Source organism: Vibrio sp. OPT18 (assembly GCF_015163615.1).
GTDB lineage: Bacteria > Pseudomonadota > Gammaproteobacteria > Enterobacterales > Vibrionaceae > Vibrio > Vibrio coralliirubri.
Map to the genome: position 1 here is coordinate 242,581 of NZ_JADDYK010000073.1, position 44,838 is coordinate 287,418.

The following is a 44,838-nucleotide window of genomic DNA, read 5'->3' on the forward strand; positions in this document are numbered from 1 at the left end:
ACCATCGACAGTTTGAGCGCAATATTAAGCGCAGAAGAACACAACTTAGATCGACTAGAGTGGCGCTACGTTTACTTGCATGACACTGAAGGCAGCTATTTAGGCGGGCTGAAGATCCGTGATGTACTGCTGCTACCACGTGGTACGTCATTAAGGGAATACATAGATACCACAGTGCCCGTTATCAGCCCTGACACGGATCTAAATACGATTAAAAGTACGCTGGACACCACTTTACACCCCGTTGTTCCCATCGTTGATGAACAAGGTTTCCAAATAGGCATCGTCGGTTTTAAACATCTCAATGAAGCCTTATACCAACGTTCGAAGCAGCAAATGCTGGAGCAATCCGGTGTATTTGGAGGTGATGAGTCTCGCACCATGCCAGTACTAAAACGTAACCTACGTCGACTCGCCTTTTTATTGCCTTCAGTCGCCTTAAGTTATGCCGCAATTTCAATCATTGCTATTTACGAACCCATCATTGAACAAATTGCCGTCTTAGCGGCCGTGTTGCCGCTTGTCGCCAATCTTTCTGGTGCGGCTGGGAATCAATCCGTTGCAGTGTCGATACGTGAATTATCTATGGGGCAGATCTCAGCCAAAGACCTGCTGTATGTGGTCGCGAAAGAGATTCCAATCGGCGCGATCAATGGAATGCTAATTGGTGGTGTTCTGGCTCTGCTTACGCTGTTCACGCTTGGTGGGGAGCACTCTGGATTGCCATTGGTTATCGCCATTGCTTACACACTTTCTTCCACTCTTGCCGTCGTGATTGGAGGTACATTGCCCTTGCTACTAAAACGGCTCAACTTCGACCCAGCCATGCTATCAAGCCCAATGCTGACAACCTTAACCGACGCAATTTCGTTCTTCAGTGTTCTGTATCTAGCACACGCTTTTTTACTGTGATTTAACTTTTTCTTCCACCACAAAATGGGGATTCTTATGCATTTAGAAACATTGTTCACCTATATGACACTCACGGTTCTTGGCCTATTACCCATCATGAACCCACCCGCAGCAGCAACGGTTTTACTCGGTTTGAGTAAAGGACGAGATAAGAGCTATATTGTGTCGCAAGCCAAGACGACTGGAGTCTATCTTTTCATTGCCTTGTGCATCACCTTCTTCATTGGTGCATCGGTACTCGAACTCTTCAGTATTTCAATACCGAGCTTGCGTTTAGGTGGTGGCATCATCATTGTCGCGATTGGTTTCAATATGCTGTTTCCTCGCCCCGACAATGGAGCCGCCCCCTCTGGGCAAGATTCAATAGCACTAGTACCTTTAACCATTCCTTCACTGTGTGGCCCTGGTTCTATGGCGATGATCATCAGCCTGGCCGCTCAAATTGCTACTTATGAAAACCACACAAGTATGACTAGCGTCTATGGTGGTGTAGTCGCAGGGCTTGCTCTCGTTGCACTTATTGCGACCTTCACATTAACCATGGCGTACCCTCTGCTCAAGGCGCTTGGTCAAAATGGCATCAATGCATTTACCCGAATTATGGGCTTCCTATTGATCTGTATGGGAGTACAGTTTTTCACTCTCGGGATTCAAGAAATCGTTCTTGAAATCAATGAACTCTTATAAGTAAACAAACCGCCCAATTTTGAGCCTCAGCCATTTTTGGTTGGGGCTTTTTTATGTCTATACCCAAGTAACCTCAAGGTGCTTGGGTATATACGTTTAGCAAATATGAATCGCTGTAATTCATAGTCTATTCCCCGGTCAGTAAATAAAATAGCGGCATAAACAAACACAACTTGGATTTATATTTATGAAACTAACTAAAACATCTCTATTAATTGCATCACTTATTTCTTCACCTTTAGTCCTTGCAAATAACAATGTTGATTTCTCTGACTCTAAACAACATTATTCGGGGTTTGATATTGGTTATGGCAGCAACGATTTTGATATTGGCCTTCAATATGCCAAGTCACTAAATAACGATTGGAGTTTGCTAAGTTCATATAGCAGTGACGACAATTTTGATAACCACGAATTGGGATTTGATTTTCAAAGAAGCGATGGCTTAGGGCTTGTTTTTGAGTATGAACATGATACCAACTTCCAATCCGATAATTTGCGCGCGAATGACTATAGCTTCAGTCTCTACAAGGCCAATACGGTTAACGAACAGTTTTCTGTTGTACCTCAAGTAACGCTTGGCAACCTGAAGCATCAACAGATGAGCAGCAGTGTTTACTACACCAGTGCATCACTTGATATGACTTACAACCTGAACCCAAGCATGTGGGTAGGATTCACACCGGAATACACTTACAGCTTAGGTAAAGTGAAAGAAAAGAATGGCAACCAATCGACGCTTAGAGATTGGGATTACACGGCAGAACTTGGTTATCAATTAAATAGCACAAGCGCGTTCGTCTATAGCTATCAATATGATGATGGTAATAACCTTTCATTATTATCTTTTAAACATTCATTCTAAATAATTAGAGCTGCCGGTAATAGGCAGCTCATTTTTAATACCTAATTTTTAAATATTTAAATAAGTGAGACACTTTGAAAACTAAACTAATATTACTGAGCTGTATTATCAGCGCTTATTCCATTGCTGATGAAAACACAATTGATTTTGAGTCCGCGGTAGAAGAGTTTACAGAAGCGACCATTGAAACAACACCCATTGATTTCACCGACCCGACTGCCGCTTATAGCTCCCTTCAATTAGGGTACAGCAATGAAGGCCTTGATGCCGGATTTGGATATGCTAGAGCAATCAATGACGATTGGGCGGGATTGATTTTTGCTCAGTCTCTAAACAGTTTTGACACATACAGAGTCAGAGCCGCGGCACTGAGCACCAATTTCGGTAGTGGCGTTATGGGAGACTATTTATATGATGACCGACATGACACACACACTTTCGTATTGAACGCGATGCAAGTCCTGCCGCTGCATGAACGGCTACTGATTGCACCGACTCTTGGCGCGGGTGTCATATCCAGCGATAACCTTAATAAAGACGTGCCTATTGCTATGGCGCAATTGTACGGTGTCGTTACCATTACAGAGCAAGTCTCTATGATGATAGCACCTATCTACACGACGTCTTTGAGTGACAAAACACTTAAAATCAACACGTTAGATTGGGAAGGTAATTTTTCATACCAAATCGCAGATAACCAAAATATTTCATTTAAGTATAGTATCTACGATGAAACCGACAACAAGGTGGGCATTCACTACACCTATGCGCTGTAGCTACACTCATTCACTATAATGCCCTTGAATCTACCTAAAACGAGTACTCTAACTCGAAGCTCTTGTATCACATCATGCCCTAAGCGCCTTTAGTAACACGGATGTTGCTAGCCCTCCTTTTACTCACTCAAGATATTTAGAACGCCTTTCGTTGAAAGCTAACTTCTGCTCACAGCGCATTGCTGCGAACCGTATCAAACATTCTTTAACACATATCGTTCTTAAACTATTGAACAAAGGCTAATTTCCCTTATTCTTAGGTTACGCTTTCGAACTTCATTACGAAAAGGTAACCCATGAAAGAACTTCAAGACTTAGACCTAAATCTGCTCAAGTTACTTAAAGCGGTTGTTGAAACTCGTAATACCCATGCAGCAGCAGACAAGCTTGGTATATCGCAAACCAGTGTCAGCAGAGGGATGGCGAAGTTAAGAGAAACTTTTGGCGACCAGCTTTTTCTTCGTAAAGCACACGGCGTCGAGCCTTCAGAATTGGCAGAGAAACTCGCCGAAGCGGCCGATGAAATGTACTCCCCTTTGATAAAAGTGGTTGAGTCCTACCACAACTTTGACCCTAAAATATTTACCGGCGAAGTCACTATTGCATTAAATATATTTCTACTTGAACTGTATGGCGATGGGGTTTTTAAGGTTTTGCAAGAAGCTTTACCACAAGCGAGCTTTAAATTGATCTACTGGCAAGATAAAAGCTTGGTAGAAGTACTGAATGGACAAGTCGATTATTTACTACAACTTTCAGGCATTCCATTACCTCAAGATATCTACCAACATAAGCTCACCGTAGTAAAATTGAGCCTAATTGCGCGTAAAGATCACCCTGTGTTAAGTAAAAGCAGTGAATGGGAAGATATTCATCACCTACCAATAACAAGAATCTTAATTGATGGCATTAACACCAAGCGTGCTCCGATTGAAGATCTCTATATATCAAAAGGCTACAGCGCGAATATTGTGCTGGCGACGCATAGCCTCACAGTATTACGAAGCAAGCTCAGAAATTCGGATGCCTTCTCTTTTGGCAGCAGTTTTATGACGGAAGATGATTCGGAACTCCGCTGTTACCCATTACCTAATTTACCAAAAGAAATGCGCCAAATTGGTGTAGAGGGCGGCTACCTACAATCCAAACGAGGCTTCCCACTTCACCAACTATTGCATCAAACCATGCAGAGCTACTTTGATAGTATTGTTCAACCTGACGGTCGATAGCGAGCGAGATTTCTGGCCTCAATTAAAAAACTATTAACGATAAGCTCTGGCCCCTAAAGCGATATATAGGTCGCTTTAGGGGTACGGTGTCTTTAGGTTAATCGTGTCTGAGGCTGCGTTAAGCAGAAGGTGGGCGCACAGCAGAGGTTGCCGCCGGATACATGATGGTATTTTTGATTTCGTACTTATATTCAAAGCTGAAATCAGGAAATGGGAAGGCTTGCTCTTCATGCCACTGCGCAACAACCTGTTCGGCTTTTCGTTTCTGTTCCTCATTGTCATTGGTATTTACATCCACAAGTTGATATTGCGTAGAGTGAGCTATCTTCGCACCAATGCTCTCGACTTGGGTCAATACAGAAAACAAAATATCCTCTTGGACAGCCATGAACTCTTCATGGTCACGACAGCTAATGTAAGCCATCAGATTGATATTGATGGAGTATTCCCCAACACCCATAAGCCTCACTCGAACTGGATCTTCTTCGATGATTGGATGTTGTAGCAACAACCGGCGCAGATTAACGATCAGTACGCGTAATTGCTCAAGGGTGGTTTCAGAACGCAATCTCAACACATGATCCATGCGTCGCTTATCACGTCGCTCCAAGTTATCAATTTCCATGTTGGCAAACTCCGAGTTAGGAATGGTGATTAAAGAGCGCTCTAGCGTCCGGACTCGAGTCGAACGCAAACCAATACTCTCAATGGTTCCTAGTTTGTCTCCATAACGACAAAACTCACCAATCTTTACGCCCCCGTCAGCATAGAGCGTTAATCCGTTGATTACGTTCTCCAATATAGGGCGAATGGCCAGTGCAACCGCTAAGCCACCCACACCCAAACCTGCCAATATTGGGGAGATTGAGAACCCCATAAATTCGATGACATAAATGCCAAGAATCGCGATCGTCAACCCGCCAAATATACGTGCTAATACGGTAATCAGTGACGAATCTACGTGCTTTCCATTGTGCTTTTTGAATACATAAATATCAGCGAAATAATTGAAAATGGCCATAATAAGCCATGAGACGAAGAAGAACTGAGCCAGTAGGAAGAAGGTGGTGAACAGCTGATAAACACCACCTGTAATCCATATCCCATCATCAATCACCCATCTTGCTAAAAACAGCAAATTCACCACGCCCACCAGCGACAACAGTCGACCTGCCCGCCATTTCAAGCCTTTTCCTTCCCAGCGACGATTCCAGCGTTCACCAAGCAAAAAGCTAATTCTTATCATTATCTTACATAGTGACAAAACGCCAGTGAGTGCAAGCCATTGCCATAAAGGAAGCGGCCCATAAAGTTGATTAAAAGATGAAGGTAAAGAAAGAACAAATTGCTTAGAGAACATAGGTCCGGGGCTAATCAGAAATTCCTGATAATAGTCTGGACGAGCTTTGGCATAGTACGGAAGGACTGACATCGTTCTATACCACCGAGAAAGGCTTTGAATGGTGTTAGAACTAAATAGGAACTGATCGGTTCGATCGCCTAGAGTTTGGCGAGACAATACGATCTCAGTATTGCCTAAACGCCAGTGATCAATATCTTCTCCCCTTATTTGCTCGACATTTGGCACTAGCTGATGAGTACCTTGATCAATTCGATCCAACAACTCACGAAGAAGAATTATTTTCTCCATCACGACAACTGTTCGGCTTCGATTCGGAACCATAGACAAATCCATGGTTCTGATCACTTGTGAATAAGCATGCTGCGCTTCTTTAAGATGCAGTGTTTCATTTTTCCAATGCTCGATAACCACACTCGAATCCCTGATGAAGCTCGAAAGAGTATGTTTGGGGCTCGACGTGTCGGCGAGCTCCAAAGCAATACTTTGCATGGCTAGCGCATTAGGTATGGTTAGACATAAGGGTATGGTTAGAAAAACGGCTACTAACATCGAATAAAAACGTCTTATCACAACGATCTCCCGTCATCACTTTGTTCCAATGAAAACATAGGGGCTAGCGAATAAGAATGATCCATGACAGATTGATGTTGAGAGTAATGATAATTAGTTTGTAGTAACGTAGATATACATTTTAAAAGTGAAGTGAATAACGTTGTCATTATATCCTCCAAATAAAAATCCACATCCATGTGATTCAATATTAGCTTACTGAAATAAACTAGTTGATATGTTTATTAAAGAACTGGCCTAACTCATTAATAGCATCTTCAGACTCTGGCATATCGATTAAGATACCACTCATATAATCACCATGAGATTGGCCATCATATATATGCAGGTCAGTTTCTACGTCTGCACTGCGTAATAATCGATGCATACGAACCGTATCACTTAACAAGAGATCTCGAGTACCTGAAATGAATATCGTTGGTGGGAATTCATCAATATCAGCGTATATTGGTGAAATAAGAGGATTATCAAGCGCTTCTCCACCAGCATAGACATCGAAAGTGCCCTCAATCAGCCCTTCTCGCTGACCTAGAGGGTCTAAGCCTTGCATCGTTAACCATGAATCCGATGTCTCTTTAAGGTCGACGGAAGGAGTCCCAACAAACAATGCGCCAGGTGCGGGAAGATCGAGTTCTTGCAGTTTAAGTGTCGTTGCTAACGTTAAGTTGCCGCCTGCGGATGTGCCAAAAATCGCTGTTGATTCTGGTGATTGAGTTTTTATTAGCTCTTTCCATACTGCAACTGCATCATCAATTGCCGCTGGGAATGGATGCAGTGGCGGTTGACGATAGTCAACAGAGATCACCTGAGCACCAAGCCCGTTCGCAACCCAAATAGCTTCTCGTAAAGCTGATTCACCCCCACCGAAAACAAATGCACCACCATGGATATGGACTAGCCACTTATCTTTGTATTCAGGGGCGATATTCTTCGGCGTAACAAAGAACGTATCGACTCCGGCAAACTGCTTAGCTTCATAAGTAACGTCCAAGCGCTCTAGAGCTTGTTGAGCAATCTTAATACCTGGCTCATCAAATTGGGCTTGTAACGCCAACCACTCTGCCGTGTTGTTAGGAACAGGAATTGCCGGTGAGATAACTCTGTTCTCAAATAACTGAGCAAACTCTGTCGATATTCCTGCTGGGGTCGGAACCTTTCGCTCTTGCAGTTCCATTCCAGCAAACGCCGCTGTGCTTGATAAGGTGAGTAGCAATGCAGGAATAACAGTGCGTAGTGATTTGGTTTTCATAGTAACTCCGGTAATGAATCTAAAAGCCGTGATTGGCGAACTGAGGCTATTATTCACGTCCGAATCCATTAGCACTATGAATTAGAGAAATTCAAATTTGATTATAGCTAAGTAGCAATAATGAATTTCTCTAATTCCTACTAATTCTAAAAATCAAATGCGATATTAAATGAAGAAAAGATAAGGAGCTTACATGAAATACTTACCAGCAAGTATGGTATTAACAGGCTATTTAGTTTTCTTTTTTATATTGGTTATGCGTTTAAACAGCTAAACAATATAGAAAGACAACACTCAATCACTTATTTAACTTCTTACTAGCTTAATAAATAAAATAGTAAGAGGAACATTAAATTTAGTATCGGTCATCAGAATTAATTCGGACAGTATTAAACCATGAGAAAACCAATGAAACTTAATTCAACAACAAAATCAATCAAGCTATTCATTCTGACAGCTTCATTAAGCGCAACTGCCATCGCTCAAGACACGATGTTTACCTCTCCACAAAACGTATATAACGACAGTGAAGTAGTGCTGACTAAGTATAACAATGGCGGAGTAGTGAATGCTTCGGTGATAGAAAACGTAGCAAAGACTCAGCCTGAAGAGGCGTACATCAAACAAGTAACAGATGGAGTTTGGGCAATCACTGGCTATCATTTCGGCTACAAAACAGTTATTGAGGGCGAAACTGGCCTTATCATTTATGACTCTGGTGACGACATTGAAGAAGCAACGGAGATCTTGGAATTAGTACGCAAACACATTAGTGAAAAGCCGATCCACACCGTCATTTATAGCCATTCTCATTATGTATTTGGTGCACAAGCGATTCAACAAGCCTTTGATGGCGAGCTCAAAGTGATTGGTCATCCAGAGATCAACAAAAACGTTCTAGAAAGCGGCGGCTTAGGTGCGTCGATTCCTGAATTATCACCAACGCTAACAGCCCGTGCCTATGAGCAATTTTCGGTGCTTCTGCCTGCTGAGGGGCCTGACGCAAAATCACCAACACCGATAGGTAAAACACAAGGGTTTGTGCCAGTAAATACTCCTGTAACACAAGGCCAAACAATGACGGTTGATGGTGTCGAGATGGTTTTCTACACCGACTTTGATAGTGATACCGACGATCAAGTGATCGTCTATCTGCCTGAGTCCAAAACGGTACTCAACAACCACCTATGGCCAACTTACCCGAACTTCTACACATTAAGAGGTTCAGTGTATCGTGATCCGACAGTTTGGGCTGAAGGTATCCGCCTTATCAGAGACTTAAATCCAGAACATCTTATCAACACGCACACTGAACCACTCAGTGGCCATGATGAGATCCAAACCACATTGAACGGTTACTATGATGGAATTATGTACCTCTATGACCAAACTATTCGAGGGATTCTACAAGGTAAAACACCTGAAGAGTTAACCTACTCGGTTCAGTTACCACAAGATCTCGCCGAATTACCCCATAACCAGATGACTTATGGTGAGTTTTCTTATTATCCGAAAAACATCTATTACCATGCGCTTGGTTGGTTTAACGGTGAAGCTGAAACCTTGAACCGTATTGAGCCGAACCTTCAAGCTAAGAAAATCATTGAAGGGTTTGGGGGAGTAGACGCGGTAAAACAAGAGCTAAACAAGACTATTGCCAACAATGAACTCGCATGGTCAGCAGAACTCGGCGGCTACTTAGTCCGTGTTGTCCCGAACGATGAAGAAGCTAAACAGCTTTTGGCAGACACATTAAGACAAATGGGCTACCAAACAGAGGCATCAATCCCCCGATCTTGGTATCTAACCAAGGCTCTTGAATTAGAAGGAAAAGTCCAAATACCAAGCGTGGTGTTTTCAGATGCTAATTCAATCATAGGATCCCCAGCCGAGACGTTGGTGGGCCAATTTCGAGTGCGTCTAGACCCAATCGCAAGCTATGGGGAAGACCAAATGATGGCAATTACGATAAAAGACTCGGATGCCCCAACAATGGGATTGCATGTACGTAGCACTGTCGCTGAGTTTATCTCAGACACCGAAGACTACAATCGCCAAGCTGACCTTGAAATCAGCGTATCTAAACGCACTTGGGCAGAGTACTTTGTTGGGGAGAAGAGCTTAGATCAAATGCTAGAAAGCGCTGACGTGAGCACTAACCACAAAGATGATGTGAGAGGATTCTTTAGCCTCTTTGACCAATTAGACGAATCGAAAACCCGGTTTGTATCCCCATCGCAGTCTTAGACTTGAGCTTCGACATAGACTTAGTTTTTGGGCTTAAACATAGCGATAGCCATGGACTAAACCACTTTTAATCAAAGCCTCCACGACGGAGGCTTTTTGCTATTTATCATGTTCTATTTATCTAAACGCTTGTTACAAAATATCTAATTTAACCAAACACTGAGCTCCCCTAAAATACCAATCAAATGATTAGGGGAGATAGAACATGATTAGCTCAGCACACAATGACGAACTCAACAGATACATAGAAAGACTAGACTTAAACCTTACCAAGGCTCAGGTTCGTGAACTTGGTTGGCAGCAAAGCAATGAAGAGGTAGGAAAAGAAAAAACAGTATTAGGCTCGTGGTTTTTCTTTTCTTTCTTTGGCTTATGTACGTCTGCATGTTTTGCGCTGCTGATGTATATTTCATGAGGATAAACAAAATAATGACCACGTATAACCAGCATGGAACGTTCAATTGGTTCGAGGTCGATGGAGAAACGTACATACTGTTCAAGGTCGGCAGCAACAGTGCTCTATTGAATCAAGACTATGAGGATGTCACCGAACAACAGAGCGAAATATACAGGCTGTTGGGTGCGATTCCATAATCTCCTACTGCACGTATTCACTTATGGTGTATCTATTCATTTATGTTCTCTCTACTCACTAATTAGCGAAAACATCCGTTCTGTTAGGAACAACAACGAACTACAACAAACGGTTCTTATACTGTTCTGGCGTTTGGTTCGCGTAACGTTTGAACATGGTGATAAATGGACTTGCTTGGTTATAACCCAATGTAAGGGCGACCTCTTTAACCGATTGGCCGTTTCTCAACAAGTCCATAGAGTATAGGTAGCGCACTCGCAGTCGCCACTCGGTAAAGCTCATACCAAGCTCCGTCTGGCAATGACGAGAAAGGGTCCTTTCTGTGGTGTGGACACGTTCAGCCCAATCTTTCAGCGTCACTTCATCGGTTGGGTTCTCTTCAACAGAAGCCAATATAGGCGCGAGGTACTTATTGTCGGTCGAAGGTAAAAAGTGGTGTTCAACCTCACGTTGCGCAAGTTGGTCAAGCAGTACCTGGACAAGCCTTTGATCTTGTTCGGTTTCCGCAACATTTATCCCACGATCGCGAAAATCATCGATGATAGAAGACACAATCGGCGTGATCTTTATAAGGCTGGTTTTATCTGGCAGGTGCTGCGTGAGTTCTGGGGCGATATTTAGCGAACAGTAGTCCAAAGGCTTACGGTTATAACTGCAATGCATCACCCCGGCTGGTACCCAAATTGCCAAATGCGGTGGCGCTAGAAATCGGGTGCTTTCCGCTTCCATCTCTAATATACCGCCACTGATCAATTGAACCTGTCCCCATGAGTGGCTATGAACTCGGGTTTCAGTATTCGAAAGAAACGCTTCAAAATTCATAAATACGTTGGATGGTGCCTTATCAATTGATAAGGATGGATGAAGGTTTCTGGAGTGTTTTTTCAAACTTGTCTTCCTATCGCGCCTGATGTCTTTCTAAAGATACTTGTAAGTATAACGACCTGTCAAACTAGCCGCATCAACTCATTTGCGACGGAATTCACATGCATTATCTCTTACCATTTTTTACAGTCTGTATCTGGGGCGCCAATGCAATCGTCAACAAGCTTGCTGCAAGCACCATAGAACCTAGCGCAATGAGTTTTTACCGCTGGTTTTTTGCGATGTTAATTCTCACACCTTTCTGTATTCGCCCTGTGATGAAGCAGTGGGCTGTCATTAAGCCAAACCTATCGAAATTAGCGTTCCTCGGCTTTTTGGGCATGGTGTTGAATCAATCTCTAGGTTACTACGCCGGCTTAACCACAACCGCTTCCAACATGGCATTGATCACGTCTTTAGTCCCGTTGATCAGTGTGTTTCTAAGCGTTCCCTTATTGCACAAGTCCATTTCTAGTTTGAGTCTTGTGGGTGGTGTGTTGTCACTGTCAGGCTTAGCTCTGATGTTAGGTAAAGGCGATCCTTTATTCTTCATGCATCAAGAGCTGACTCAAGGCGATGGCTATATGCTGATTGCGGCCTTTGTTTATGCGTCTTACTGTGTGCTATTGAAACGCTGGAAAATGCCCATCAGTAGCTGGGTGGTGATTTACATTCAAGGTCTGTTTGCTGTCGCGATGCTTACGCCACTTTGGCTTACCAGCGAACAACTTTTACCACCGCAACAAGCACTCCCATTGATAGCTTACGCCGCGGTTGCCGCTTCGATTTTAGCGCCTTGGATGTGGGTGAAAGCGATTGACACCATTGGCGCTGACTCAAGCGCGATGTTCATGAACTTGCTTCCTGTTGTTGCGATCGTATTAGCCGCGACATGGCTTGGTGAAGAGATTAACCAGTTCCACATCATTGGTGGTGTGATGGTAATTTCCGGTGTCATCCTTGCTCAAATCAAAAGAAAACCAAGGCTTGAGGCACCTCTCCCTCAACAAAGCTAAACGCACTACCCAACGCTCACATTAGGGTAAATATTCAAACTCACTTTTCTCACAGTGCCTACTCCCCAGTAGGCACTGTTGTTTTATTCACAAGCCTTTCAAATGCTTTTAATACGCGTTCATTGTGGTTGCAACATGTTACCGACTCAGGTTTAATGCATTGAGTACTGTTTAAGTTGTAAAAGGAATTACAATGACTCAACCAACGACCCCTGTGATCATCTCGTCCCTGCTGGCTTTATCCTCTGCTTCAAGTTTTGCGGCCACTGTTCCTGCTAATGCACCACTAGCTGAGGAACAACATTTTGTACGTGGCAACGGTGCAGAGCCCAATACACTAGACCCAAGCTTCGTAAATTCAGGTATGCCCGGTGACATTATCGTCAATGATATGTTTGAAGGCTTTGTGATTGAGGACAGTGACGGACAAATCATCCCAGGGCAAGCCAAAGAGTGGTCTATCAGCAAAGACGGCAAAACAGTGACGTTTGTATTGAAAGAGAACCTCAAATGGTCGAATGGCGATCCAGTCACTGCATCTGATTTTGTGTTTGGTTGGCAGCGTGCTGTGTCTCCGAAAACAGGTAACAACACGGGTTTTGTTTTTTCGACGGCTAACATCTTGAACGCTAGCGAGATTCTATCAGGAGACAAAGATCCCTCTGAGCTTGGCATCAAAGCATTAGATGAGCGCACGGTTGAAATTTCACTTTCAAAACCTACGCCCTACTTTATGAGTTTAATGAGCATCAAAACCTTCTTCCCTCTACCCGCTGAATTGGTGAAGAAGAAAGGCGATCAATGGACTCGCGCAGAAAATATCGCGACCAACGGTGCTTACACTTTGAGTAAATGGGTGCCTAACGAATACGTTGAAGTCATGAGAAACCCAAATTATTGGGATAACACATCGACAGTCATCAACAAGGTGACCTATTTGGGCTTATCATCTCAAAATGCCGAGCTTATCCGTTATCAAGCGGGTGAAATTGATATGACCAATCGCGTCCAGCTTGAGTACTACCAGAAATTAATCCAAGAAAGCCCTGAACAGATCAAAGCGCAAGCTCTACTAGGTTCGTACGTCTATTCATTCAATACACGTCAAGCACCCTTTGATGACGTAAGAGTACGCCAAGCACTGAGCATGGCCGTCAATCGTGAGATTCTGGTCGAGAAAGTTACAGGTCAAGGTGAGCCAGAAGCATACAGCGTGACGCCGAATAATATTCCTGACTACACAGCGCCTTTATCCGAATTCAATTCTTTAGACAGCACGCAGCGTTTAACAAAAGCCAAAACACTACTTGCTGACGCTGGATACAACAAGAGCAACCCACTCAAATTCACACTGACTTATAACACCAGTGAAAATCACAAAAAGATCGCTATTGCGATTGCCTCGATGTGGAAGCCGCTGGGTGTGAAGGTAGAATTGGAAAACATGGAGTGGAAAGCGTATGTTGCGGCAAAAGGCGCTGGTGACTATCAAGTTGCACGCTCATGGGCTTTTGGTGACTACCCAGAGCCTTCTGCACTGTTAGAGGCATTCACTTGTGGTCACACGGCAAACGAAAGTGGCTACTGCAATCCCGATTATGATGAGCTCTTACAGCAAGCGAGTAAAACGGAAGATCAGTCTAAACGCTTTACTTTATATCAGCATGCTGAGTCGTTACTCAACGATTCTGCAGCAATTATGCCTCTGTATCACTACAATCACACACGATTAGTGCGAAATACACTAAAAGGCTTCCCAAACAATAATCCGAAAGGAAATATCTACGCGAAGGATCTATACTTTTTAAAACAGTAAAAGTGAGCTGATAAGAAAACAATAATCACTACCACTTTAGTGGTAACTGAGATACAGTCACTTTAACTAAACCAAATCAACAGCGGTTAGTTGGCTAACACAAAAAAGGTACCGACATGAGTACCACACGGCTTAGAAACACCTAGCATTGCGCTAGGTGTTTTTTTTGCAATCGACCTATCTAGTGACTTAATCAGTATTTCTATTCTCTTGCTTGATATCACTTCATCCATGTTTGCCATTCGCCTGATACGCCTTTAAGCACCAATATTCATCAACTGATCATCTGTTTGAAAAAAATAGTCTTAACCGTGAGATTATCCGCTTTAACTTATGTCATCTTAAGTATATTGTTACTAGTAAGTAACAAGCATGTTATGCAGCAAAATAATAATGAAGGAAGATAGATGAGCAGTAGCAATAGCCGACAAGATGGTAAACGAGACGTTACTCTGCGTTTTTTAGCTGAACCCGGGGATGTGAACTTTGGTGGTAAAGTTCATGGTGGTGCAGCAATGAAGTGGATCGATTTAGCAGCCTACGCTTGTTCTGCAGGTTGGAGCGGTAAATACTGTATAACAGCCTATGCAGGCGGAATTCGATTCGTTGCCCCAATTCATGTAGGCAACCTTGTGGAGGTAAGTGCAAAGGTCATCTACACAGGTTCATCTTCAATGCATATCGCTATCGACGTGCAAGCAAGCGACCCTAAAGAGCTCAATAACCGCCTAACAACTCACTGTATCGTTATTATGGTCGCTGTTGATGAGAATGGTAACCCGACTAAAGTACCAGAGTGGATACCAGAGACGCCAGAAGACATCGAATTACGAGATTCGGCTATTCGCCTAATGAACATGCGAAAACAGATTGGTGAAGAGATGGAAGCTCACGTGAAGTACCTGAAATAAGGTCCACCAGCAGCCCTCCCCTACAAAACCTTATTACAATGCCAAGCGCCTGCTTGGCATTGATCTATTTGATACCTTCGTGCTCTACACCGCCAAATCCGCTGCACACCCAATACAGACGACAAGAGCGTGATACCCAGCCAAAGGTTGAAATGAATCGGCACTTGTTCACCGATTTATTTTGACTGTAATAAAGTCGTCATTTTGCTCTGATTAAATACCGCCAATCATAATAGATGCATTTGAATTTCTGGGAGCCACTCTTGAGCGTCATACGCCCCACTCTTAGCGAGTCTACACTGAACAATTTAAAGGCTGTTGAGTACCAATGGGTTAGAACTTTGTACGTCGAAGGCTACGACAGCAATGAAATCAACCACTATATCCAAACGTGTTTCGGTGGAGATCAGACATTTGCTGATCTATTTCGTCGCGTGGCACTCGATCAAGAAAGTATCTATGTGTTGTTGCAACACTTAGGCTGTGCTCCCTCGAGCAAAGAGTTCTGATTTCTAACTCCCGCCAAAAACCAGATATATAAATAAAACCACTTTCATAACCCTCGCAAATACCACTTAAAGACTCTGTAACTGCCTCTCGCTTCCCTACACATTTTCAGTGCAATTTCAGATTTTGTTGCATACAAATCATTGAAGTATCACGCATTGGAATATTAGCAACATATCAATAGTACAACGGCCACTTATACTGAGTGTCTGATTTGTGAGACTCGTTCATTTCTACAAGTAACCAAAATGAAGTGGTCGGTATTTAGGAGAGAAGTAACTCGAAACTTTGGGTTTTAAAGTAGATATGAGCGCGATAGTTGACGAGTAACGCTGAGACAAAAAACAAACAGTAGCAGGCATAAAAAAACCCAAGTAAATACCTGGGTTAGAGTTACAAAAACCACTAATCATTAATAGCGTAAGGAACCTGATTAGTAGCCAGCTATGCGTAACCTGAGGGTTATTTTTATTACTGATCGGCGGCCAAACCAAATGATGTAATAAAAATGCCAATATAGAGCGACCTAACGGTCGCTCTTTTTCTTTCTTATAGAGTACAGCTTATCCTTTTACACCACCTGCCGTCAAACCGCCAACTAACCAACGTTGAGCAAGTAAGAACACGATAGTAATCGGAAGTGCTGATAGTACAGCCGCTGCCGCAAAGTCACCCCATAGGTAGTTCTGAGGGTATAGGTACTGCTGCATACCTACTGCTAGCGTGTAAGAGTTCACATCTGTAAGTAGGATAGACGCTACTGGTACCTCACCCACCGTCGCGATGAAAGATAGGATAAACACAACCGCTAGGATTGGCACAGACAGCGGTAGTAGAACCAGTCTGAATGCTTGCCAAGGCGTTGCACCATCAAGGGCTGCAGCCTCTTCCAGAGAGTTATCAATCGTTTCAAAGTAACCCTTAATCGTCCATACGTGCAGTGCAATACCACCAAGGTAAGAGAAGATTAGACCACCGTGTGTGTTCAAGCCTAAGAACGGAATGTATTGACCAAGTTTGTCAAACAGCGCGTAGATTGCTACTAGAGCCAATACTGCTGGGAACATTTGGAAAATCATCATCGCTTTCAGGATAGTTTCTTTACCTTTGAAGCGCATACGAGCAAATGCGTAAGCCGATGTCGTTGACAGTGCCACGATTAAAATCGATGTAACACCTGCCACTTTAATCGAGTTCCATAACCAAGTCAGTACTGGGAACGGCGGTGACGTTACCGAGCCATCTGCGTTCGTCACTGACATACCTAATGCTAGCTTCCAGTGTTCCAATGATGGGTTATCTGGAATCAAACTACCGGTTGCGAAGTTACCTTCACGGAACGAGATCGCGATGATCATAAGTAGTGGGAAGATAATCATTGCCAAGAAGCACCACAACACTGCATGCGTTGCCCACACTCGGTATTTAAGGCCTTTACCTTGTACCATAGCCATTGTCGAGCTCCTTAATCTTGAGACAGTTTAGTGAAACGAAGGTTTAGTAACGCTAGTGCACCAACCAATAGGAAGATAAGCGTTGCGATAGCACTTGCTAGACCGAAGTCTTGACCGCCGCCGCCTTCGAATGCAATTCGGTACGTGTAGCTTACAAGCAAGTCTGTGTAACCCGCTGGCTCAGAAGTACCAATCATGTTCGGGCCACCGTTCGTCAATAGTTGAATCATTACGAAGTTGTTGAAGTTAAAGGCAAACGCTGCAATCAATAGCGGTGTAAGCGGTTTAATCATCAATGGGAACGTAATGCGCTTGAAGTTATCAAGGAAGTTCGCACCATCGATTGCTGACGCTTCGTATAAATCATCAGGAATCGCTTTAAGCAGACCCATACATAGAATCATCATGTAAGGGAAACCTAGCCATGTGTTAACCATCAACACCATGGTTTTCGCTAAGATAGGGTCTGAGAACCAGTTCGGGCTTAAGCCGAAGATATTCTCGAGCACCATGTTGATCTCACCAAAGCTTTGGTTGAATAGACCCTTAAAGATAAGAATCGAGATAAACGCGGGTACGGCGTAAGGCAGAATCAGTAGAACACGATAAATAGAACGACCTTTCAACTCTTCCCATTGCACGATGTTAGCCAATACAAGGCCGATAACTAGCGTGAACGCTACGGTACATACCGAGAAGATAACCGTCCAAATAAAGATGCTGATAAATGGTTCTTTAATGCCGTCATCTTTCCATACACGCTCAAAGTTATGCGTACCAATGCTAACCACGAAACCTGGAGAGATGGTATTACCCGTAAACTCACCATTTGCATCAACACGCTGGTAGAAACCCACATCCATATTTGGCTTGAGAACTTCACCCGTTTCATTGTTGATTAACGTTTCTTCATCGTCTTGTAGCGTGTAAAGCGGAGCAACAGAAGCAAACTTACGTAAGCCACTCATGCGGATGTCACCACCGTCAGGTAGATTGAAATCAACACCACTGATTGCTGCTCGGTTTTGGATGATCGCTTTGATCTTCTCTTTTTCACCTTGCGCAGACTCGATTACAGATAGGTCCATCTCTGTTGCTGTCATATTGTCTAGAGAAAATACGTCAGTCGCTAACAGTTGGTCGCCATCTTTTACAACGATCTGGTGACCGTCACCTGTCTTGTACAAAGTAAATGGGTAGCTCTCACCGCTTTGGAAAGAACGGTCTAAAAGAACGGTTTGAGTACGCTCTAGAGAAAGTTGGTTTTTCGCGCTGTAGTTAGTAAACGCAAGCCCTACGGTGTATGCCAATGGGAAAAGAATGAACAAGATCATTCCGGCAATACCTGGGTAAATATAACGGTGGGCGTAAGTTTTTTTACTACCAAAAATGTAAAGTGCCAAAGCCGTTAAGATCACTGTAAGCAGCGCAAAAGCGAGCTCACCGCGAGAATACATTAGAATTGTAGCGTAGCCGTTTATTAAGCCAACGCTACCAAGCAACCCCCATTTGATGAAGACGCTTTTACTGCCTGGAAGGCTTGATGGTGCTGGGATAGCATCTGTACCTTGAACTGACTGCATAGAGGAACCTGCTAGCGATATAGATAAAAAATAGAAAAGTAAGGAGGGGTTACCCCCTCCTTAAAAGGTAGTGCCTGGGTGTTACTTAACCATACGACCTTCAGCAGCTTTTAGTGCTTGGTCTACTGATTGACGGCCGTCAACTACGTTGCCGATCGCTTCTTCCATGCTGTACCAGAATGTTGTGAACTGAGGGATGTTAGGCATGATTTCACCGTTCATCGCGTTGTCCATTGTTGCTGCAATACGAGTATCGCTGTCTAGTTGACGTTGGAAAGAGTTAAGAGCAACAGCACCTAGTGGCTTGTCGTCGTTCAGGCTCTTCATACCTTCATCAGTTAGTAGGTAGTTTTCCATAAACTCAACAGCTAGGTCGCGGTTTGGAGACGCAGTGCTGATACCACCCGCCCATACACCAACGAAAGGCTTAGACGCTTTACCGTTGAACTTAGGTAAAGTTGTTACGCCGTAATCTACGCCAGCTTTCTTGATGTTTTCCCAACCCCAAGGGCCGTTGATTGTCATTGCAACGTTACCCGCAACAAATTCAGACTCAGCAACTGAGTAATCCATGTCTGCAGAGATAACCTTGTCTTGTACCATCTTCTCGATGAAACCTAGAGACTTCTGAACACCATCAGTCGCTACGCCCGCATCTTTAATGTCGTAACCTTCTGCAGTCTGTTTGAATGCGTAACCGCCGTCAGCTGCAAGTAGAGGCCATGTGAAGTAAGCGCCGCCACGTAGAGGCCACATGATTGCTTTCTTGCCGTCTTTTTTAAGTTCAGCATCAAGTGCTGGGATTTCTTCCCAAGACTTAGGTGGGTTAGGAACAAGCGCTTTGTTATAAATTAGAGAAACTGACTCAACAGCAACAGGGTATGCGATTGTTTTACCTTCGTATGAAACAGCGTCCCATGCGAAGTCTACGATACCTTCTTTAGTTTCTTTAGAAGGTTTGATATCAACAAGAAGTCCCGCTTCTGCATAGCCGCCAAAACGGTCATGTGCGTAGAAGATCATGTCTGGGCCATCGCCAGCTGCAGCTACTTGAGGGAATTTCTCTTCTAGCTTGTCAGGGAAAGCGACGGTTACTTTAACACCAGTATCTTCTTCGAAGCGTTTACCTACTTCAGCCATGCCTTCATAAGCTTTGTCACCACCTACCCAGATTGTTAGTTGTCCTTCTTCGATAGCAGCATTTGCACCAAAAGAACCCAGAGCAACTATTGTACCTAGAGCTACAGCGCTTAGAGCGTTTTTCATGTGAATATCCTTTTTATATTTATACGTAGGGCACATCTACCAAGATGAGCCAGTTTTCGGAGGTTATGATCTGAGAAAACAGACCCTAGCTCATCATCCTAGCCACTACGCCCTAGCTATTATGGCTTAAATTCGTGATCGCCATCCGGTCAGATTAGAGACTGCAATCACAAAACGTATACTCATCGTGATCAACATCACCGTTACGTGATGGATTTATTTGAACTGGATCGCCAATTATTAATAACCCCGTATATCTACTCCTCCCCTCCTACTCCCCCTAGTTAATTTCCCATTGGGAGGATGTACCCTTACGCCATTTCACCGAAACTGCATTCATCCAAGAGTGGATAGTAAGAACCCTTTACCGGCAAGTGTTATGCGTTGACGCATTATTCATTTAGTTGGCTTCACTGCCCGCTGGTGTCTTATATTAGCATCGAGCTAAATCTGTGATTGAATCACGGGGGAGGTTTAGCTGGATGTGGGGGAAATGGGCATCCGTTTGGCTATGACGGGTGGGCTTGGTTAAAGAAGCCAAGTCTCACCCACTTTTTTCTTACTCATTCAATACTTACCAATTCCTACAGTTACTGCTGACCCAAAAATTTCTTATAATGATAAGCAGTAAAACTTAAAATTTGATCGATCGAGGACAAGCTAGATGGCGAGTGTCACGTTAAAAAACGTTTATAAATCATATGGTGATGTACAGATTTCTAAGGACGTAACCTTAGACATCAACGAAGGTGAATTCGTAGTATTCGTTGGACCATCAGGTTGTGGTAAATCGACGCTATTACGTTGTATCGCAGGTCTAGAAGACATTACGTCTGGTGATTTGTACATTGGCGACCAACGCATGAATGACGTTGAACCGTCAAAGCGTGGCGTAGGTATGGTATTCCAGTCTTACGCGCTTTACCCTCACCTTAACCTATACGACAACATGTCTTTCGGTCTTAAGCTAGCAAACGCAAATAAGGCTGAGATCGACAAGCGTGTTGAACATGCTGCAGAAATTCTTCAGCTTGGTCACCTTCTTGAGCGTCAACCTAAAGCGCTTTCTGGTGGTCAACGTCAACGTGTTGCTATTGGTCGTACTCTGGTTTCTCAACCAAACGTATTCCTACTTGATGAGCCTCTATCAAACCTAGATGCAGCACTACGTGTTCAAATGCGTTCACAAATCACCAAGCTACAGCGTCAACTGGGTTGTACCATGATCTACGTTACCCACGACCAAGTGGAAGCGATGACAATGGCGGATAAGATCGTTGTTCTTGATGGTGGTTATGTATCTCAAGTCGGTAAGCCGCTTGACCTTTACCACTACCCTCAAAACCGTTTCGTTGCTGGCTTTATTGGTTCACCGAAAATGAACTTCATGTCGGTACACATTGAACAAGCTGAAGCAGAACGCGTACAAGTTCAACTTTCTAACGGTATGACTTTCTGGATCCCTGTTGATGGTACGACTGTCAATGCTGGTGACCGTATGTCTCTGGGTATTCGCCCTGAACACTTGATGTCTGCTGAATCAGGTGACGCGACGATTGAAGCTGACGTGATGATGGTAGAGAAACTAGGTAACGAAACTCAGGTTTACCTAAACCTTGAAAGTGCCGATGCTGATGTTATCTATCGCCAGCCAGACACGTTGAAAATCGAATCAGGTGACAAGTTGGCTATTGGTATTCCAGCGCACCGTTGCCACCTGTTCCACAGCGATGGCCGCGCATGTCGTCGTTTGTACAAAGAATACGGCACAGACTAATCGCTTAGCCTTTTAGGATATAACTTGCCCATATCGAATCCCTCTTACTCAGTAAGGGGGATTTTTTTATGTGCTGGAGACGGTTTCACTTACATTGAATAGTTCATGAGCCAGCTACTCGGTCTTTCGTTAACGGCAATAAAAAAGGTCTAGCAACCGCTAGACCTTTATCTTTTAGTTAGGCTATGAACCCAACCGCTAATATCACTTCTTTTAGACATGAAACCTGTCTAAATCAACTTAGTGAATTGGCGTATCATTCTGTTTGTTGAACTGGCCAAAATGCTTCTCTAACACTTCAGGTGTCAGTTTGCCTTCCGCTTCTAGTCGCTTGAACTCAGCAACAATTGCTTTTTGCTCTTCAAGTGATGGCAGTTTCACCTCAGGCTCATCGCCCATCTCTTGAGTCATCTGCTCTAGTTCTTTTTCAAAATCGCTCATGATACTTACCTAAATATTAAACCTAACGAGATTTTACTCATTTACGCCCTATGATGCTAGGGCGATTGAGTGCAAAGCCCGAAACCAGATCAAGCGAACGTCAGTTAGAAGAAAACAAGCCCGTAAATAAAAAGAGCTGAATTCACGATTAAATGAATCCAGCTCTTAGTTTATGTATCTTTCTAAGCCATGCCACAGCTTAAAGGGATTAAAGCTTAAACGAACCAACCATCTTATCTAGACGAGAAGAAAGGTCTCGAAGCTCTTGGCTCGCTTCTGCAAGTTGCTCAGCCGTGCCCGTTGTCACTTCGTTGATTGCGTTAATCTCTTCAATGTTCTGGTTGATGGTGTGAACTACGGTTGATTGCTCTTCCGTTGCCGTTGCCACTTGAGTGTTACGGTCTGTGATATCAACGATACGGTCTGAAATACCACTCAGCACGTCTACCGCTTCATCCGACGCCGATACACCTTCAAGGGTAATCACCTTACCCGTACTCATTGCCGTTACCGCATCTTTTGCATCGCTTTGCAGCTGGTTGATCATCTTTTGAATCTCTTCCGTTGAATCTGCGGTACGGCTTGCTAGGTTACGTACTTCATCCGCTACAACCGCAAAACCACGACCTTGCTCACCGGCACGGGCTGCTTCAATCGCTGCGTTTAATGCGAGTAAGTTAGTTTGCTCTGAAATATCACGGATAACGCCCAGAATAGAACCAATGTCTTGCGTTGTAGAAGCCAGTTGCTCTACTACCTGACCCGTGCTTTCGATATCTTGCGCCAAACGGCTGATCGCGTCTTTTGCTTTGTTCACCACAGAGCGACCGACTTCCGTATTGCCTGAAGCTTGGGTAGCCGTTTCTGCTGCTGTTGCCGCGTTCGATGCAATCTCGCTGATGGTCATACCCATTTGGTTAATGGCAGCAACGACTTGAAGCGTTTGGTCACGCTGTTCTTGGCTATTGTCGTGGGTGATGTGGGCTTTGTTAGAAACACTCTCTGCTGCTACTTGAAGCGCTTGGCTTGTCGAACACACCTCTTTCATCGACTCGTGAATCTTTTCAATGAACCCGTTGAAGCCCTTTGAAAGCTGTGCGATTTCATCGTTGCCTTTCACTTCAATACGCTGCGCAAGATCACCGTCACCTTCGCCAAGGTCGCCGAAACGCTTAGCCAGAAGTTTAATCGGTTGAGTAATGCTGTTCGCCAGAACTACGCCCATTAGGATAAACACTAATGCCACAACCGCAGTCATGATCAGCATCTTTTGCGCTGTCGCATCTAACTCTGCAAATACTTCATTAGTTGGAACAACACCAATAACAAACCAGTCCATTGAGGACACATACAAACTCGCTACAAACAGCTCTTGGCCTTGGCTTTCAGTGGTAATCAGGTTAAAGCCCGACTTGTTCAGTAGTTGACTTGCTTGAGAACCGTAAAGTTGTTGAAGTGAAGAATCACTGCGAGATCGCTCACGGTGAATTTGCACATCACCTTGGCTATCGGTTAAGAAGACAAAGCCGGTATTTTCAATCTTGAAACCGTTCAGCAGGTTCATCATGTCATCCATCGACTTTGAGAGACCAGACATCGCCAAACCAGAAGGCTGCTGATAGTTAGCAAACATCTTCACTTCGCCATTCGCTTCTTGGAACATGCTCACCATGGTCGGCTGTCCAGATTGCGTAAAGCCAAAGAACCAACCATCTTGCTGTTGGTTTAACTGACGTAGGAAACCATTTTGGTTCCAGTAATACGCCGTTTGACGGTTCGCTACCGAGGCATCATTCAACTGATATTGGTTACGAACATTGTTCAGTTGTTTCACCAGCTTGTTTTCTAATACCGGATCGCGATCGGTCGATTCGATAGCGTCAGAAATAAATTCATTCGAAGCAATTTGTTCTGCAGCTAGCAATAGCTGAGAGACTTCTCGGTCAATTTCACCATTGATTCGCTCTAGCATTCCTGGAAGTTCAATATCGATCAATCGATGACTTAATACATCTCTTGCTTGTTGTTGTGCCATTGCGCCGACAATCACTGTCGATGCAAGAACCGCAAAGGTAATTCCAAGTACAACTTTTTGCTTGATACTCAGAGAGTTAGTTTTAAACATATTTGGACCTTTAAAAAGAATCGCTCGTTATTGGTATACCCTGAACAGGACTTTTTTAGTGCACTCCAACAAGCAATGCACAATCTGAGTGATGTATCGGCCACAACCAATAAAACTAGAGACTTTTCTCTCAAAAAACTGCAAATATGATGTAACAATTAAAAGCATTCACCTTAAGAATGAATCAACTAGGCAAATACCGCATTGTCGAAAGTCGATTTTAGCTCTCAGCCCTTAGACCCAACCGAACTCAAACCACTCCCCACCGCCGAGCTTTTGTATATAAAAACCAATTGATATGGTAATAATCACAACGTAACGATGTTTTTAGCTAACCACTTGTAAATCTTTCCAATTTTGAAAAAATAAATTACGCAAATGTACTGGAACTTTTTCCTCGAAATCAGTGACCAATACACAAAATAAAAATCAAATGGATACCCAGAGAGTCCAAAATGCACAAAACAAATTTCGAAGTCCTTCAAAACTATCTAGAGTCTCAAATCATTGGTCAAAAAGAGCTCGTTAAGCAACTGATGATCGCCCTTCTAGCGGATGGTCATATCCTCGTTGAAGGACCTCCCGGCTTAGCAAAAACTCGCGCAGTAAAATCATTGGCTGATTGTGTTGAGGGTGACTTCCACCGCATTCAATTCACTCCCGATTTATTACCTGCTGATTTGACGGGTACCGACATCTTCCGTCCTGAGACTGGGGAGTTCACTTTCCAATCAGGCCCGATTTTCAACTCGCTGATTCTAGCGGATGAGATCAACCGAGCTCCGGCGAAAGTTCAAGCGGCAATGCTGGAAGCAATGGCAGAGAAACAAGTGACTGCCGGTCGAAAAACCTATGCGCTGCCTGAGTTGTTCTTGGTTATGGCAACACAGAACCCGATTGAACAAGAAGGGACTTACCCGCTGCCGGAAGCTCAGTTAGACCGTTTCTTACTTCACCTAGAAGTTGAATACCCAGATATGGAAAGCGAGCTGGAGATCTTACGACTCAACCGTGGTGAGGCTCAAGGCAACGAATCAGCTCAGCCACAACAGATATCTCAGCAAACGATCTTTGAAGCGCGCCAAGAAGTGCTCAACATTCACATGGCAGACACCATTGAGCAGTACATCATCAGACTGGTAATGGCGACTCGCCAACCTAAGCAATACAGTGACCAACTTGATCAATGGTTAGACATGGGTGTCAGCCCGCGTGCAACCATTGCGTTAGACCGTTGTGCCCGCGCTCACGCTTGGCTTGCAGGACGCGACTATGTTACACCCCAAGATGTTCAAGCGATGGCATTCCCTGTGTTACGCCACCGTCTACTGCGCAGCTACCACGCACAAGCTGAAGGTGTCACCGCAAACCAAGTGATCACACACCTTATTTCATTGGTTGGCAGCGCATAGGGATACGCGCATGAATAATCAACTACCTAATCATAGTGACGGTGTCACGTTAAGTTTGGATGAGCTGCTGCAATACAAAGCGCAGTCTGTTCGTTGGTTGCCTCCAGCCAAGAGCCTTTGGTCTCAACTCAATGGTCAACACGAGAGCAACCGCAAAGGTCGCGGGATGAATTTCTCTGAGGTTCGTCAATATCAAGCGGGCGATGACATTCGCAGCATTGATTGGCGTGTAACAGCCAGAACGGGCAAAGCGCATACCAAGCTTTTCTCTGAAGAGAGAGAACAGCCTGTCATTTTATTCTTGGATCTATCAAGCAGTATGATTTTTGGCTCAACCTTGCTGCTGAAATCGGTTCAACTTGCTCACTTTGCTAGCCAACTGTGCTGGCTTACTGTGGCTCAAAAAGACCGAATTGGCGCGGTGATCGATACTGGCAAAGAGGTCATTGAGATTAAGCCAAGTGCAAGCAACCATGCTCCACTGCGTATTTTGCAAAAAGTCATAGAAATCAATAATGCGGCACTGTCTAATCATGACAATCATAATGACACGACCTTAGAGCATGGGCTGAAATCTCTGCACCAGCTTTGCCCTAAAGGAAGCGATATTATTATGCTCAGTGACTTTGTGCGTTACCAAGAAAGTGACTACTCACTTATCAGTCAAATTCGGAGGCACAACAGAGTACGTCTGGTGCATTTCTACGATCCGCTAGAGCAAGGTGAAACCGCCTATAAAGGTTCTAAGCAGGTCACCGATGGCAGCAAAACTCAATGGTTTAATTTCTCTTCTAATAAAGAAAAGCAAAAGCTTAACCATGCTTTTTCGCTTAAGAAACAGCAGCTGCAACAGATGGGTTTGTCTCTCGCTATACCCTATAGCTCGCTGTCGAGTGCGCAGTCACTCATGAGCCAGATATCAGGAGCTCAGTCATGAAACAGCCCTTAGATTTAAGCCCGGTTATTGCGCCAAACGCACCGACTTGGTGGCCTTTGGCGTGGGGATGGTGGGCAGTAATTATCACCGCTATTACCCTGATTTCCTTGGTGTTTTTCATTGTAAAACGTAGAAAAAACAATCAAAAGGCGAAGCAAGAAGCGCTGTCCTACTTTAGCAATAGTCAGTCCCAAGATGGCTTGTCTCCGAGCAAAGCGCAAGACATCGTTCGTCAGGCAGCACTGAGCTATTTCCCACGCGAAAAAATTGCAGGCTTGTCTGGTGATGATTGGTTGACGTTCTTAGATGCGCAATTGGCGAAGCCGTTATTTGTAGCAAAACACCCCCAGTGGCAGCAAGCGCTCTATCAAGATGCGGCCCTAATGAACGACGACCAGAAAAAGGCTCAACAGCAATTGGTTAATGACTGCGAAACTTGGCTTCGTAAAGCCCTTCCTCCAAAGCGAGGTCGTTATGAGTGATCTTCTAAGCCCTATGTTTCTAAGCAGGGACTTGCTAAACATCGAGTTCGTTTGGTGGTGGATGTTCTTCCTCGCGCCACTGCCGTTGCTCGTTTACTTGTTCTCACCAAAGTCAGAATCAAGCCATGCCCTAAGGCTTCCATTTCTGCCAGAAGACAGCAACACCAAAACACCGAGCAGCCGCTTACCAAAGGCGTTGTCCGTGATTATATGGCTTCTGTTGGTTACGGCGAGCGCACGCCCTGTATGGTATGGCGAACCGGTGGAGTTTCAGCCGAAGCATCGTGATTTGATGTTGGTTGTCGACCTCTCCTACTCGATGAGCCAAGAAGACATGCAGTTCAATGGCGAATACATCGACCGCTTGTCGGCAGTGAAACGCGTGTTGAGTGACTTTATTGAGCGTCGTAAAGGTGACCGAGTCGGATTGGTACTATTTGCTGATCACGCATATCTGCAGACGCCACTGACGTTAGATAGAGACACACTTTCACAACAGCTCAATCAAGCGGTGTTAAAGCTGATTGGTACTCAAACCGCGATTGGTGATGGTATTGGCCTTGCTACCAAAACCTTTGTCGACAGCGATGCCCCTCAACGTGTAATGATTCTACTCAGCGACGGCAGTAATACCGCCGGGGTATTAGACCCATTAGAAGCGGCGGATATTGCAAAAAAATACGACGCGACGATTTACACCGTGGGTGTCGGTGCAGGCGAGATGATGGTCAAAGAGTTCTTCATGACGCGTAAGGTCAATACTGCTCAAGATTTGGATGAACGCACACTAATGGAAATTGCCAAACGCACTGGCGGTCAGTACTTCCGTGCGCGTGACAGCAAAGAGCTAGCGACGATTTACGACACCATCAACCAGTTAGAGCCCGTGACGAACGCTACTAAGATCTGGCGCCCACAACAAGAATGGTTTGTGTGGCCACTGTCGGCGGCAATGTTCTTCGCATTTATGCTGTTAGCCATTAGGAGAAACAATGTCTAACTTTACTTTTATCTACCCATATTGGTTCTTGGCGCTTGCAGCATTGCCCGCTATTTGGTGGCTGAGCAAGAGACAATCCAAACAAGGATTACTCGCGTCACACATCGCTCGATACTTGGCGCCTGAATCGAGTAAGCCATCGAAAAATCGCAGTACTTACTTCAGTATTTGGTGGCTGGTCGGCGTTATTGCATTAGCTGGACCAAGCTTCGAGAAAAACGAACAGCCGAGCTTTGAAAAAACGCAGGCACGAGTTGTGATCATGGATATGTCGATGTCTATGTATGCCACCGACATTAAGCCGAATCGCTTAACTCAAGCGCGATACAAGGCTCTGGATCTGCTTTCATTATGGAAGGAGGGGCTAACAGGCATGGTGGCGTATGCTGGAGATGCTTACACCATTAGCCCACTAACCTCAGACATCAATACCATCAAGAACCTAGTCCCTAACCTATCGCCAGATATCATGCCTTATCAAGGCGGTGATGCCGCATCAGCCGTTAAGCTTGCGATTGATATGATGACTCGCGCTCATATCTACCAAGGTGATCTAGTTCTGATTGCTGACGATATTGATGCTCAAGAGAAGAAAGAGATCGACTCGCTACTCTCTGGCAACGATTGGACATTGTCGATTCTAGCTGTAGGGAGTGAAAACGGTGCGCCAATCTCGTTACCTACGGGGTCGATGCTGCAAAGCGACTCAGGACAAACCGTGGTGGCAAGAACCAACTTGAAGAACATGCGCGAGCTTACACGCAGCTATGGTGGCACGTTCACTGAAGTTCAATTTGATAACTCAGATGTTGAACACATCGCGAGCTACCTCGACCGCGTTGCAACAACATCGGAAGTAACCAAGACCAACAACTCACTCAACACCAGAGTGAACAACGGCTTCTGGTTACTGCCTTTGCTATTACTTCCCGCACTTGGATTATTCAGGAAAGGGGTTATTTGGTGTGCCTTAGCTGGAGTGATCTCTTTTAGCCAACCAAATACTGCGTTTGCGAACCCATGGAAAACCGATGATCAAGTAGGCTATCAGCTGTATCAGGACGAGGACTTTCAACAAGCTGCTGAACAGTTCACCCAACAAGAGTGGAAAGGCATTGCTCAATACAAAGCCGGTGATTTCGAAGCCGCAGAGCAGACGCTGCAAGACCTTTCTGGTGAAGATGCTCGCTACAACCTTGCTAACGCCCAAGCCCAACAAGGTAAGTACGACCAAGCGATACAAGAGTATCAACGTATTCTTGAAAGCAACCCTGAGCATGCTTATGCCAAGAAGAACTTAGAGGTCGTCGAACAAGCCCAGAAGCAACAGCAACAGCAACAGCAACAGCAACAGCAACAGCAACAGCAAGGCGATTCTGAATCCAAAGACCAGAAAGACCAAAACCAGCAAGGTCAGCAAGGTCAGCAAGGTCAGCAAGGTCAGCAAGGTCAGCAAGGTCAGCAAGGTCAGCAAGGTCAGCAAGGTCAGCAAAATGATTCTTCGCAAAGCTCTCAGAATCAACAACAAAACTCTGCTGACAACGGCAAGTCACAAGATCAAAGCAGTAACCAAGATCAACGTGGTAGCCAAGATCAAAACGCAGCTCAAGGCCAACCTGAAAATCAACCTGACTCTAAAAAGTCTAAACAAGACGACAAGCAAGCCAGTCAACAAAGTAAGAGTGATCAGCCGAAACAGAGTGACCAAGAAGGCGCTACACCTCAAAGTGCTAGCGCACAACAAGCTTCAAAAGAAGATGGTGAGCAAAATGGTCAGCAAGCTGTAGCACAAACCTCAGATCAACCTCTGTCGAGCGACCCTGACATGCGAAAACTTGATCAAGTAGAAAGCGCCCGTGATCCGAGCCAGCTGCTTAAAGCGCAAATGATTTTACAAGCACGACAAAAAAGTGCTCCTAACAACCAGAACAAAAAGTGGTAACCATGCGATTTTTAAACAAGCCATTTTTATCCGTACTCCTAACATTGTTGTTGGGAGCTTTCTCGTCCTTCTCAGTATTGGCTGCAAACGCCGTGGCGAGTGTTTCACATAACAGTGTCACCAAAGATGAAGTGTTCCTTCTTAGAGTCGCAACCGATGAAAAGGTCTCCTCTGATGCTCTAGATCTAACAGCGCTCCAGCAGGATTTCTATGTCGGCACACCAAACTTTGGGTCGTCGATGCGAATCGTCAATGGCAGCCGTTCGGTGTCAAGTGAATGGAACATCAGCCTTGCTCCTCTGCGTTTAGGCAAGATCCAGATTCCTAGCTTCGATATTGAAGGGGCGAAAACTCAGCCTATCACCATCAATGTTGAAATTAACAAAGCCGCTCCAACTCAACATGACATGGCAGAGTTCCAGCTTAATCTCAGCAAGAACTCGCTGTACCCACAAGAAGTGGCTGAGCTTGATGTAAAACTCATCATCAAAGCTGACCCAAGAAGGCTGCAAGATCCTAAAATAGCGCCACCGAGCTCGCCGGGCTTAGATGTGGAACCTATTGGTGAATCGAAGCAATTTCAAGATGTTCTCAATGGACAAGAGGTGACGGTAGTTCAACAGTCTTTCCGTATCTCTTCACAAAAGGCCGGACAGTTTAAGCTGAATGGACCGAAGCTGACTGGAGCAGTTGTTTACTCAACCAACAACTCCAGTACAACGCGTCTGTTCCAGCTCGACACACCTGTTGAAACCTTAGATGTAACCGTGAAGGACGTACCAAAAGGCTACCAAGGTGAGTGGTTACCAACATCAAACTTCAAACTGATTCAACAATGGTCAGATAGCCAAGGCAATCAACTGGGAAATAGTAATGGTTTAGAAGGCGACAACCCATCCATTGAAATGGAAGCGGGTGACTCGTTAACTCGTACCATCACCATGACGGCTAGCAACTTAACGCAACATCAGCTGCCAAAACTGAATATCACCTACCCTAAATCGGTACGTGTTTATGAAGAGAAGCCGCAATTTGGCACAACTCAGTCAGGTGATTCTGTCGTTGTTTACAAGCAAGTATTGATTCCGAAAGAGTCTGGAAATATCTCGCTTCCTAATGTGTCTCAAGCTTGGTTTAACACCGATTTGCAATCAGAACAAACCAGTAAAGCGCAGGGGCTAGAGTTAGCGGTAAAAGCAAGTGATCGCGCAGCGTCAAGCACTCCACCAGTTACGGCTACGCCCGCCCAACAAGTAAGCCCGACGGTTGTTACTGTTGATAGCCCTGGGGTCTGGCCTTATCTCACCGCTCTGTTTGCTGTTTTATGGTTAATCAGCTCAGCGATGGCTTTCTATTTCTGGTCACGACGTGGTGTAACGACAAAACCAACACACATAGTTGAACGTCAATCAGATACAGCAGAAGCGCTTATTGAAGCTCTAAAAACGAAAGATGGCGTGATGACCAGAACCTTGTTTGAGCAATGGAAAGCAGAAAATCCAGACTTGAGCGACGAGACAATAGAAGTGATTGAAACTGAGCTAACCAAGCTCAATCAGAGCCTCTATGCTGAAGCTGGTTCACCAAGTCAATCATGGGACCCAGCTCAAGTAATCAAAGCAGTTAAGAAGCCAAAGCGAGTCACAAGCAAAGCACGCAAGAGCACATTGGAAAAGCTTTAGTTAACCAGCAATCTAAGTAAGCAGAAAATCTAAGTAGACGAAAAAGAACGAAGCCGTGATGACCACCTTGTGATTATCACGGCTTCATTCGTTTTACACTAGGGAAAAACAGATACTACACTAGGAAATTGAAACTGCGACCTTTTTACGTTTCAACGCAGAAACGATTCGATTTCTCCCAGAGTCTTTGGCTTGATACAAGGCTTTGTCTGCCTTGCCATACAGTAGGTCGAAGTCAAACTGGTGCTGATCAGAAGTTATAGAAGCATACCCGACAGATGCAGTTAGATACTGGCTGGTACTGCTTTCACAATGGAGGATCTTCGCCTCTTCAATGCATTTTCTGATCGACTCTGCACGCTGTTTAGTTTCTGAATGATGAGTGCCGATCATCAACAACATAAACTCCTCTCCCCCAATACGACAGAAGGTCTCTTGTTCATTGTAAACATGGTTATTCAGTATCTTACCTATCGAGCGTAAAGCAGCGTCACCTTCGGTATGACCATAAACACTGTTGTACAAACCAAAATGATCCAAATCGACGAGGATCAATCCAAATGTGACTTCATGTTGTGTGGCAAACGCTCCTTGATCGTCACAGTTTAGATCTTCTAACACCTGCGACAACATACGACGATTCCCCAGGCGCGTCAGTGGGTCTAATTTAGAAATGATATCCAACTGTTCATTGGCTCTTTCAAGCTCTTGAGTGCGCTTACTGACCTCTTGCTCAAGCGTTTCATTGAGCTTTTTAAGCTCCTCTTGCGCCATGGTTCTTTGCAGCACCTCAGCAAGGCTAGAGGCGAAGATACGAATCACTTCGCGAAGCTGGGAAGTTAAGGGACTGCGAGTTAATAGGTTATCAGCAGCGATAAACGCAATCGGCTCACCCGTATTGGTGGTGAGCATGGTCATTGCTGTCCAACCTACCCCAACAATATTAAAGTCATGATAGATAGGTACTGATTCTTCAAACGCAACTTGATTGGGACAAGCGCGAGCCGCTGAAACAATGTTGCGTTCCACCAGCTCTGAACGATAGTAGGACTCGTCGACAATATCGCCTTTTATATCCGTACCCCAGGTACCTTGCATGTAGCTGCAATTCTTATCGGTCAGGAAAACCGCCAATCGGTCGATGCCTAGGTGTTGAATAGCAAAGCTAACCGCCGATTTACACACCTCACTAACACTGTCGCAGCGAGACAACTCAACCATGCTCGAGTGCAGCATGCGTATGTTCTGCTCTTGGCGTTTACGAATGTATATCTGAGAGAGCAGCGACCCGAAGGATTCAAGCATCTGCTTTTGATAATTGGTAATGGGTGAACGGTGGATGTAGTTATCCATCGCAATCCAGCCGACCGGTTTATCCCCTTCACGCAAGATAAGCATCCCATTCCAGCCCTGCCCCACCACCTTGCCTTCGGTGTAGAGTGGCGCTTGTTCAATAATGACTAAGTTGGTGTGGTTGTCAGACAGCGCCTCAATGTATTCGGCTTCAAGCTGGTGTAAATCATATTGAGTATGATGTTCGCTGTTGGTTTTACCCGTTTCATCAGTGCCGTAAGTACCACTAAAGCAGCGCTTTTTCATATCAAGCAACATGAAGATCGCACGATCAAAGCCTAGGCGATCGCGTACGGCTTCTACTGATGCTTTATAGAGTGCATCTAAAGTTTCGGGATTAGAAAGCTCTAACGCCACCTGATGAACTAGCTTCATGTTCTCGACAAACAGCTCACGAAGCTTAATCTCATCAAGGTATTGAGCTTCACGTGTGTCTCGGTGTTTGATCTCAAGTGCCGCGTTCTTCTCAGCACGAATACACTGCCAGCGAGCGGCTGCAAGTTGAAGAACATCTAGTTCTTGGTCGAAGGTTTGATTAATCTTTTCGACATCGCAATTTTGAACAATTAAATAAGTTCTGCAGGCAGGCGCATTGTCGAGCATCATGATGAACGACTCCCCACCGAGCACTTTTATGTGATCCCAGTTACAAGTATTGATTGCCATAGGTAAAACACCGTCTGCGGTATCAAACTGTGAAACCCAAGGCCAAAATGTAGAGGGGTAATTCTCAAGAGGGGTTAATTCACCGTAACAAAACAACGGCAACGAATCGCTTTCCGGTATCGGCTCAGCAAATATCCCAATCCCTTTTGGAGCAAGCATTTTAGCTAAGTACTCAAAAAGAGACTCTGCCAATAAACGGTGATCGCGCGTAGCAGATATTTGTTTTGCAAAGGCTTTTACAGGCACAACTTCCGTCCATTGGCTATTGAGATTACAGCAAAAATACAGAAGCCTTGATATGCAATCAATATAACTAAAAATGAGATGTTAAGCGGGTCGCAATTTCACTTTTTACATTATCACAAGCATGAGAAGGACTACAAAAATGGGATTTCCTGCCCAAAATTTCATCGACATTGGGACTTTTTTAGAGGCATAAAAAAGCCCCACCTAAAGTGGGGCAAAACTTCCATCGCTTATAGTTATAGTGATAATTCTGTCGATCTATTCGATTATCTAACCTGCGTTTCAGTTAGCGTACTGGTTTTGCTAAAAGGCCAAACACAGCACCTAAATAATCAATTAACCAAAGTCACCGTTTACGTAACCTTTAGTACGATCATCTTTTGGTTCGCTGAAGATAACACTCGTTTCGTTGTGCTCTACAAGCTCTCCCATTAGGAAGAAAGCAGTACGGTCTGAGATACGACGCGCTTGCTGCATTGAGTGCGTTACGATAACGATAGTGAAGTCTTTCTTCAGATCTTCCATCAATTCTTCAATCTTGTGTGTCGCGATTGGATCGAGTGCCGATGTAGGTTCATCCATCAGGATTACATCCGGCTCCATTGCAATCGTACGAGCGATACATAGACGCTGTTGTTGACCACCAGACAAACCAAACGCGTGTGCTTTAAGACGGTCTTTCACTTCATCCCAAAGTGCCGCACTGCGTAGTGAGCTTTCGACTACTTCATCAATGTGTTTCTTGTCTTTGATACCTTGAGCACGCAAGCCGTAAGCCACGTTCTCATAGATGCTCATTGGGAATGGGTTTGGCTTTTGGAATACCATGCCTACGCGAATACGTAGGTCAGCCACATCAATATTGCCGTAGATGTTTGTACCATCCATATCCAGCTTACCTTTGATAGTAACGCCTTCAATTAGGTCATTCATGCGGTTCAAGCAACGTAGTAGCGTTGACTTACCACAACCTGATGGGCCAATCAGTGCCGTAACCTGACGAGTTGGAATTGGCAGGTTGATAGATTTAAGCGCTTGGTTGTCGCCGTAAAACAGATCTAGGTTCTCAATATCAAATTTGTTCATGTTCGTAATCTCTAAATTCTTAAATTCGTGTCTAACTTGATGCTTTCTTTATCACGGGGGCTCTCTTTATTGATGAGCCAGCTAATGAGCTTAGTAAGTTGCCGTGTTGAAGCGTCTCGCAATCAGTTTTGTAACCATGTTGATCAAGAGAACCAATACGATTAGGACTGTCGCCGTGCCGTAGGCTTGGTTCCACTCATCGATAGTAAATAGCTCTGTTGTCAGCTTATATAGGTGAACCGTTAGTGTACGGCCAGAATCGAATACCGACTCAGGAACACGTGCCACCATACCTGCTGTTAAAAATACAGGTGCTGATTCGCCAATTACACGACCAATACTAAGAATGACCGAAGTTAAGATACCTGGCATTGCGCTTGGTAAGATCAAACGCCAGATAGTGTAGATTTTTGAAGCGCCAAGGCCATATGAGCCTTCGCGGTAAGTTTGTGGCACTGCCATCAATGCTTCTTCTGTAGTACGAATGATTACAGGAAGAATCAGGATACTTAGCGTTAGTGCACCCGACAGAATCGAGAAGCCAAGACCAAGAATCGAAACAAAGAAGGTCATACCGAACAGACCAAAGATGATCGATGGAATACCAGCTAACGACTCAGTACAGAATCGAATCACTTTCACCAATCGGCTACCAACTTTCGCATATTCAGTTAAGTATATCGCCGTCATGATGCCTAGTGGCGCGGCTACCGCAATCGATGCGATTACCATGTAGATCGTGGCAATGATCATTGGGAAAATACCACGTTCTTCACCAGTACGAGTGTAATCGTCAGTGATGAAGTTCCAATCTACGTATTGCAGACCGTTCGATAGGATGTACCAAATAATCCAGAATAAGAAACCAACGGTTACAGCTGCAGCTGCCCAGATAAAACCTTTTAGGATGTTATCTTTGGTTTGACGTGCTTGTTTTAGTTTTACGCGATCCATATTACTTATCCTCGCCTACTTCGCTTTTTCACGGTTAAGATAAAGTAGAGCACCATTTAACATCATGATGAACACTAGAAGTACAACACCTGTTGCGTACAGTGCGTTAGCGTGAACGCCACTTGCGTAAGACATTTCAATTGCAATGTTTGCTGTTAGCGTACGAGCAGAGTCCAAAATACCTTCTGGCATTGCTGGCGCGTTACCCATAACCATGATGATTGCCATCGTTTCGCCAAGTGCGCGACCGATACCCAAAATCACACCGGTCATAATGCCTGAACGTGCAGCAGGAACGAGTAGCTTAAAAATCGTGTAGATTTTCGAAGCACCCAGTGCAAGTGAACCTTCTTTGTATGTACGAGGTACAGCACGAATCGAAGTTTCAGAAACCGTTATAACGGTAGGAAGAATCATGATACCCAGAACAATAATACCCGCCAGGATAGTGTTACCTGCTGGTACTTGGAAAATGTTCTGAATCATTGGAACGATAATTACCAGACCGAAGAAGCCGTAAACTACCGACGGGATACCCGCTAGAAGCTCAACTGCTGGTCGAATAATATCTGCGAGACGCTTTGGAGCAATCTCAGCAATAAAAATAGCGGTTAATACACCAACTGGTACACCAACAACTACAGCTCCAAGTGTCGAAACAATCGATGCAACAATCATAGTTGCAACACCGAATAGAGCTGGAGGTAACCAGTCAACACCCAGAACGATGCCAGAAACACCGGCCTCTTGGAATGCAGGGATACTCTCTGCAACGATAAAGTAAGCGATAACGGCTAGTGATACGATGCCGATTACAGCACTCGATAAGAACAAGCCGTGGAAGATTCTTTCTCTCCAGTCGATGCGCTTCTTAGCACGTAGACTTGGCTTGTTGATTTGAGTCGCTTCAGTATTCATAAGCTTTTCACTATTTGCGATGGTCATATATAAAATCTCAAACTTTGTGGCTCAATAAGAGCTCGAAATAAACAAAGTTGAAAGAAAAGGCTCAGCCTAAAGCAGGCTGAGCAATAATTAAGATTGAGTCAGTTAAGATTAGTTAACTGTGATGTAGCCTTTTTTAGCTGAGATAGCTTGAGCTTCGTCTGCAACCATCCAGTCTAGGAATTGTTGAGTTTCAGCTGATGGAGCGCCATCTTTGTAAAGAACTAGGAAAGGACGAGCAACTTTGTAAGAACCGTTCTTAACGTTGTCTACAGTCGCAGCAGCGCCGTCGATAGTTAGAGCTTGAACAGATTCGTCAACTGTACCTAGAGAGATAAAGCCGATAGCGTATGGGTTGCTTGCTACAGAAACTTTAAGTGCGCCGTTACCGTTTGCAACTTGTGCACGTTGAGAGATAGCCGATACTTTCTTATCGCCAATCTTCTTCTTAAGCTTCATGATGTCTTCGAATGCACCACGTGTACCAGATGCAGTATCACGAGTGATTGCTACGATTGGCTTGTCAGCACCGCCAACATCTTTCCAGTTAGTGATGTCGCCTTTGTAGATTGAAGTGATTTGCTCAGCAGTCAGAGCAGATACTTCGTTGTTCGGGTTAACAACAACTGCGATACCGTCACGAGCGATAACTAGCTCTTTCAGGTCAGCTGTTTTCTCTTCTTCTTTTAGGTCACGAGAAGAGATACCAAGGTCAGCACTTCCATTTTTGGCTGCTTTGATGCCTGCAGAAGAACCTGGTGCTTGAATTTCGATGAACACTGGTTCGCCTTTATTCATGTAGGTTTCTGCAAAAACTTCAACCAGTGGAGAAGCACTGTTAGAGCCAACTACAGAGATAGTTTCTTTAGCTGAAGCTGTATTCACTGTTAGAGCGCCTAGTAGTGCGATTGCACCGATAACTGTCTTTTTCATCACAAATTTCCTTTAGTGGCGTTATTGCCGTAATGTTTTGCTTGAACGAGGCCTACTTTAGAATCCGAATGTGACAGTTGTGTTTCACTTAATTGAAGCCTATATGACAACTACAAATTAATGGCTAATTTCTCTCCTACTCGATGAATTGATAGTCGCGCCCCCATCAGATGCAGTTATTGAACGCAGGTCTCACCATCGTTTGAGCACCAAAAAACTAGATTTCCTTCCCTATTTATATCGAACACTAACCAATATATTTCTCTATTTATCAATCAAGTAGCCCTAATACGATGGATAAAAAGATGCACCTTTATCGCCATTTAGAACAATAAACAACCATCTATATCAAATACCTATCGCATATAACGAAATCAAAGCCTTTACTGATTGAATTGTCAGTCTCATTAGTTAGAATCGCCAACTAATTCTAATAATAATAATTCTCATCTATTTATTTTATTCAAAGAAGGACATTACATGCGCCAACTTCTCAGTGGCTTATCAATCAAAATACAAATTCTTATACCCGTACTATTTTCCGTCGTTTTACTTTTAGCCGGTGTCATTATCGGTGGTGAAAAGCTAGAAAGTGCATTCAAAGATGTGTCAGTAGCAACCGACCAATTAATCTTACATAAAGAAGAACTCAGCGAAATCGTCGACAACAGCTATGGCATGCGCATCAAAGCGATTTACAGTCTATTCAATGCTGATGACGTAAAAACACTGGTTGAAACACTAAACCAAAAACGCGACCAAAATACTCGCCTACTGAATTCATTAGACACAGTTCCAGGCATGCAAGATGAAGTAGCAGCGATGAACAAAGCGATGAATCACTATGTCGACTTTTCTCGCACCACCATGCTTCCGCTATTAAGAGCCAAGCACGGCGATGCGTCACTCTCGTCAGATTTTGAAAACCGCTACCAGATCGCAATCGACCAATACCGACATGCGGGTAATGAAATGGTGCAAGCGATCAACACTCTGTCTAAGAAGCTGAACTTGCTTGCCACTCAAGAGGTCGACATCAACGGCCAGCAACACGCTAGTACACTGACTACCGCGACCATTGCACTGTTGGTAATCCTGTCTGTAGCTCTAGTTATCAGTTGGACGCTGGCTGGTATCATTGTTAAGCCGATCAGCAACATTCAAGAAACCATGCGCGAAGTAGCAAAAGGTAACTTGTTAGTTAAAGCAGAAGAGTATGGCGACAACGAAATCTCACGCCTAGCGCAAGACGTAAACCAGTCTGTTGAACAGCTGCGTGACACGGTAAGCTCGCTGTCTCGAATCAGTATCGAAGTGGCTTCTGCGTCGACAGAGCTAGCGGCTGTAATGACCCAATCAAGCGTTAACTCAGACCAAGAGAAGCAAGAGGTGGAGCAAGTCGCTTCTGCTGTGAACCAATTAGAAAGTACAGCAGCACATGTTAACGAGAACGCAGTACAAGCCGACTCAGCGTCTAAGCAAGCTGACGAAATGGCGACACACAGCATGAGCTTGTTTAATGAAAGCAACAAAGCTAACGAACAGATGGCGATTCAGCTAAGCGAAGCTGCAAATGTAGTGGGCACGCTAAAAGAGCACTCTGAACAGATTGGTAAAGTGATTGAGGTTATTCAAAGTATCTCTGAACAAACTAACCTGCTTGCGCTTAACGCAGCAATCGAAGCCGCTCGCGCAGGTGAAAGCGGCCGTGGTTTCGCAGTGGTTGCTGATGAAGTTCGAATGCTAGCGGCACGTACACAAGACTCAACCAAAGAGATCCAAACCATCATTGAAGGTTTGCAGGTTCAATCCGGTAACGCGAATGAAAGCATGAGCAGCTCACTGGCTATGCTGGAGCACAACCAAACTCTTGCAGGTGAAGTAAGCGCGGCGCTTTCAGGCATTGCTAACTCGGTAACGGACATGACTGAGATTAATACTCAGGTTGCCTCTGCCGCCGAAGAGCAAAGCCAAGTAACCTCAGACATCAACCGTAATATCTCAAACATCTACAGCCTAGTAAGCCAAAACGTAACCGGCATTACTCAAGCTGCAGCAGCAAGCCACGAGCTATCTAACTTAGCCGAGCAACAGAAACAGCAGTTGGACTACTTTAAGGTATAGGGTTTAAGGCTTAAGGCTTAAGGCTTAAGGTTTAAGGTTTAAGGTTTAAGGTTTAAGGTTTAAGGTTTAAGTTAAGACCTAAATACCAAAACCTAAAAGGCCGTGGAGAACCACGGCCTTTTTATTCAGAACATTTCCATTAAATTATTCTGCAACTAATAAGACGCTAAATTTATATTGTGCAGCGTTGTACTGGTAAACCTCACCATTAATCGAATCAAACGTCATCACGCTCTGTCCACCACCTGCAGGCGTTGAGCTCCAAATAAATGAAGCTAAGTTTCCGACTTCAACGTTAAACGTATCACCGAACACCTTGTGACTTATTGCTGGAGAGTGACAAGCCACCTCTTTTAATGATACCAACTCTTTGATGTTTGGCATGCGCCATTCTTTTACGCCTGCAAACTGATGTAAGACATGGCTACCACTCTGGTCATTAATTGATTCAACCATGGAGAGCGCACTCTGCCAGTGATACGTTTCAGCAGGCCCACTACAAGCTAATGTCTTCGTATCCCAAGTTTTACCCAGTTGGCAACGCATCCAAGTTAACCCTGTCAGTTCATCGCTAAACGTCCCATTATCATTCGCAACATAACGCGTGATCGGAGCCGATTTTTCCATATCTAAACTGCACTCTTGTGCCATTGCACCCGCAGAAAACAGAGCCATTAAAGTGATGGAGAGTAAATTTTTCATATCTATTGACCTTGTAGTGAAACTAAACGAATTGGGAATTGGAACGAGTCATAATTATCCGAAGAATCAACATCACCTGAATAGATCTCTATAGAACCAACAACCCCTCTGTCTGAACCCTGGGTTCCAATCTCGTTGTAATAGAAGCCACCTTCAACAGCTGTGTTTGTATATTGGCTATAAGTAATGGATTGAGTCCATACCGAACCAGTGTAAGCCGTATAGTCAATACCAAGGGTTTGATGTGGGAAGTACTTGTAAGTTAAACCATAAACTTCACCATCCGAGTTGGTTTCTGTCTCACCGAAGTCGAGCACGTTGTAGAATTCATTGAATGTTGGCAAGCGCCAATCTGACTTGCCACATAAGTTCATTGCATTGATATGTTCAACGTAATCTTGAGTGGTACATATCGCATCGCCTTTCGTTTTACACGTCGCTAAATCAACATCTTGATCGTAAGGCGTTACTAGTCCGGGTAGCTCAAGCGCTAATATGCGATCTTTATATTGAATAGAGCTTTCGTCATCCGTTTTCGATTCCCAAATCAAGCCACTGCGTTGATCCAAAACACAAGACCACTCCGCAGCATCATCAGCAAGCACCTGACCACTTGAATCTAACTTTGCGAACTGGAAACCATTGCCGGCATTGTCATTCAGCTCTGTTTTATCAAAGCCGTATTCTGCATCTTGACCGGGGAATGAGCTCTGTGGTTCTACCACATCTTGTGTGTCATCAATATCAGAGAAGTAACGTATGACACCGGTATCATTCAATGCTGTCGCAGCTTTCAATTCACCCTCTAAGAAGTTTGCAAAAGCGACAACCTCTTCATTAGTCAGTACTCCATTGACATAATCAGCCGCACTCTTATCAAACTTCGCACTCAACTGAGCGAGCATGAATGCACGATTCGAGTGCTTAAACGCCTTAATTGTTGATACGATATTTTGCTCCAAACTCGCGAGCTCAGACGCAGATAAATCATCTTGTATGTCACCAGAAATAAAGATGCCACTTTTCGCCAACTGCGCTTTTAACTTGCTGTTGGCCTCAGCAACCGTCAATCCATCCGCAACATAACCAGCCAGTAGTGAGCTAATACCATTGATCTCATTCCCAGCGTTTTTTTGTAAACCAGGTGCCGCTATGTAAGCGTAAGAAGATGCAGAACCACTTGTACTATTTGCAGCAACCCCCGTATCGACTTGTGCTAACAAAGGCACCGATAAAATCGATTTTTTAGTACTGGTAATACTAAATTCACCATTCGCGTTAGCTGTTGAACTAGGCTCTCCGCTGTCACACATGTAGTTCTGGTTTATGTCTGCGCAGACCTGACTTTGCAAGTCTATATTCTGGGCTGTGATTGTACCTGACACTGTATAGGTTGGTGCCGCTGATGCAGAGGTATCGGAACCGCCCGAACCACCACAGCCAGCAAGAGCCAAAGAGATGGCCAAAATTGTCAATTGAGGTTTCATAGAATTATCTTCTTGTTTTGTTTTTAGAGAGCCTTGCCACTAAAGGCAAGTAACGCGTAGTAAATGACCTGCCGAACGAGAGCAAGGACATGAATAGAATCGACATAGGTGAAGCCGAGCCACCAGAGGAACCACTGGCAACGACTGGCTCTTGAGGTGAAGTGGTTGTTTCACCACATTCGTATGTTGAAATAGTGCCAAGGCCCCAACGTTTTAAGTGCCCAGTTTCACCATTCACATAATCGGCAATTTCTAAGCGCCAAGATCCGTTAATAGGTTCCCCCTTATACGAATCTAGAATCGAGTCATGCTTGAGTGTGAAGTAACCATCAAAGCCAGAAAATCGCGTCGATTTATGGTTCAGTAAATCTATCCGTGTCCCTCTAGGTGAAATCAAAGTGACCACTAAATCACTCAATCGAGGGTGATCGATCTCTAGGTACACTCCGAAATTTTCGTCTGCCGTTTGAACCGCTCCATTTAGGGTGAAATTAAATGTTTTAAACCCAACGATCGGCTGATTTGTTGAGCTCAATCTGCTGTCGGGAAGGAAGCTGTTCATTTCTTTGATATCAGATTCGAGGACAGGCAAGCCATAAACAAGTGACAAATCATGCTGCCAGTTTTGTGATTTCAAAGCGTCGCTGTATTGATAATCGACGCTCGTATTCATGGTGACGGACGAACCACAAACCTCACCAGTAGGAAGTTTTGCCTCTATCAACAGTTGGTTAACCGGATCGCTAACGAATGGCTGTGTTAATGTCGATATTTTGACCTGACCGTCGACCTGTGCCTGTCTGAGCGTGGGGTACAACTCGATCGCTAGCGCTTTTTCTGGATCAACATAGCGGCTAGCAACTTCAACCTTAAACGGCTCTATTACCAGCCCATGCACATCAAATTTTTGCTTCAATATTTCGGCATAATCGCGATTTGGATACAGTTTTTGAGCCACAAACAGCGTGCTCTCAGCTAGGTTGTGCATTTTCAACCCACGACCAACCCCGTACATAGATTCGAGTACAATTGAATCGAACTCTTTAAAAGCGAGCTCACCATATTGTTCAACCGATGCTTTCAGAGCCTGGAACAAAGGCGTTGACCAAAGCTCATCACCTAGCTCACCCGCAACGCTTTCATGAGGGCGATATTCCGCTTGTCTAAAGTAACGTGCTCTTTGGTTCCATAGGCTACGAGTGGTATTCCTGACCCCGAAGTAACCATCCCAGTTAAAGACGGTATCGATCTCGAACTCTTGTCCACGAGTTTGAGCATTTTCATATTGAGTACGAAAGCTAAAACTACCCGCCCAGTAATCACCAAAACCTTCACCGATTGCGCCGGTATGACCATAAGCCCAATCTTTTACTATGTGATAATGAATCCCATGCCCCAGCTCATGCAGGATCACATCACCATCTAGTGCATCAGGAGATCCTCCACCGATACCAAACAAAGCGGCTTTGGGGCCATAGTAATAGGTCGAGTTATCTGCGGATAAACCTCTGCCATCGAACTCAAGTGGCTCTTCAAACAGATCGAAGCCCAAGTTGCTGATATAACGCAAAGATTGATCAAGGTGAGCGAAAACCATTAATTGCAGGAAGCGTGTATCTTGCCAATCTACATTTTGTAGTTCAGCTAGGTCAGTAAACTTAACGACACCTTCAGCTGCGAGGAAATTTGAAGCATCACGGTTCGTTACAGCACCCGAATCAGTATCAATCGAATATAAGGCAGCTGCATCAACCTGAGAGACACGATCATTGGTAAGGTAGATACCATCGCTGTGGTTCAAAACCTCTACATCAGTTTGTACATAATGTGGAAGACTCGCGTATTGGCTAACATCGGTGAGTAAAGATTCTGGTGGTGCAGCTTTGTCCATAGTTCTCAAATCTGGACTGAATACATTTACATGCGTCGAAACCACTTGCCCGCTGCTTAAGCTTGGCGCTCGCTCAGCTTCTAGCAAACGAGGAACTTCAAGCTCAGCTGCCGTTGTCGGAATTCCATTGAGTAATACGGTATTTTCCAGACTTCTGAAGACTCGCGAAACCTGCTCGTCTATGTTGGTTGATAACACCACAGACTTCTGTTGTTGGTACTCGCCTTCGATCAATACATCGAAGTTGTAGTGGTGCCCCAACTTAGACTGAGTTTGATAACGAAACCTAAACGTACCAACCTCAGGGTAAGCTTGTTCTAAATAGGCTTTGGCTTCCTGTTGCGTTGTCACAACAGTATTATCAATTGGGTAATCCCACTCGGCAGCGCTACTGGCTGCTGAAACCAAGAACAAAGTGAGGTATAGAGGGCTCTTTTTCATATACCCTCCTTAAAACGCATACTTGGCGTTGACGGTGAAGTAGCGGCCAGGTTCTGTGGAGTAAATTTTATTGCTGTCCGCAACACCCGCAACGTCTTGGTATCGGATATATTCTTTGTCGAATAGATTCATCACATTGGCGCTAACATCCAAACCAAAGTTCCAAGAGTAACTGACTCCCAAGTCGACACTTGCCCAGCCAGAGGTGGTCGCACAGTCAGTAACGATACCTAAATCATCTTCACACTGAGGTACGCTATCCATAGCTTGAGCCCAATTAACCATCGCGTAAGCGGAGAACA

36 protein-coding genes and 1 pseudogene are annotated in these 44,838 nt (G+C 44.4%); 20 read left to right on the top strand and 17 right to left on the bottom strand.

The window, feature by feature from the left end; all coding sequences use genetic code 11:
* The 5 genes from IQQ51_RS27395 to IQQ51_RS19235 form a co-directional block, all read left to right on the top strand.
* A partial coding sequence (locus tag IQQ51_RS27395) for a magnesium transporter (RefSeq protein WP_228013013.1) occupies positions 1-912 on the top strand: 912 nt, incomplete at its 5' end.
* 36 nt (positions 913-948) lie between these two features.
* Positions 949-1,599, top strand: a complete 651-nt coding sequence (locus tag IQQ51_RS19220; RefSeq protein WP_017091757.1) for a MarC family NAAT transporter — start codon at positions 949-951, stop codon at positions 1,597-1,599.
* A 187-nt stretch (positions 1,600-1,786) separates the two neighbouring features.
* Positions 1,787-2,464, top strand: a complete 678-nt coding sequence (locus tag IQQ51_RS19225; RefSeq protein WP_102462207.1) for a hypothetical protein — start codon at positions 1,787-1,789, stop codon at positions 2,462-2,464.
* 74 nt (positions 2,465-2,538) lie between these two features.
* Complete coding sequence (locus IQQ51_RS19230) at positions 2,539-3,240, top strand: hypothetical protein (RefSeq protein ID WP_012600215.1); 702 nt, start codon at positions 2,539-2,541, stop codon at positions 3,238-3,240.
* A gap of 296 nt (positions 3,241-3,536) precedes the next feature.
* Positions 3,537-4,469, top strand: a complete 933-nt coding sequence (locus IQQ51_RS19235) for a LysR family transcriptional regulator (protein ID WP_193841848.1) — start codon at positions 3,537-3,539, stop codon at positions 4,467-4,469.
* Positions 4,470-4,587: 118 nt separating this feature from the next.
* Here the strand turns inward: IQQ51_RS19235 and IQQ51_RS19240 are convergent, their stop codons facing one another.
* Positions 4,588-6,321, bottom strand: coding sequence for a mechanosensitive ion channel family protein (locus IQQ51_RS19240; protein WP_193841849.1), 1,734 nt, complete (start codon positions 6,319-6,321; stop codon positions 4,588-4,590).
* A gap of 289 nt (positions 6,322-6,610) precedes the next feature.
* Entirely contained in the window at positions 6,611-7,651 is a 1,041-nt protein-coding gene (locus IQQ51_RS19245; RefSeq protein ID WP_193841850.1) for an alpha/beta hydrolase, read from the bottom strand.
* A gap of 408 nt (positions 7,652-8,059) precedes the next feature.
* On the opposite strand from IQQ51_RS19245, the gene IQQ51_RS19250 reads away from it, so the two are divergent.
* The 3 genes from IQQ51_RS19250 (at position 8,060) to IQQ51_RS19260 (ending at position 10,492) form a co-directional block, all read left to right on the top strand.
* Positions 8,060-9,898 (top strand): alkyl sulfatase dimerization domain-containing protein, encoded by a 1,839-nt coding sequence (locus IQQ51_RS19250; protein ID WP_228013015.1) that lies wholly within the window; start codon positions 8,060-8,062, stop codon positions 9,896-9,898.
* A 205-nt stretch (positions 9,899-10,103) separates the two neighbouring features.
* Positions 10,104-10,313, top strand: coding sequence for a hypothetical protein (locus IQQ51_RS19255; RefSeq protein ID WP_050632835.1), 210 nt, complete (start codon positions 10,104-10,106; stop codon positions 10,311-10,313).
* A 14-nt stretch (positions 10,314-10,327) separates the two neighbouring features.
* On the top strand, positions 10,328-10,492 hold the full coding sequence (locus tag IQQ51_RS19260; protein ID WP_228013017.1) for a hypothetical protein: 165 nt from the start codon (positions 10,328-10,330) through the stop codon (positions 10,490-10,492).
* Positions 10,493-10,592: 100 nt separating this feature from the next.
* Here IQQ51_RS19260 and IQQ51_RS19265 read toward each other — a convergent pair whose 3' ends face one another.
* Positions 10,593-11,381: an AraC family transcriptional regulator gene (locus IQQ51_RS19265; RefSeq protein ID WP_012600208.1), complete on the bottom strand. Its 789-nt coding sequence runs from the start codon at positions 11,379-11,381 to the stop codon at positions 10,593-10,595.
* 98 nt (positions 11,382-11,479) lie between these two features.
* Between IQQ51_RS19265 and IQQ51_RS19270 the strand changes: the two genes are divergently transcribed.
* The 4 genes from IQQ51_RS19270 (at position 11,480) to IQQ51_RS19285 (ending at position 15,609) form a co-directional block, all read left to right on the top strand.
* On the top strand, positions 11,480-12,373 hold the full coding sequence (locus IQQ51_RS19270; protein WP_193841851.1) for a DMT family transporter: 894 nt from the start codon (positions 11,480-11,482) through the stop codon (positions 12,371-12,373).
* A gap of 193 nt (positions 12,374-12,566) precedes the next feature.
* Positions 12,567-14,189 carry a peptide ABC transporter substrate-binding protein gene (locus IQQ51_RS19275; protein WP_193841852.1) on the top strand — a complete coding sequence of 541 codons (1,623 nt, stop codon included), beginning with the start codon at positions 12,567-12,569 and terminating at the stop codon, positions 14,187-14,189.
* A gap of 407 nt (positions 14,190-14,596) precedes the next feature.
* A complete protein-coding gene (locus IQQ51_RS19280; protein WP_019822926.1) occupies positions 14,597-15,100 on the top strand; it encodes an acyl-CoA thioesterase in 504 nt (167 codons plus the stop codon).
* Positions 15,101-15,336: 236 nt separating this feature from the next.
* The gene (locus tag IQQ51_RS19285; protein ID WP_193841853.1) at positions 15,337-15,609 is read left to right on the top strand and encodes a hypothetical protein; all 273 of its coding nucleotides are present in this window, start codon (positions 15,337-15,339) and stop codon (positions 15,607-15,609) included.
* A gap of 561 nt (positions 15,610-16,170) precedes the next feature.
* Here the strand turns inward: IQQ51_RS19285 and malG are convergent.
* The 3 genes from malG to malE form a co-directional block, all read right to left on the bottom strand.
* Positions 16,171-17,061, bottom strand: a complete 891-nt coding sequence (gene malG / locus IQQ51_RS19290) for a maltose ABC transporter permease MalG (RefSeq protein WP_019822930.1) — start codon at positions 17,059-17,061, stop codon at positions 16,171-16,173.
* Positions 17,062-17,072: 11 nt separating this feature from the next.
* Positions 17,073-18,644 carry a maltose ABC transporter permease MalF gene (gene malF, locus IQQ51_RS19295; RefSeq protein ID WP_193841854.1) on the bottom strand — a complete coding sequence of 524 codons (1,572 nt, stop codon included), beginning with the start codon at positions 18,642-18,644 and terminating at the stop codon, positions 17,073-17,075.
* An 81-nt stretch (positions 18,645-18,725) separates the two neighbouring features.
* Positions 18,726-19,910, bottom strand: coding sequence for a maltose/maltodextrin ABC transporter substrate-binding protein MalE (gene malE, locus IQQ51_RS19300; RefSeq protein WP_017060048.1), 1,185 nt, complete (start codon positions 19,908-19,910; stop codon positions 18,726-18,728).
* Positions 19,911-20,574: 664 nt separating this feature from the next.
* Here malE and malK point away from each other — a divergent pair.
* A complete protein-coding gene (gene malK, locus IQQ51_RS19305) occupies positions 20,575-21,687 on the top strand; it encodes a maltose/maltodextrin ABC transporter ATP-binding protein MalK (RefSeq protein WP_081229370.1) in 1,113 nt (370 codons plus the stop codon).
* A gap of 240 nt (positions 21,688-21,927) precedes the next feature.
* Here malK and IQQ51_RS19310 read toward each other — a convergent pair whose 3' ends face one another.
* Positions 21,928-22,128, bottom strand: a complete 201-nt coding sequence (locus IQQ51_RS19310; RefSeq protein ID WP_010431457.1) for a hypothetical protein — start codon at positions 22,126-22,128, stop codon at positions 21,928-21,930.
* A 208-nt stretch (positions 22,129-22,336) separates the two neighbouring features.
* Positions 22,337-24,253, bottom strand: coding sequence for a methyl-accepting chemotaxis protein (locus IQQ51_RS19315; RefSeq protein ID WP_193841855.1), 1,917 nt, complete (start codon positions 24,251-24,253; stop codon positions 22,337-22,339).
* 455 nt (positions 24,254-24,708) lie between these two features.
* Between IQQ51_RS19315 and IQQ51_RS19320 the strand changes: the two genes are divergently transcribed.
* Genes IQQ51_RS19320 through IQQ51_RS19345 form a run of 6 tightly spaced genes read left to right on the top strand, consistent with a single transcriptional unit; the run spans position 24,709 to position 31,708 of the window.
* The gene (locus IQQ51_RS19320) at positions 24,709-25,665 is read left to right on the top strand and encodes an AAA family ATPase (protein ID WP_048609793.1); all 957 of its coding nucleotides are present in this window, start codon (positions 24,709-24,711) and stop codon (positions 25,663-25,665) included.
* Between the two features lie 10 nt (positions 25,666-25,675).
* Positions 25,676-26,602, top strand: a complete 927-nt coding sequence (locus IQQ51_RS19325; RefSeq protein ID WP_050643351.1) for a DUF58 domain-containing protein — start codon at positions 25,676-25,678, stop codon at positions 26,600-26,602.
* A complete protein-coding gene (locus IQQ51_RS19330) occupies positions 26,599-27,084 on the top strand; it encodes a DUF4381 domain-containing protein (RefSeq protein WP_193841856.1) in 486 nt (161 codons plus the stop codon). Before IQQ51_RS19325 ends, IQQ51_RS19330 begins: the two co-directional genes overlap by 4 nt.
* Positions 27,077-28,084 (top strand): vWA domain-containing protein, encoded by a 1,008-nt coding sequence (locus tag IQQ51_RS19335; protein ID WP_193841857.1) that lies wholly within the window; start codon positions 27,077-27,079, stop codon positions 28,082-28,084. Before IQQ51_RS19330 ends, IQQ51_RS19335 begins: the two co-directional genes overlap by 8 nt.
* Positions 28,077-30,026 carry a vWA domain-containing protein gene (locus IQQ51_RS19340; protein WP_193841858.1) on the top strand — a complete coding sequence of 650 codons (1,950 nt, stop codon included), beginning with the start codon at positions 28,077-28,079 and terminating at the stop codon, positions 30,024-30,026. Before IQQ51_RS19335 ends, IQQ51_RS19340 begins: the two co-directional genes overlap by 8 nt.
* A 2-nt stretch (positions 30,027-30,028) precedes the next feature.
* The gene (locus tag IQQ51_RS19345) at positions 30,029-31,708 is read left to right on the top strand and encodes a BatD family protein (RefSeq protein WP_193841859.1); all 1,680 of its coding nucleotides are present in this window, start codon (positions 30,029-30,031) and stop codon (positions 31,706-31,708) included.
* 120 nt (positions 31,709-31,828) lie between these two features.
* On the opposite strand, the gene IQQ51_RS19350 is transcribed toward IQQ51_RS19345, so the two are convergent.
* From IQQ51_RS19350 to IQQ51_RS19370, 5 genes are all read right to left on the bottom strand, one after another.
* Positions 31,829-33,973 carry a GGDEF domain-containing protein gene (locus IQQ51_RS19350; RefSeq protein WP_050643355.1) on the bottom strand — a complete coding sequence of 715 codons (2,145 nt, stop codon included), beginning with the start codon at positions 33,971-33,973 and terminating at the stop codon, positions 31,829-31,831.
* A 336-nt stretch (positions 33,974-34,309) separates the two neighbouring features.
* Entirely contained in the window at positions 34,310-35,059 is a 750-nt protein-coding gene (pstB, locus tag IQQ51_RS19355; RefSeq protein ID WP_004732036.1) for a phosphate ABC transporter ATP-binding protein PstB, read from the bottom strand.
* Between the two features lie 90 nt (positions 35,060-35,149).
* Entirely contained in the window at positions 35,150-36,013 is an 864-nt protein-coding gene (gene pstA / locus IQQ51_RS19360) for a phosphate ABC transporter permease PstA (protein ID WP_017064256.1), read from the bottom strand.
* A 15-nt stretch (positions 36,014-36,028) separates the two neighbouring features.
* A complete protein-coding gene (gene pstC, locus IQQ51_RS19365) occupies positions 36,029-36,958 on the bottom strand; it encodes a phosphate ABC transporter permease subunit PstC (protein ID WP_019822958.1) in 930 nt (309 codons plus the stop codon).
* A 111-nt stretch (positions 36,959-37,069) separates the two neighbouring features.
* A complete protein-coding gene (locus IQQ51_RS19370) occupies positions 37,070-37,891 on the bottom strand; it encodes a phosphate ABC transporter substrate-binding protein (protein WP_048609800.1) in 822 nt (273 codons plus the stop codon).
* A 480-nt stretch (positions 37,892-38,371) separates the two neighbouring features.
* Between IQQ51_RS19370 and IQQ51_RS19375 the strand changes: the two genes are divergently transcribed.
* On the top strand, positions 38,372-40,015 hold the full coding sequence (locus tag IQQ51_RS19375) for a methyl-accepting chemotaxis protein (protein ID WP_193841860.1): 1,644 nt from the start codon (positions 38,372-38,374) through the stop codon (positions 40,013-40,015).
* 144 nt (positions 40,016-40,159) lie between these two features.
* Here IQQ51_RS19375 and IQQ51_RS19380 read toward each other — a convergent pair whose 3' ends face one another.
* The 4 genes and pseudogenes from IQQ51_RS19380 to IQQ51_RS27400 all read right to left on the bottom strand — a co-directional run.
* On the bottom strand, positions 40,160-40,717 hold the full coding sequence (locus IQQ51_RS19380; protein WP_193841861.1) for a DUF1566 domain-containing protein: 558 nt from the start codon (positions 40,715-40,717) through the stop codon (positions 40,160-40,162).
* Positions 40,718-40,719: 2 nt separating this feature from the next.
* Positions 40,720-42,204, bottom strand: a complete 1,485-nt coding sequence (locus IQQ51_RS19385) for a DUF1566 domain-containing protein (RefSeq protein ID WP_193841862.1) — start codon at positions 42,202-42,204, stop codon at positions 40,720-40,722.
* A 4-nt stretch (positions 42,205-42,208) separates the two neighbouring features.
* Positions 42,209-44,536, bottom strand: a complete 2,328-nt coding sequence (locus tag IQQ51_RS19390; protein WP_193841863.1) for a proprotein convertase P-domain-containing protein — start codon at positions 44,534-44,536, stop codon at positions 42,209-42,211.
* 9 nt (positions 44,537-44,545) lie between these two features.
* Positions 44,546-44,838: pseudogene (locus IQQ51_RS27400) on the bottom strand (TonB-dependent receptor); the annotation flags it as partial.

Coding starts and splice junctions, on each gene's coding strand:
- IQQ51_RS19220 (WP_017091757.1), top strand. CDS start 949: ATGCATTTAGAAACATTGTTCACCTATATGACACTCACGGTTCTTGGC.
- IQQ51_RS19225 (WP_102462207.1), top strand. CDS start 1,787: ATGAAACTAACTAAAACATCTCTATTAATTGCATCACTTATTTCTTCA.
- IQQ51_RS19235 (WP_193841848.1), top strand. CDS start 3,537: ATGAAAGAACTTCAAGACTTAGACCTAAATCTGCTCAAGTTACTTAAA.
- IQQ51_RS19240 (WP_193841849.1), bottom strand. CDS start 6,321: ATGCAAAGTATTGCTTTGGAGCTCGCCGACACGTCGAGCCCCAAACAT.
- IQQ51_RS19245 (WP_193841850.1), bottom strand. CDS start 7,651: ATGAAAACCAAATCACTACGCACTGTTATTCCTGCATTGCTACTCACC.
- IQQ51_RS19250 (WP_228013015.1), top strand. CDS start 8,060: ATGAAACTTAATTCAACAACAAAATCAATCAAGCTATTCATTCTGACA.
- IQQ51_RS19255 (WP_050632835.1), top strand. CDS start 10,104: ATGATTAGCTCAGCACACAATGACGAACTCAACAGATACATAGAAAGA.
- IQQ51_RS19260 (WP_228013017.1), top strand. CDS start 10,328: ATGACCACGTATAACCAGCATGGAACGTTCAATTGGTTCGAGGTCGAT.
- IQQ51_RS19270 (WP_193841851.1), top strand. CDS start 11,480: ATGCATTATCTCTTACCATTTTTTACAGTCTGTATCTGGGGCGCCAAT.
- IQQ51_RS19275 (WP_193841852.1), top strand. CDS start 12,567: ATGACTCAACCAACGACCCCTGTGATCATCTCGTCCCTGCTGGCTTTA.
- IQQ51_RS19280 (WP_019822926.1), top strand. CDS start 14,597: ATGAGCAGTAGCAATAGCCGACAAGATGGTAAACGAGACGTTACTCTG.
- IQQ51_RS19285 (WP_193841853.1), top strand. CDS start 15,337: ATGCATTTGAATTTCTGGGAGCCACTCTTGAGCGTCATACGCCCCACT.
- malG (WP_019822930.1), bottom strand. CDS start 17,061: ATGGCTATGGTACAAGGTAAAGGCCTTAAATACCGAGTGTGGGCAACG.
- malF (WP_193841854.1), bottom strand. CDS start 18,644: ATGCAGTCAGTTCAAGGTACAGATGCTATCCCAGCACCATCAAGCCTT.
- malE (WP_017060048.1), bottom strand. CDS start 19,910: ATGAAAAACGCTCTAAGCGCTGTAGCTCTAGGTACAATAGTTGCTCTG.
- malK (WP_081229370.1), top strand. CDS start 20,575: ATGGCGAGTGTCACGTTAAAAAACGTTTATAAATCATATGGTGATGTA.
- IQQ51_RS19310 (WP_010431457.1), bottom strand. CDS start 22,128: ATGAGCGATTTTGAAAAAGAACTAGAGCAGATGACTCAAGAGATGGGC.
- IQQ51_RS19315 (WP_193841855.1), bottom strand. CDS start 24,253: ATGTTTAAAACTAACTCTCTGAGTATCAAGCAAAAAGTTGTACTTGGA.
- IQQ51_RS19320 (WP_048609793.1), top strand. CDS start 24,709: ATGCACAAAACAAATTTCGAAGTCCTTCAAAACTATCTAGAGTCTCAA.
- IQQ51_RS19325 (WP_050643351.1), top strand. CDS start 25,676: ATGAATAATCAACTACCTAATCATAGTGACGGTGTCACGTTAAGTTTG.
- IQQ51_RS19330 (WP_193841856.1), top strand. CDS start 26,599: ATGAAACAGCCCTTAGATTTAAGCCCGGTTATTGCGCCAAACGCACCG.
- IQQ51_RS19335 (WP_193841857.1), top strand. CDS start 27,077: ATGAGTGATCTTCTAAGCCCTATGTTTCTAAGCAGGGACTTGCTAAAC.
- IQQ51_RS19340 (WP_193841858.1), top strand. CDS start 28,077: ATGTCTAACTTTACTTTTATCTACCCATATTGGTTCTTGGCGCTTGCA.
- IQQ51_RS19345 (WP_193841859.1), top strand. CDS start 30,029: ATGCGATTTTTAAACAAGCCATTTTTATCCGTACTCCTAACATTGTTG.
- pstB (WP_004732036.1), bottom strand. CDS start 35,059: ATGAACAAATTTGATATTGAGAACCTAGATCTGTTTTACGGCGACAAC.
- pstA (WP_017064256.1), bottom strand. CDS start 36,013: ATGGATCGCGTAAAACTAAAACAAGCACGTCAAACCAAAGATAACATC.
- pstC (WP_019822958.1), bottom strand. CDS start 36,958: ATGACCATCGCAAATAGTGAAAAGCTTATGAATACTGAAGCGACTCAA.
- IQQ51_RS19370 (WP_048609800.1), bottom strand. CDS start 37,891: ATGAAAAAGACAGTTATCGGTGCAATCGCACTACTAGGCGCTCTAACA.
- IQQ51_RS19375 (WP_193841860.1), top strand. CDS start 38,372: ATGCGCCAACTTCTCAGTGGCTTATCAATCAAAATACAAATTCTTATA.
- IQQ51_RS19380 (WP_193841861.1), bottom strand. CDS start 40,717: ATGAAAAATTTACTCTCCATCACTTTAATGGCTCTGTTTTCTGCGGGT.
- IQQ51_RS19385 (WP_193841862.1), bottom strand. CDS start 42,204: ATGAAACCTCAATTGACAATTTTGGCCATCTCTTTGGCTCTTGCTGGC.
- IQQ51_RS19390 (WP_193841863.1), bottom strand. CDS start 44,536: ATGAAAAAGAGCCCTCTATACCTCACTTTGTTCTTGGTTTCAGCAGCC.